Annotated in this window: 47 protein-coding genes and 1 riboswitch (2 of these 48 cut by a window edge); of the genes, 40 read left to right on the forward strand and 7 right to left on the reverse strand. The window is 54.8% G+C overall.

Features of this window, described 5'->3' with window-relative positions; translation table 11 throughout:
- From O9H85_RS11260 to gyrA, 18 genes are all read left to right on the forward strand, one after another.
- A protein-coding gene (locus O9H85_RS11260) for an amidohydrolase (protein ID WP_409348126.1) crosses the window boundary here: on the forward strand, positions 1–673 show its 3' portion. 632 nt of this gene lie to the left of the window's left edge; 673 of the gene's 1,305 nt are visible here — the last part of the coding sequence; its start codon lies off the left edge, out of view; its stop codon occupies positions 671–673.
- Between the two features lie 28 nt (positions 674–701).
- Entirely contained in the window at positions 702–1,199 is a 498-nt protein-coding gene (locus O9H85_RS11265) for a cell wall elongation regulator TseB-like domain-containing protein (RefSeq protein WP_269881451.1), read from the forward strand.
- Between the two features lie 304 nt (positions 1,200–1,503).
- Positions 1,504–2,040 (forward strand): hypothetical protein, encoded by a 537-nt coding sequence (locus O9H85_RS11270; RefSeq protein WP_269881452.1) that lies wholly within the window; start codon positions 1,504–1,506, stop codon positions 2,038–2,040.
- A complete protein-coding gene (locus tag O9H85_RS11275) occupies positions 2,033–3,538 on the forward strand; it encodes an AAA family ATPase (protein WP_269881453.1) in 1,506 nt (501 codons plus the stop codon). The genes O9H85_RS11270 and O9H85_RS11275 overlap by 8 nt, the downstream gene beginning before the upstream one ends.
- Before the next feature lie 215 nt (positions 3,539–3,753).
- Positions 3,754–5,319 carry an N-acetylmuramoyl-L-alanine amidase family protein gene (locus O9H85_RS11280; protein WP_269881454.1) on the forward strand — a complete coding sequence of 522 codons (1,566 nt, stop codon included), beginning with the start codon at positions 3,754–3,756 and terminating at the stop codon, positions 5,317–5,319.
- Positions 5,320–5,332: 13 nt separating this feature from the next.
- Positions 5,333–5,959: a GerMN domain-containing protein gene (locus tag O9H85_RS11285; RefSeq protein ID WP_269881455.1), complete on the forward strand. Its 627-nt coding sequence runs from the start codon at positions 5,333–5,335 to the stop codon at positions 5,957–5,959.
- A 47-nt stretch (positions 5,960–6,006) separates the two neighbouring features.
- Complete coding sequence (locus tag O9H85_RS11290; protein WP_269881456.1) at positions 6,007–8,757, forward strand: S-layer homology domain-containing protein; 2,751 nt, start codon at positions 6,007–6,009, stop codon at positions 8,755–8,757.
- A 238-nt stretch (positions 8,758–8,995) separates the two neighbouring features.
- Positions 8,996–9,682 carry an endonuclease III gene (gene nth / locus O9H85_RS11295; protein ID WP_269881458.1) on the forward strand — a complete coding sequence of 229 codons (687 nt, stop codon included), beginning with the start codon at positions 8,996–8,998 and terminating at the stop codon, positions 9,680–9,682.
- Between the two features lie 37 nt (positions 9,683–9,719).
- Positions 9,720–9,992 carry an NAD/NADP transhydrogenase alpha subunit gene (locus O9H85_RS11300; protein WP_269881459.1) on the forward strand — a complete coding sequence of 91 codons (273 nt, stop codon included), beginning with the start codon at positions 9,720–9,722 and terminating at the stop codon, positions 9,990–9,992.
- Between the two features lie 60 nt (positions 9,993–10,052).
- On the forward strand, positions 10,053–13,733 hold the full coding sequence (locus O9H85_RS11305) for a dynamin family protein (protein WP_269881460.1): 3,681 nt from the start codon (positions 10,053–10,055) through the stop codon (positions 13,731–13,733).
- Between the two features lie 378 nt (positions 13,734–14,111).
- On the forward strand, positions 14,112–15,992 hold the full coding sequence (locus O9H85_RS11310) for an ABC transporter ATP-binding protein (RefSeq protein WP_269881461.1): 1,881 nt from the start codon (positions 14,112–14,114) through the stop codon (positions 15,990–15,992).
- A 14-nt stretch (positions 15,993–16,006) separates the two neighbouring features.
- A complete protein-coding gene (locus tag O9H85_RS11315) occupies positions 16,007–17,836 on the forward strand; it encodes an ABC transporter ATP-binding protein (RefSeq protein ID WP_269881600.1) in 1,830 nt (609 codons plus the stop codon).
- Positions 17,837–18,005: 169 nt separating this feature from the next.
- Positions 18,006–19,418, forward strand: a complete 1,413-nt coding sequence (locus tag O9H85_RS11320; RefSeq protein ID WP_269881601.1) for a M23 family metallopeptidase — start codon at positions 18,006–18,008, stop codon at positions 19,416–19,418.
- 233 nt (positions 19,419–19,651) lie between these two features.
- Positions 19,652–20,485: a GDSL-type esterase/lipase family protein gene (locus tag O9H85_RS11325; protein WP_269881463.1), complete on the forward strand. Its 834-nt coding sequence runs from the start codon at positions 19,652–19,654 to the stop codon at positions 20,483–20,485.
- 16 nt (positions 20,486–20,501) lie between these two features.
- Positions 20,502–21,479: an ABC transporter ATP-binding protein gene (locus tag O9H85_RS11330; protein ID WP_269881464.1), complete on the forward strand. Its 978-nt coding sequence runs from the start codon at positions 20,502–20,504 to the stop codon at positions 21,477–21,479.
- On the forward strand, positions 21,472–22,464 hold the full coding sequence (locus O9H85_RS11335; protein WP_269881602.1) for an ABC transporter permease: 993 nt from the start codon (positions 21,472–21,474) through the stop codon (positions 22,462–22,464). Before O9H85_RS11330 ends, O9H85_RS11335 begins: the two co-directional genes overlap by 8 nt.
- 63 nt (positions 22,465–22,527) lie before the next feature.
- A complete protein-coding gene (gene parE / locus O9H85_RS11340; RefSeq protein WP_269881465.1) occupies positions 22,528–24,501 on the forward strand; it encodes a DNA topoisomerase IV subunit B in 1,974 nt (657 codons plus the stop codon).
- Between the two features lie 15 nt (positions 24,502–24,516).
- Complete coding sequence (gene gyrA / locus O9H85_RS11345; protein WP_269881466.1) at positions 24,517–26,952, forward strand: DNA gyrase subunit A; 2,436 nt, start codon at positions 24,517–24,519, stop codon at positions 26,950–26,952.
- A gap of 9 nt (positions 26,953–26,961) precedes the next feature.
- Here gyrA and O9H85_RS11350 read toward each other — a convergent pair whose 3' ends face one another.
- Positions 26,962–27,138: a hypothetical protein gene (locus O9H85_RS11350; protein ID WP_269881467.1), complete on the reverse strand. Its 177-nt coding sequence runs from the start codon at positions 27,136–27,138 to the stop codon at positions 26,962–26,964.
- A 194-nt stretch (positions 27,139–27,332) separates the two neighbouring features.
- Between O9H85_RS11350 and O9H85_RS11355 the strand changes: the two genes are divergently transcribed.
- Together O9H85_RS11355 and O9H85_RS11360 are read left to right on the forward strand one after the other, a co-directional pair.
- On the forward strand, positions 27,333–27,752 hold the full coding sequence (locus O9H85_RS11355; protein WP_409348127.1) for a MarR family winged helix-turn-helix transcriptional regulator: 420 nt from the start codon (positions 27,333–27,335) through the stop codon (positions 27,750–27,752).
- A gap of 146 nt (positions 27,753–27,898) precedes the next feature.
- Positions 27,899–27,982 carry a putative holin-like toxin gene (locus O9H85_RS11360; RefSeq protein WP_269881603.1) on the forward strand — a complete coding sequence of 28 codons (84 nt, stop codon included), beginning with the start codon at positions 27,899–27,901 and terminating at the stop codon, positions 27,980–27,982.
- Positions 27,983–28,170: 188 nt separating this feature from the next.
- On the opposite strand, the gene O9H85_RS11365 is transcribed toward O9H85_RS11360, so the two are convergent.
- The 3 genes from O9H85_RS11365 to O9H85_RS11375 all read right to left on the reverse strand — a co-directional run bounded on the left by O9H85_RS11365 (position 28,171) and on the right by O9H85_RS11375 (position 31,033).
- Positions 28,171–28,851, reverse strand: a complete 681-nt coding sequence (locus O9H85_RS11365; protein ID WP_269881469.1) for an RluA family pseudouridine synthase — start codon at positions 28,849–28,851, stop codon at positions 28,171–28,173.
- A gap of 3 nt (positions 28,852–28,854) precedes the next feature.
- On the reverse strand, positions 28,855–29,718 hold the full coding sequence (locus O9H85_RS11370) for a class I SAM-dependent methyltransferase (protein WP_269881470.1): 864 nt from the start codon (positions 29,716–29,718) through the stop codon (positions 28,855–28,857).
- Between the two features lie 154 nt (positions 29,719–29,872).
- Positions 29,873–31,033: a peptidylprolyl isomerase gene (locus tag O9H85_RS11375; protein WP_269881471.1), complete on the reverse strand. Its 1,161-nt coding sequence runs from the start codon at positions 31,031–31,033 to the stop codon at positions 29,873–29,875.
- Between the two features lie 401 nt (positions 31,034–31,434).
- On the opposite strand from O9H85_RS11375, the gene glgB reads away from it, so the two are divergent.
- From glgB to O9H85_RS11410, 7 genes are all read left to right on the forward strand, one after another.
- Positions 31,435–33,369 (forward strand): 1,4-alpha-glucan branching protein GlgB, encoded by a 1,935-nt coding sequence (glgB, locus tag O9H85_RS11380; protein ID WP_269881472.1) that lies wholly within the window; start codon positions 31,435–31,437, stop codon positions 33,367–33,369.
- Positions 33,370–33,398: 29 nt separating this feature from the next.
- Positions 33,399–34,541: a glucose-1-phosphate adenylyltransferase gene (locus O9H85_RS11385; protein WP_409348131.1), complete on the forward strand. Its 1,143-nt coding sequence runs from the start codon at positions 33,399–33,401 to the stop codon at positions 34,539–34,541.
- A gap of 6 nt (positions 34,542–34,547) precedes the next feature.
- On the forward strand, positions 34,548–35,657 hold the full coding sequence (gene glgD, locus O9H85_RS11390) for a glucose-1-phosphate adenylyltransferase subunit GlgD (protein WP_457920777.1): 1,110 nt from the start codon (positions 34,548–34,550) through the stop codon (positions 35,655–35,657).
- 284 nt (positions 35,658–35,941) lie between these two features.
- The gene (gene glgA / locus O9H85_RS11395) at positions 35,942–37,369 is read left to right on the forward strand and encodes a glycogen synthase GlgA (RefSeq protein ID WP_269881474.1); all 1,428 of its coding nucleotides are present in this window, start codon (positions 35,942–35,944) and stop codon (positions 37,367–37,369) included.
- Between the two features lie 70 nt (positions 37,370–37,439).
- A complete protein-coding gene (locus O9H85_RS11400) occupies positions 37,440–37,619 on the forward strand; it encodes a hypothetical protein (protein WP_269881475.1) in 180 nt (59 codons plus the stop codon).
- Between the two features lie 120 nt (positions 37,620–37,739).
- A complete protein-coding gene (locus O9H85_RS11405) occupies positions 37,740–39,404 on the forward strand; it encodes a GAF domain-containing sensor histidine kinase (RefSeq protein WP_269881476.1) in 1,665 nt (554 codons plus the stop codon).
- Between the two features lie 297 nt (positions 39,405–39,701).
- Entirely contained in the window at positions 39,702–40,922 is a 1,221-nt protein-coding gene (locus tag O9H85_RS11410) for an IS110 family RNA-guided transposase (RefSeq protein WP_269881477.1), read from the forward strand.
- 261 nt (positions 40,923–41,183) lie between these two features.
- Here O9H85_RS11410 and O9H85_RS11415 read toward each other — a convergent pair whose 3' ends face one another.
- Positions 41,184–41,414: a hypothetical protein gene (locus tag O9H85_RS11415; protein ID WP_269881478.1), complete on the reverse strand. Its 231-nt coding sequence runs from the start codon at positions 41,412–41,414 to the stop codon at positions 41,184–41,186.
- A gap of 360 nt (positions 41,415–41,774) precedes the next feature.
- Here O9H85_RS11415 and O9H85_RS11420 point away from each other — a divergent pair, with 360 nt between their 5' ends.
- From O9H85_RS11420 to O9H85_RS11465, 10 genes are all read left to right on the forward strand, one after another.
- Positions 41,775–43,481 (forward strand): spore germination protein, encoded by a 1,707-nt coding sequence (locus O9H85_RS11420; RefSeq protein ID WP_409348128.1) that lies wholly within the window; start codon positions 41,775–41,777, stop codon positions 43,479–43,481.
- The gene (locus tag O9H85_RS11425; RefSeq protein ID WP_269881479.1) at positions 43,429–44,550 is read left to right on the forward strand and encodes a GerAB/ArcD/ProY family transporter; all 1,122 of its coding nucleotides are present in this window, start codon (positions 43,429–43,431) and stop codon (positions 44,548–44,550) included. Before O9H85_RS11420 ends, O9H85_RS11425 begins: the two co-directional genes overlap by 53 nt.
- Positions 44,519–45,781: a Ger(x)C family spore germination protein gene (locus O9H85_RS11430; protein WP_269881480.1), complete on the forward strand. Its 1,263-nt coding sequence runs from the start codon at positions 44,519–44,521 to the stop codon at positions 45,779–45,781. Before O9H85_RS11425 ends, O9H85_RS11430 begins: the two co-directional genes overlap by 32 nt.
- A 20-nt stretch (positions 45,782–45,801) precedes the next feature.
- The gene (locus O9H85_RS11435; protein ID WP_269881481.1) at positions 45,802–46,008 is read left to right on the forward strand and encodes a CLC_0170 family protein; all 207 of its coding nucleotides are present in this window, start codon (positions 45,802–45,804) and stop codon (positions 46,006–46,008) included.
- Positions 46,009–46,113: 105 nt separating this feature from the next.
- Positions 46,114–46,707: a TetR/AcrR family transcriptional regulator gene (locus tag O9H85_RS11440; protein WP_269881482.1), complete on the forward strand. Its 594-nt coding sequence runs from the start codon at positions 46,114–46,116 to the stop codon at positions 46,705–46,707.
- A 101-nt stretch (positions 46,708–46,808) separates the two neighbouring features.
- Complete coding sequence (locus tag O9H85_RS11445; protein ID WP_269881483.1) at positions 46,809–47,141, forward strand: metal-sensitive transcriptional regulator; 333 nt, start codon at positions 46,809–46,811, stop codon at positions 47,139–47,141.
- Between the two features lie 234 nt (positions 47,142–47,375).
- Positions 47,376–49,604 (forward strand): heavy metal translocating P-type ATPase, encoded by a 2,229-nt coding sequence (locus tag O9H85_RS11450; RefSeq protein ID WP_269881484.1) that lies wholly within the window; start codon positions 47,376–47,378, stop codon positions 49,602–49,604.
- A gap of 27 nt (positions 49,605–49,631) precedes the next feature.
- Entirely contained in the window at positions 49,632–50,492 is an 861-nt protein-coding gene (locus tag O9H85_RS11455) for a hypothetical protein (RefSeq protein ID WP_269881485.1), read from the forward strand.
- 423 nt (positions 50,493–50,915) lie between these two features.
- Positions 50,916–51,488, forward strand: coding sequence for a hypothetical protein (locus O9H85_RS11460; protein ID WP_269881486.1), 573 nt, complete (start codon positions 50,916–50,918; stop codon positions 51,486–51,488).
- A 44-nt stretch (positions 51,489–51,532) separates the two neighbouring features.
- Positions 51,533–51,658, forward strand: coding sequence for a hypothetical protein (locus O9H85_RS11465; RefSeq protein WP_269881487.1), 126 nt, complete (start codon positions 51,533–51,535; stop codon positions 51,656–51,658).
- A gap of 60 nt (positions 51,659–51,718) precedes the next feature.
- Here the strand turns inward: O9H85_RS11465 and O9H85_RS11470 are convergent, their stop codons facing one another.
- Positions 51,719–52,567, reverse strand: a complete 849-nt coding sequence (locus tag O9H85_RS11470; RefSeq protein WP_269881488.1) for an AraC family transcriptional regulator — start codon at positions 52,565–52,567, stop codon at positions 51,719–51,721.
- Positions 52,568–52,724: 157 nt separating this feature from the next.
- On the opposite strand from O9H85_RS11470, the gene O9H85_RS11475 reads away from it, so the two are divergent.
- Positions 52,725–54,521, forward strand: a complete 1,797-nt coding sequence (locus O9H85_RS11475) for an alpha-L-fucosidase (protein ID WP_269881489.1) — start codon at positions 52,725–52,727, stop codon at positions 54,519–54,521.
- Between the two features lie 534 nt (positions 54,522–55,055).
- Here the strand turns inward: O9H85_RS11475 and O9H85_RS11480 are convergent.
- Positions 55,056–56,012 (reverse strand): helix-turn-helix transcriptional regulator, encoded by a 957-nt coding sequence (locus O9H85_RS11480; RefSeq protein WP_269881490.1) that lies wholly within the window; start codon positions 56,010–56,012, stop codon positions 55,056–55,058.
- A 107-nt stretch (positions 56,013–56,119) separates the two neighbouring features.
- Here O9H85_RS11480 and modA point away from each other — a divergent pair, with 107 nt between their 5' ends.
- A complete protein-coding gene (gene modA / locus O9H85_RS11485; protein WP_269881491.1) occupies positions 56,120–56,935 on the forward strand; it encodes a molybdate ABC transporter substrate-binding protein in 816 nt (271 codons plus the stop codon).
- Positions 56,936–56,947: 12 nt separating this feature from the next.
- On the forward strand, positions 56,948–57,607 hold the full coding sequence (modB, locus tag O9H85_RS11490; RefSeq protein WP_269881492.1) for a molybdate ABC transporter permease subunit: 660 nt from the start codon (positions 56,948–56,950) through the stop codon (positions 57,605–57,607).
- 32 nt (positions 57,608–57,639) lie between these two features.
- Positions 57,640–57,671, forward strand: a riboswitch (Fluoride riboswitch) (it continues 28 nt past the right edge of the window).

The raw sequence follows: 57,671 nt of genomic DNA on the forward strand, positions 1-57,671 counted from the left end.
GATCCATACGCACATGTCGGAAACAGCGCGCGAGGTGCAGGAGAACGTCGACCAATACGGAGCACGGCCTGTAGCTCATCTCGAGAAGCTAGGTGTCTTTTCCCGTCCGACGTTGCTGGCTCATGGCGTTCATTTGACGGACGAGGAAATCGCCGTGCTCAAGAACTACGGTGTTAGGATCAGCCATAACCCGGGAAGCAATCTGAAGCTGGCCAGCGGCGTGGCCCGCGTTCCGGAGCTCCTGCAGGCCGGTGTGCTCGTATCGCTCGGAACCGACGGCGCTGCCAGCAACAACAACCTCGACATGCTCGAAGAGATTCGGCTCGCCGCGATGCTTCACAAAGGGGTGTCGGGCGATCCGGTAGCCGTTCCTGCGTGGGAAGCGCTCAAGATGGGGACGCTGAACGGAGCGCGCTCCATCTGGCTCGGCGACGTAGGCGCACTGCAGCCTGGCATGAAAGCTGACCTGATTGCGCTGGATATTGATCAGCCGCATTATTTCCCGCGGACTAATTTCATTTCGCATGTGGTATATGCCGCTTCCTCACGCGATGTAACGGATGTTTGCATTGACGGCCGCTGGGTCGTTCGGGGCGGGGTATGCCTGACGATTGACGAAGAGAAAGTAAAATTCGATGCGCAGCGCTGCTTTGAAAGGCTGACAGCCGGCTAGTCCGCGCCGGGGAAGGGAGGAGCAGCGGTTGAGCAAGAAATGGAAATGGGGACTTGGCTTCGCCGCCGCGATTGTCGTGCTGGTCGTGCTGGCTTCCAGAATGTTTGTTGCCGCCATGCAGGACGAATGGTCTGCGGACCGGGCTGCGGTGGCGGCTGCCTACGGCAAGACGATTCTTGCAAAGGTTCACACCGTTCAGCGCTTTGAAGGAGATCAAGAGGTGACGGTGATCCAAGGGGAAGACAAAATCGGTCAGCCTCTCATTGTATGGGTGAACGGGGACAACGCGCATACCGAAATGGCTGCCGACGGGATTACGGCCGCCCAGGCGGAAGCAAACGTCAAAGGCAAGCAGCCTGCGGCGCAGGTGCTTCGGACGATGCCGGGGCTCATGAACGGACAGCCGGTGTGGGAAGTATTCTATAAAGTACACAGCGACAAGGACAACCGCGATCATTATTTTTACGATTATTATACGTTTAAAGACGGCACGTTCATCGATACCTGGCGGTTGACGATCCAATAGCGCCGACGCATGAAAGTTGCCACAAAACGTTCAAAAAGCAAATCCGCTCCGTCTCGAAAGACCTTGGAAGCCCGACAGCTCGGCATTTTCCGGTCCGCCGCCGCGGAGCTTTTTTGCTTTCGAGCAGTGAGTTGGAGGTAAAATTCAGGAATTGAGGGATAATACCGATTGGCATTCCACAGATTGCACATCGTCTTTGAAACTTTCTATGATATAATTCGTATATAACATTTGATATACTATTCATATGTTCGAATTGATATATTGATAGTACTTATTACAAAGAAAGGGGGACGTACATTTTATGAAACTACGTCTCATACCGGTTGTCGTGAGTGTGCTCATTTCGGGCACCGTGTTGTTCGGTGGTTATTTCGCTTACCAGAGCTACGCTATGGAAAGCCCGCTTCAAAAGACGGTTTCTTCGATTCCGGGCGTACACCTGGTTTCGCTTAATTTGAATACAACCGATGCCGTGATGGAGCTGAAACTGGATCCGGGCGTCAGCCTGCGCGAAGCGTATGCCAAAATCTCTAAAGACGGCGCAGGGGCACTGGGAACCCGGACGCTCAAGCTGAAAGTGGATAACGCTTCTTCGCCTAAGCTCGACCAATGGTGGTCATCTGCGTTGTTCGAGGTTGCACAAGCGATGGAAACGAAGCAGTACTCCCAAATTCCGAAGACGCTGGAAGCCCGCAGCGCAGCGGCCGGCGACGGATTGAAAGTAACGACGGAGATGGATGACCGTTATGTATATATTACGATGATAGACGGGGATGCGAGCAAGTATGTGATGCTTCCGCGCACACCGGCCAAGATGGGGGTGTGGCCGAATGAGTAAGTACGGGAAAGAGATTCTCATCGGCACGGTGCCCGTCATTATTCTGTTTCTTCTGTTTATCGGCGTGAACGTGATTCCGCTCGTGTTCATGTCGGCTATTCTTGCTACTTTCTTCTTTATGTCCAGGGCCCGTAACGGGATGAACATCGGCTCGGACCGCAAAACCAAAAGCAAAGCGGCGCCTGCGTATATGACGTTCGACGATATCGGCGGACAAGACCGCGCGAAGCGGGAGCTGACGGAGGCGCTCGACTTCCTGATCCGCTACGACGAGATCCAGCGCCTGGGCATTCGCCCGCTGAAAGGCATACTGCTGACGGGGCCTCCGGGAACGGGTAAAACGCTGCTGGCCAAAGCGGCGGCGCATTACACGAATTCCGTCTTCATGGCGGCCTCCGGCAGCGAGTTCGTGGAAATGTATGTCGGGGTCGGCGCAAGCCGCATTCGGGATTTGTTCAAGGAAGCGCGTAACCGCGCCATTAAGGAAAACAAAGACAGCGCCATCGTCTTTATCGATGAGATCGACGTCATCGGCGGCAAGCGTGACGGGGGGCAGCACCGGGAATACGACCAGACGCTGAACCAGCTGCTGACCGAAATGGACGGCATTCATACGAGCGTTCACCCGCGGGTATTGATCATGGCTGCTACGAACCGGAAGGAAATGCTGGACAGCGCGCTGCTGCGTCCGGGACGGTTCGACCGCCATATCGAGGTGGACCTGCCGGATAAGAAGGGCCGTCTTCATATTCTGAACATTCATGCGAAGAACAAACCGCTGTCCGAGGATGTCAGTTTGGACCAGATCGCACAGGAAACGTTCCACTTCTCCGGCGCGCAGCTGGAGAGCGTTATGAACGAAGCGGCAATTTATGCGATGCGCGACGAATCCGAGGCAATTGAGCAGAAGCATCTGTCGCTGGCGGTTGACAAAGTCATGTTGGGCGAGAAGACCGACCGTGAATCGACGAAGGAAGAACGGGAACGCGTTGCGCTTCATGAGCTTGGCCATGCGATCGCGGCAGAGCTGGTTCGACCGGGCTCCGTATCCCAGGTTTCGCTCAGTCCGCGGGGCAAGGCTCTTGGCTACGTTCGCCACAATCCCCAGCAGGATCAATATTTGTACACCAAGGAGCAGATCGAGCATCAAATCATGATCGCGCTCGGCGGTGCTGTGGCAGAGGAGATGTTCTACGGCGGTCGAAGCACCGGCTCCCGGAACGACTTCGAGCAGGCCTTGAACATGGTCCGTACGATGATGGATTCCGGTCTGACGAAGCTCGGTATTATCGACCGGGAGATGGTAACGAAGCAGGAATTGATGAAGGAAAACTCCGAAATTCTTGACGAGCTGACGAAATCGACGCGCGAGCTGCTTGAAAAGTACCGTATCGTATTCGAACAGTCGCTCGATATTTTGATTCAAGAGGAGAATTTGTCCGGCGATCAATTCCGCAGCCTGCTCGAGCATCAAACGAAAAACATGCAAATCGCTTAAATGGAGGGACCTTGCTTGCCTTACGGCAGCCGGGTCTCTTTTTTGTGAAAATTTTATGTTATTTCGTCGATCGTGCAACTTTTCTGATAGAATATAGTCTAATAGAATGGTAGATTTCGCCATGACCCCCTCTTGTTTTTCCGTTTTGTTCCAACGTCCCCCAGCGTTCTACATAGAACACCCTTTATCATTAATTAAAACATACGAGGTGCAGGATGAAAGTATTTACGGCTTGGATGACTCTGCTGATCGTGTCGCTCTTGTGCTTGGGTGGCTCCGTTTCTGCGGCGGCTTCTCCTATCGAATTGTTTCTTAACGGAAAACCTCTCGCAGCGGAGGTGGCTCCCCGCATCGTAAACCAGAACACCATTGTTCCGGTACGCATTATCGCCGAATCGCTGGGCTCCAAGGTCGCTTGGGACGCGAAAGCCCGCAAAGTAACCATCGATAAAGGAACGACGAACATCCAGCTGTGGATCGATAAAAAGGATGCCACCGTGGGCAGCAAAGCGTACAAATTGGAAACCGCTCCCACAATTATTGACGGGAGCACGATGCTGCCGATCCGTTTCGTGAGCGAGCAGTTCGGAATCAAAGTGACTTGGGACGATTTGACGCGTTCCGTCTTCTTATTTAACCCGGACGACGGGAATTCGAAACAGGACGCTGCGGCGACGGCAGGGGGGGCCGGGGGGAGTGTAACCGGCACGCCCGGCGGCTCAAAGACGGATAGTCTTGCCGACCAGCCGGCTTCCGAGATTAAACCGGGAGATCCGGTCAAAGCTGGGGATAAGACGGGAGACGGGAAGAGCGGCGATAATACCGGCGCACCCGCGCTGCCTCCATCCTCTCCGGCAGCAGGTCAGGGAACGAACGGCGGAAGCAAGAACGACGAGCTGCCTGTCTTGCAAGGCGTAACGCTGAAAGACGATACGCTCACGTTCCGCGCCGCGGGAGCGATCGCGAAGCCGAACATCTTTTATTTGGAAGGCCCGGACCGCATTGTCGTCGATTTTCCGAATACGAAGCTGGATCCGTCGCTGCTGGATAAAGTCAATGCGCAGAATGAAGGAAAGTTTCCGGACAAAAACGATTTTGTCTCGCAAATTCGTTATTCCCTATTTTCAAAAGAACCATCTATCGTTAGAATGGTAATAGATTTGCCCAAGAAGACCTCGTTTAAGCTCGGCGACAGCAGCACGAGCCCGAATGAGCTGTCCGGCAAATTGATTCCGGTAAAGACGCGTTATAAAGTGGTGATCGACCCCGGTCATGGAGGCAAGGATACTGGAGCCGTATCGGTGACGAAGCGCTATGAGAAAGATTTCGTGCTGGCGCTCGGTACCAAAATTACGAAGCTGTTGTCCCAGGATCCCAACATCGATGTAAGAATGACGCGCAGCGACGATACGTTTATTGAGCTTGCCGACAGGGCATCCTTCGCAAACAATTTGAAGGCGGACTTGTATGTTTCCGTTCACGCCAATTCGGCGTCGAAGGAAAACATCGGCGGTACCGAAACGTACTATTACTCCGAGCAGAGCCAGCCGTTCGCCGAGCTCGTGCATAAGTATCTGCTCGAAGCAACGGGCTTCGCGGACCGCCAAGTGAAGCAGGACCGATTCTACGTTATTAAAAACACTAATATGCCTTCCATATTAATGGAAGTCGGCTTCCTGACGAACCGGAATGAAGATTCACAAATGTTTCAGGATGCTTTCCAGGACCGGGTTGCCGCATCCATCGTTGCTGCCATTAAGAAGCAGTTGAATCTAAACTGAGGAGAGGGTAACGATGCTACAGAATGGACTGAAAGTGATGACAGCGGCGGCGATACTGGGGATGGTGCTGGCCGGCTGCGGCCACGCCAAGATGCCGGCGCAAGGGCCGGCTTCAGAACCGGCAAAGCAGACGCAAGGCTCAGGATCGGACAAGCCGTCCTCTTCTTCACTGCAACCGCCGAGCTCCGGACAACAACCGCCGAGTTCCGGACAACAACTGCCGAGCTCCGGACAAGAGCAGCAGAAACAAGCGAAGGTTAAAATTTATTTCGGCGACGATCAGATGAACAATTTGGTAGAGAAAGAAGCAACGATCACCTATAAACAGGATTCGGACAAATACTTGGCCGTCCTGAAAGCGCAGGCGGGGAACGGCGATGCGAAGACAACCCCGCTGTTTAAAGGGTTCACCTTCAAAACCGCAACGCTAAAGGACGGGTTGCTTACGGTCGATTTATCGATGGCGCCCGAAGCAAGACTCGGCTCCGGAGGGGAAGAGTTGATCTTATCCGCGCTGCAGCGCTCTTTGTTCCAATTTCCGGAAGTGCAGTCGATCAACATCCTCGTGGACGGGAAGCAAGAAGAGAGCTTGATGGGGCACATGGACTTGCCTCATCCGATCAAGCGAAGCACCAAATAACAGCTATGGATACATGACAGCAGAGGATTACCGAGAGGAGCCCCTTCATGAAAGGTAACAATCGTAAACAAGTTCGAAAATTGGCCGCCGCGGCGCTCGCCTTTTCCGTTCTGATGAGCAGTCCCGCGTACGCCGCCGATATCGCCGGCTCAGGAACAACCGTCAGCACGCAGGCGATTCCTTCCTTCACGGACGTCAGCTCGACGCATTGGGCGCTCAAGCATATTACGAAGCTTGCAGCCATGGGCGTCATTCAAGGCTATGAGAAAGGCGAATACCGCCCGGAGAACTCCGTCTCTCAACAGGAAGTCATCGTCATGGCGCTGCGCCTGATGGGGCTTGAAGGGGAAGTGCAGAAGAGCAAAACCGATATTGTGCTTCCTTTTGCCGTCGATAGCTACTTCAAGCCTTATGTAGCTTATGCGTTCGATAAGGGCCTGATCAACATTCAGGAGGAAGCGGACGGTACCAACGCCAAAACGGCATGGGGGGCTCGGGAAGCGACCCGTGAGTGGGTGGCCAAGCTCGTCATCCGCGCGATCGGCAAGCAATCGCTTGCCCAGCAGCAGGCTTCGGCGCCCGTATCGTTCAAGGACGGCAAAGATTTCTCCTCATGGGCGACGGGGTATGTGAATGCGGCGGTTTCCTTGAACATTGTGCAGGGCTTCGAGGACAACAGCTTTCAGCCGAAGGGCAAAGTGACCCGGGCGCAAATGGCGACGTTCCTCAGCCGGGCGGACAAGAATTTGACTACCCGAACCGATCGGGTAGTCACCGGTTACGTCATGTCGCTCACGGACCGCAAAATCAGCGTTATGAACGCAAACGGGGACACGAAAGACTACAACCTGAGCACCGATACGGTCATATATAACGCCAAGGACGACAGCCGGATTCCGGCTTCCGCGATCAAGCTGACCAATGAAGTGTACGTCGTACAAAGCTCGGGCAATGCGTTATACATAGAGCTGACGAACGATCAGCAGAAGCTCGAGACGATCGAAGGTACGCTTAACCAAGTGGTTTTAAGCGATATGATCCTGCTGCTTCAGCAAGGAAGCAATCAGAAAGTGGTTTACCTCGATCCTAACGTAGCGGTAACGGATAAGGACGGCCGCGGCATGAGCCTTAGCTCGATCGCGCCGGGCAGCGTCATTCAGCTGAGCCGCAATACGCTGCTTAAGGAGCAGAAATTTTCGCAAATCGTCGTGAAGCAAATTCCGGTCAGCAAGCAGGCGGAAGGAACGGTCACGAATATCGACAAGACGCAAAACAAGATTACTTTCCTTGAAAAAACGACCGGCCAGCCGGAGACGTATTCGATCGCTGCCAACGCTTTCGTTACGCTGCCCGACGGCACGCCGGCCGACCTGAGCCGATTGCATATCGGAGATCAAGTGAGCTATAACGTCAAAACCAACGAGATGTCCTCCGTCACCGTGAAGAAAACGGCCGACGTCAGCACGACCGTCCAAGGAACGTTAAGCAGCATCAGCGACGACAAGAAGATATTGACGATCACGCGTGCGGGCGGCACGAACGAGCTTGGCGCATACTACCTGGCCGATAACGCCATCGTGACTATCGACGGTTTGACGAATGCAAGCCTCTATGATTTGGAGGCGGGTGACGATTTGAAGCTGGAGCTTGTCAACAACAAAGTCGTCAGTGCAACGGTGACGAGCCGCTCCATCAAGCAGATCACCTTCGCTACGATCGTCAAATACGACCCGGATACGAAGGGCTTGATGGTCAGCTCGGATAACGGGGATCTGAGCGCATACAAGATGAGCGACAACACGGCGATCAAATATTTGGACGCGACGATTCCGTTGTCCAACTTCCAGTCCATGTTTATCGACAGCGCTCTCGGGAACAAGGCCAAGAAGGTAGACCTGAAAGTGTCCAAGAATAAGATCGTGCAAATTCAGCTGTCTTCGCAAATTGACGGAACCGTCGCGCAGCTGAACACCTCTACGAACCAATTGACTATTCGTACCGCGGGAGGGCAAAACCTCACGTTCAACACGGTATCGTCGGTGCCTGTCGATATGCTTAACCGGTCGGGCGCCACGTTATCGGACCTTAAGGTCGGAGACGCCATCACCATACAGCTGAATCTGACGCAGGATTACATCAACCAGATTACCTTCAAGAAGGTGGGCGTGTACAAAACGATCGTCACGAACACAAGCACGCGTCAGATCAGCGTGAAGGACGATACGGGCGCGCAGCTGACCTTTACGATCGACAGCAACGACCGCATCTCCAATCCGGGGAAAGCGACGCACGACTTCGAGGATCTTCAGGTGGATGAATATGTCAAGGCGACGTTCAACGGAAGCAAGCTTGACACGGTGCAGCTTCTGAATACGGTCCGGGGCAAAGTAACGGCTGTCGATCCAAACGCTCTTACATTGACCGTGCAGGACTTCCAAGGCGCCGTACAAGTCATTCCGGTTGGGCAGCAGTTCGTCATCAAGCAAAACGGGAACGTTTCGGCTGCGATTACGACCATTAAGCCGAACGACCGGGTGGAAATCATCAAGGATGCAAACGACAAGCTGACGATTCAAATAGCGAACGCATCCAAGCGCATCGTTTCATCGTACGATGTCGTACTGAACCAGCTGCTGCTTAAACCGACGGCGAACGGCGACAAAACGACGTACAACTTCTTCAGCAAAGCTTATTTGCATAAAGGCACTACAAATGTGGCGGCCAATGCGTTTATGGAGAACGAGGAAATCATGCTGTATACGCTGGATGACAAAATCATCGAGATTGAGAAGCAATAATTTATTTCTCATGCCTTGCAACTTTTGCAATTCCGTACCGTCTATGCTGTAGGACAATCCTGCGGCATGGACGGTTTTTTTTCTATTTAGAGACCCGGGACGGTAGGTTGATGAAAAAAATGACGACAACTCCGGAAGGTTTCGTAAAAAGTTCGTATTTTGTCGGGGGAAGAGATTGATTCGCCGCCCAGGATTCGGTACACTGTAGGAAACGTAGTAGAAAGAAGGGAATCGGGACATGAATCAAGAGCTGGTTCGGCATATATTGGACACGATCGCCGAAATGTTCCCCGATGCCCACTGCGAGCTGCATCACTCGAATCCGTTTGAGCTGACGATTGCCGTGCTTCTGTCGGCGCAATGCACGGACGAGACGGTCAACAAGGTAACCAAAGATTTATTTCAAAAGTACAAGAGGCCGGAGGATTATTTGGCCGTCCCCTTGGTGGAATTGGAGCAGGATATCCGGCGCATCGGCTTGTTCCGCAATAAGGCCAAGAATATCCAGGCTTTATGCGCAATGCTGTTGGACAAGTACGATGGGGAAGTGCCTAAGGCGCACGAGCAGCTGACCGAGCTGCCGGGCGTCGGCCGTAAAACCGCGAACGTGGTCGTATCCAATGCATTCGGCGTGCCGGCGATCGCCGTGGATACGCATGTGGAGCGGGTGTCCAAACGGCTGGGCCTCGCAAGCGAGAAGGACTCGGTGCTGGAAGTCGAAAAAAAGCTGATGAAACGGGTGCCGCGCGAGGAATGGACGCAAACGCACCACCGGTTGATTTTTTTCGGACGCTACCATTGCAAGGCGCAAAATCCGAACTGTGCGGCATGTCCGCTGCTGGATTCGTGCCGTGAAGGCAAGAAACGTATGAAAACGACAGAACGAAGGAAAACTATACCAAAGGCTGTTTCTTCGAAAGCCTGAGGAAGATGAAACCGAGAATGAAAGGTTGGGATTCAAGATGAAATGCATTTCCGTATATACAAGCGACTTCGAGGTATTTTCCGATATTTATGAGAAGGTGCTCGAGACTCCGCTGAAGGAGAACGAGGAGAAGCAAGTCGAAGGCATCACCGTATCCGAGTCCGGAAGCGTGCCGGAGAACTATTTGAACCGGATGAAGCAGCGCCCGGAAGTGGTCGTGATGAAGGTGAAGGACAAGGACATTACGATCCTTCAGCATCGGGACGTATTTGAAATTTTTATACCTGAAACGGAAAATATGGTACACTAAAAACCGAAGCGATTCGGTTTTTTTCTTTGCAATTCGACATGGGCAGGTAGGAGAGAACGAATGAACATAACAGCACTTACTGGGGAACGAAATAAAGAGACACCGGCAGGCGACAGCGCCATGACGGAAGCGGTAGGCCGTCTGCTTCGGCAGGCGGAGCAAGAAGGCGATTACGAGCATGCAAGGAAATTTCGGCAGCTGCTGGACAAGGCGCGGAGCGGGCATCTTTACTTGGCGTTTTGCGGCCATTTCTCGGCCGGCAAATCGAGCTTGATCAACCGTTTGTGCGGCCACCCGCTGCTGCCGTCCAGCCCGATTCCGACGAGCGCGAATATCGTGAGCATTGTGAACGGGGAAAGCGGCGCCCGGGTCATTTACCGCAGCACCGAACCGGGAGGGGAAGAACGCTCGGAGAGGGTGCCGCTGGATGCGCTGGCGGAGCACTGCCGCAACGGGGAGGACATCGAGACGGTCGAGATCTCGTATCCGATCCCTTTCCTCGGCGAGCACGGCGCCCTTCTGGATACGCCGGGAATCGATTCAACGGACGACGCGCATCAGCTGGCGACGGAATCGGCGCTGCATCTTGCGGATGTCGTCTTTTACGTGATGGACTACAATCACGTCCAATCGGAGATCAACCTGGCTTTTGCGAAAAAAATGATCGAGTGGGGCAAGCCGCTCTATCTCATCATCAATATGGTCGATAAGCACCGCGAGCGGGAGCTGTCGTTCGAGAGCTACCGGGAAGGCGTCCGGGAAGCTTTCGCCAATTGGCATGTGGAGCCAAGCGGCATCCTGTATACGTCCGTCAAACGGCCGGACGATCCGAACAGCGAGTGGCCGAAGCTTGACTGGCTGCTGCACGAGCTGATCGGGATGCAGGCTTCGCTGACACGGCTGAGCCTGGAGAAGTCGGCTCGCGCGTTGGCTGCGGCGCATGCCGCCAAGATCGCGGAGCGCGGCGAGCCGGCGAAGGAGGCGCTCCGCGCTAGGCTTGCGGGCGACGACGGGCTGGAGGAGGCCCAGGTGCTCGCCGCGCAGACGGAGGCGGAGCTCGCGCGGCTGGAGTCGCTGCCGCTGACACTGCGGGATGCGGCGCGTAGAGAGGTTGGCGCGGTGCTCGAGAACGCCAACGTGATCCCGGCCGTGACGCGGGACCTCGCGCACGTATACCTTGAAGCCCGGCGGCCGGGCTTCAAGGCGGGTTTGTTCGCAGGCGCGGCGAAGACGGCGAAGGAGATCGAACGCCGGTTGGAGGCGTTCCGGGACGATTTTGCCGCGCAGGCGGAGACGCAGGTGGCGCGGCATGTGCAGCAAACGGTGAAACAGGCGTTTGCGGGTCAGGGTCTTGCGGCAGCGGAAGTGACGGCCGCGGCGGACCGCATCCACGCCGAAGTGACGCCGGAGTGGCTGGCCGCGCAGGTGAACCCATCGGCGGGCTTTGGCGGCGAGTATACGCTGAACTACTCGAAGCTGATTGCAGCCGAGCTGAAGGCGCAGTACCGCAAGGAGGCGTTCGCCGCGGCGGACGGCCTCGCGGAAGCGCTCGCGGCGGCGCTTGCCCCGCGGCGCGAAGCGCTGCGCGCGGAGCTCGCCGCGCTCGGCGAGCGGCTGCGCGGCCTGCACGAGCTGGAGCAGCTCGCGCAGGCCGACGCCGCCTACGCCGCCGCGCAGCTCGCGCAGCTGCCGCCCGCTGGCGCGGTCCCGGCGCTGCCGGACCCGGCCGCGGCCGGCCCGCTGGCGCCGGCGCAGGCCGCTGCGCCTGGCGAAGCCGCCGCCGCTCCGGCGCCGTTCGCGCCGGGCGCGCCGCGGGCCGCGGCTGCGGCAGCGCCGCCGCTTGCGGGCGGCGGCCACCGCCGCCGGCTGCGCGAAGCCGCCGCGCGGCTGGACGCCGCGGCGCAGGAGCTCGCCGGCGTGGCCGCGCTGCAGACGATCCGCCGTTCCCTGCGGGAGAAGGCGGACCGTCTGGCGAACAACCGCTTCACGGTGGCGCTGTTCGGCGCGTTCAGCGCGGGCAAATCGTCGTTCGCCAACGCGCTGATCGGCGAGCGGGTGCTTCCCGTATCGCCGAACCCGACAACGGCGGCGATCAACAAGATTTTGCCGCCTGAGCCGGAACAGGGCTGGCCGCATGGAACGGCCAAGGTCAAGGTCAAGACGCGAGAGCAGCTGTCCGGGGACGTGCTGTATTCCCTTGAGGTGCTGAACCAGCCGGCGCCGGACCTGGAGCAAGGGCTTAGAACGATCCGGGGGCTGCGGGCCGAGCAGGTTTCGGGTAAAGGCAAGCCGCATTACAGCTTCCTGAAGGCGGTGGAGCGCGGCTGGGATGCGATGGAGCCGAGTCTGGGACGTGAACTGTCCGTCGATCTGGAAGGGTTCGCTTCTTATGCAGCTGACGAAACCCGCTCCTGCTTTGTGGACGGCATCGAGCTGTACTACCACAATCCGCTGACCGAGCAGGGCGTCGTCCTGGTCGATACGCCGGGTGCCGATTCGATCAATGCCCGGCATACGGGCGTCGCCTTCGATTACATCAAAAATGCGGATGCGATTCTGTTCGTCACTTATTATAATCACGCCTTCTCGCATGCGGATAAGGAGTTTCTGCTGCAACTGGGCCGGGTGAAGGACAGCTTCGAGATGGATAAAATGTTCTTCATCGTCAATGCCGCCGACCTCGCTTCCTCGGCTGAGGAGCTGGAGGGTGTCGTGAAGCACGTAGAGAGCAATCTGCTGCAGCACGGCATCCGGCATCCGCGGATTTATCCGCTGTCGAGCTATTATGGCTTGGAGGCGAAGCTGCAGGACGATCCAGAGCAGCTCGCGCTCACCGGGATGCTTCGCTTCGAACAGGAGTTTGTCCGGTTTACGTTCGAGGAGCTGACGGAAATCGCGATCCGTTCCGGGGACGGCGATATCAAAAGGGCGGCGGACGTATTGGACCGCTGGATGGAAGGGGCGCAGGCGGATGCTTCCGAGCGCCAGCGGCAAGCCGCGCAGCTCCGGGAAGCGCTGGGTTACGGCCGCAGCCTCCTGCATCAGCCGAATCCGGAGGCGGAGGCCCGGGAGCTCGAGAAAGAAATCCGCGAGCTGCTGTATTACGTGAAGCAGCGGACATCCTACCGCTTCGGGGAGCTGTATAATCTGGCCTTTAACCCGTCCGTCTTCCGCGAGGAAGGAAGAGATACGAAGAGCCTGCTTCAATCCGCATGGGAGGACCTGCTTCGAATGCTGGCCTTCGACCTGTCGCAGGAAGTACTGGCGACGACGCTTCGCATCGAGAACAAAATTAATAAGCTGGCAGGCCAGGCTGCGGAGCAATGGACGGAGCAGATTCGCGAACGGATTCCTACCTTCGAGCCGGAGGGCTTCAAGCCGGTGAAGCTGCAAACGCCGAAGTTGCAGGATACGTTGCAGGCCGATGAGATCACGGTGAAATGGATCCAAGGCTTCTATAAGAACGCCAAGCAGTTCTTTGAAGGGGAAGGCAAGCAGGCGCTTCGGCGGGAGCTTGAGATCAAGCTGAACGGCCCGATGACCCGTTTCGCCGACCTTCAAACGGCGGCGCTGGAGTCGGCTTATGCCCGGCAATTGGCGGATACGTACGCTTCAGCGGCGGAACGGCTCCAGCAAGAGCTGGCAGAGCATGGGGAAGGATTGCTCCACGCGCTTGAGGCGAGTATCGATCTGGAAGCGCTCCGCAGCAAGCGCCAGAAGCTGCTTAGTTTTATCGGCTAAACTGAATTAGAAGTGAGCTCTTGCCTGGCAAGGGCTCCTTTGCCGCCGATTTTATGAAAGGGTTTACATTGGAAGGGATTAGCAGATCCGGGGTAGAAAAAGGTGGATTGTGCAACAATTTTGTGTCGAAATGGAGGATTATTCTGGCAGAAGGCTCTTTACGGGGGTTCCGGTTGTTTGCCGCTCCCCCGGGATGATGCTACACTTCAAACCATAGCTGAAACGCTTTCGAGGCAATTTTTTCACCTTCGAAAGCCCTTTTGCTTTTTGGGAGGATTTCGGCTTTAATTAGCGGACCAAAGAGGGAGTTAGCCGGCCGCGAAGCACCCGGACGAATACCGCCGGGGCAAAGGCAAGGCTTATCGAAGGAGGGGCTCCATGGAAGTATTCAGGCAGCTGAAATCGTTTTATTGGTCAGAGCGAAAATATTTATTTATTTCCATTTTCTCGCTAATGGCCGCCACAGCGCTTGGATTGGTTTATCCGAATCTGCTGCGCTATCTGATTGACGAAGTCATTACTAAAGGCAGGTTCGAAGCGGTTCCTTATCTGGCTCTGGGCGTCGTGGGGGTCATGGCGGTGAAAGCCGGCTTCATGTTTATGCATGGGGCGTCGAGCGCACGTCTCGGCAACAAGACGGCGTTTAACCTGCGTAAAGCGCTGTACGAAAAGCTTCAATATTATTCGTTCCAGTATTATGATCAGGCGCGTACGGGCGACCTGATGTCCAGATTGACGGCAGACCTCGGCGCAGTACGCGATTTTGTCGGCTTCGGCTTCGTGCAGCTGCTGAACGTGTTTATGATGGTGCTGTTCGGCACGGTGATGATGTTTACAATCAACTGGAAGCTGACGCTCCTCACGATGGTGACGATGCCTTTTCTCGCCTTTACGGCGATTCGTTTCGAGAGCCGCATTCATCCGGCCTTCCGTTCGATCCGTAAATCCATGAGCTCGATGACGACCTCCGTGCAGGAAAACATCACAGGGGTGCGCACCGTGAAATCGTTTGCCCGGGAGCCCCATGAAATCGAGAAATTTTCGGACCGCAACGAGGATTATAAGGTGAACAACGTGAATACGTCGGGCATTTGGGCCAAATATTTCCCGTTAATGGAGCTGTTCGCCAACTTGAGTGTCGTCATTCTGCTGGGCCTCGGCGGATGGATGGTGATCGGGCAAGTGATTTCGCTCGGCGAGCTAGTAGCTTTTTTCAGCTTAATCTGGTATATCATCGGACCGATGTGGGGGATCGGCTTCCATATCAACAATTATACGCAATCCAAAGCGTCGGGGGAACGGCTGCTCGAGCTGCTCCATCAATATATTCACGTGAAGAATAAAGAAAATGCGGTTCAACTGAAGGCGGATCAGGTTCAAGGCCATGTCGTGTTCGACCATGTCACCTTCGCTTATACCGGCAAACAGCCTGCACTGACCGATTTCACCCTGGATGCGCGTCCCGGCTCGGTCATCGGGCTCCTGGGCGGCACGGGTTCGGGCAAATCCACCGTGATCCAGCTGCTGATGCGGGCTTACAATGTCAAAGATGGACGCATTATGCTGGACGGCGCGGATATCCGGGACGTTACGCTCGAGAGTCTCCGCGAGCAGATAGCGATCGTATTTCAAGAAACGTTCTTATTCTCCTCGACGATCCGCAACAACATCGCTTACGGCGTGAAGCAGGTCTCGATGGACGAGGTGGTTCGCGCGGCGAAGCTGGCCAAGGCGCATGATTTCATTATGGAGCTGCCGCTCGGATACGACACGGTGGTGGGCGAACGCGGCCTCGGCCTCTCCGGAGGACAGAAGCAGCGGATTGCCATCGCGCGTGCGCTGCTGAAGAATCCTAAGATTCTGATCCTCGACGACGCGACGAGTGCCGTGGATATGGAGACCGAGCACGAAATCCAGCGCGGCTTCCGCGAAGTGATGCAAGGACGTACGACCTTCGTCATCGCTCACCGGATTTCCTCGCTGAAGCACGCCGACGAAATTCTCGTGCTGGATGAAGGCAGGGTCGTTCAGCGGGGGACCCATCAAAGGCTGATGCAGGAGGAAGGGCCTTACCTGGAAACGTACAAAATTCAATTCGCCGACCAACCCGACGCTTCGTGGGATGAGCCAGCCGCTCCGATCGGCGAACCGCTCTTTGCCGATGCCGGCGCAGCGGCTCGGGAGAACGACGAGGCTGCGGAGCGCGAGATTGCCGCATCGGCCGGGGCCCAGGCCAAATTAAGGGGGTTCGCACATTGAGCGGGAAACAAGCCATGAAGCAGGACAAAGTTCAAGCCGCGGCTTCCCAAATCGAAAGCCGCTTCGTCTATCAGGACGACGAGGAGCTGGATAAGGGCTTTGACTGGAACCAGATGAAACGTCTGGGCAAATATATGAGGCCTTACGCCAAACAAATTTTGCCGATGATTTTGTTCATGATGGCGGTCGGCGCCCTGACGAAGCTGCTCAACCCGCTGCTGATCGCCTACGCGATCGACCATGCGCTCAAGGAAGGCGACGGGAAGCTGCTCGCCCTGTGCGTTACGGGCATGCTGGGCTTGTACGTGATCCAGTGGGGCGCCAACAGCTTCCGCATCCGGTACACGAACAACATCGGGCAGAAGGTCATCTACGATTTACGGCACGATCTGTTCAGCCATATTCAGCAGCTGTCGTTCCGGTTCTTCGATAAACGGCCGGCGGGCTCGATTCTCGTCCGCATCACGAATTACGTCAACTCGCTGCAGGACCTGCTGACCAACGGCGCGGTGAACCTGATGATCGACTGCGTTCAGCTGGCCGGGATCGTCGTCATCCTGCTGTTCTTTAATGTCAAGCTGGGCATGGCCATTATCATCACGGTTCCTATCATGTTTATCGTCTCCACGAAGCTGCGAGTGAAGATCCGCCGCTCCTGGCAGGTGTTCCAGACGAGGCAATCGCGGATTAACGCCCATTTGAACGAATGCATATCGGGAATGAAGGTCACCCAAGCATTTACGCAGGAAAAGGAGAACATTGCGTTCTTCGACGAAATGAACAAGGATCATCTCCGAATATGGAATCGGGCTGCGACATTAAACACATCGTTCAACCCGATCATCGAAGTGACCGGCGCCATCGGCTACTTCATCCTCTTCCTGCTCGGCGCTCTGCTCGTTCAGCGGGGAGAAATTACGGTCGGCGTGCTGGTCGCCTTCGCCACTTACATCGGCAACTTCTGGGAACCGATCAACCGGCTCGGTCAAATGTACTCCAATATGCTCGTGGCGATGGCATCCTCCGAGCGGATTTTTGAATTCATCGACGAGCAGCCTACCGTTGCGGAGAAGCCGGAGGCGGAGGTGCTGCCGCAAATCCAAGGCCGCGTATCCATGGAAGGCATCCAGTTCGAATACGAGCCGGGCCGCCACGCCTTGAAGGGCATCGATCTCGAGGTGGAGCCGGGACAATCCATTGCGCTTGTCGGCCATACCGGCTCGGGCAAAAGTACGATTATCAACCTGCTCTGCCGTTTCTACGATGTGACGGAAGGAAGCATCAAGATCGACGGTCACGATATCCGGGACGTAACGCTGCATTCGCTTCGTTCGCAAATCGGCATCGTGCTGCAGGATACGTTTATTTTCTCAGGCTCCATTCGGGACAATATCCGCTTCGGCCGGCTGAATGCAACGGACGCGGAAGTGGAGGCCGCGGCGAAGGCCGTGCGGGCGCATGATTTCATCGTCGGTCTGCCCCAGGGCTACGACACCGAGGTTCAGGAGCGGGGCAACGTGCTGTCGATGGGGCAGCGTCAGCTTATCTCGTTCGCCAGAGCGCTGCTTGCCGATCCGCGCATTCTGATTCTGGACGAAGCGACGGCCAGCATCGATACGGAGACCGAGCTGAAAATTCAGGAGGCGCTTAAGACGCTGCTGGCCGGGCGGACGTCGTTTATGATCGCGCACCGGCTGTCCACGATCCGTCATGCGGATCATATCCTCGTGCTCGATCACGGCCGAATCGTGGAGCAGGGGGACCATGAAGCGTTGATGCGGGAGCGCGGAATATATCATGGGCTGATCCAGGCCCAGTACCGCTTGCTTCAAGAAACCGGCTAATACGTAACGTCAGCATCTCCCTTTGTTTTTCGCTTTGGCGAAAGCAAAGGGAGATTTTTTGTCTTTTCTCCGCTCATTCCACATATATATGGTCAGGTAGTGCCATACTTTAGGGTTCTTCACCATTCGCTGCGCGAAAGGACCCATCCGCGGGAGGTTAGGAACGTTGATGAGCAAACGCATGTTTTTCCGGGTGCTTGGTTTCATTCAATGGTCTGCTGCCTTGGTAATGCTTTTGGGGCTGGGTTTTTCAGGCAAATGGTTATATGCGAAAGGCAGTTCGCCTGTGCGCTTCGACGTATTTCTGGATGACCAAAGAATCGGTACCGTCGGCGATCCGGGCACGGTCCAACGCTGGAAGCAGCGGTTGTATGAGGATTGGGAGCAGCAGCACGGCGGCCTTGAGGTCACATCGAATATGGAGAGTTTGCGGTTCGTGCCCAGCATATCGGGCATCGAACCGATGGATCCCGAGGCGGTTCTGTCGGCTCTTCGGGAGAAGCTGGAGATGAGAGTATGGGCGGTTGAGCTTCGGGTCGACGGCAAGGTCGCCGGCTATATGAAGGATTCGCTGGAAGCGCTTGAGCTGCTGGAGCAGGTCAAGGCGCCTTACGTGACCAAAGAAAAACGGGTGACGGCACTCTCCGCCGGACCGCAAGACCCGGTTTCCGCAGCCACCAGGAAATCGGATGCCGATTTTGTAGAGCGAGTGGAGTTGATCGATGCTGCGATCGCTCCGGAGCAATTGGAAACAAGGGAGTCGGTATGGAACCGGTTGATGGACGGAGACAGGAAGCCTTTTGCCTATAAGGTCGTGTCAGGAGACTGCATCTCGCTGATCGCTCAAAGGTTCGGGATACCGGCTGAGGTGATTTACCGCAATAATCCCCAGGTTAAGAACGATCTCATACGCGTGGGAGAGGTGCTGAACCTGACGGTTTCCGAGCCGCTGCTGAGCGTCCGAACGACGGAGCAGCGAGAGGAAACGGTGAAGGTGCCGAGCGGCATCGTTTACGAGAAGGACGAGGAGCTCGCGTCCGGCGTGATTCGCATCGTATCGCAAGGAAAACCCGGCGTCAAGCAGTTGATCTATGAAACCGTCAAAGTGAACGGCGTGGCCGTTGAAGAACGGATCGCCGGCGAGCAGCTATTGGAAGCCCCCGTGCAAACGGTCGTTCGGCAGGGGACGAAGGCCGTGTCCGGAACAGGGACAGGCTCGTTCGCCGTTCCTGTCGTCCACGCCACTGTGACGAGCGGCTTCGGCATGCGCTGGGGAACGGTTCATTACGGTACCGACCTGGTGTCCGACGAGAAATCGATTCTGGCCTCCGATCAGGGGACCGTTACGTTCGCCGGGCTGAAGTCGGGCTACGGCAACTGCATCGTCATCAATCACGGGAACGGGTTTGAAACGCTGTACGGCCATCTGAGCAAGATGGACGTACGCGCCGGAGACCGCGTCCGTAAGGGCGAAAAAATCGGGGTTATGGGACAGACGGGCAACGCTACAGGCGTCCATCTGCATTTTGAGATTCATAAGAACGGCGAACAGCAAAATCCGATGAAATATTTGCAGCTATAAACCCTTGTATTCGCATGGATTTGCCCCTTGATATTCAAGGGGCTTGTTGGCGCTGGGAAGCTGCCGGGCATTTAAGGGATTCCAAGGCAAGACTTGATCCAGAACGTACGTTTGCTATAATAAGGGTAACTGCATGCGGCTGCATTTGCAAAACGCGCTGTAAACCGCTACTCTAAAAAATAAAGCACCTTATTTTGCATTTTTATTACATCCGTGAGTTGGGGGAGAATAGGTTGAATTCTTCGCGTTGGTTGTGGCGCTGGGTTGGCGGTGGCGCCATGGCGGCCACACTGCTGTGCTTGTTCGGATTCGGATATGCCGCTAATCAAATCATATTTCCTAAGCCTGCCGCCCCGGATGCAGCCGGCCCGGCAGGCGCGCCGCAGGCCGAAAAGCCCAAGCAGGATGCGTGGGACGCCAAGGCTAAGATCCAAATTGTGGCTCTAGGCGATTCCCTTACGGTCGGCACCGGAGATTTGACCGGGAAGGGCTACGTCGGCAGGACGCGGGATCTGCTGGAGAAGCAGCTGGGCAAGCCGGTTTTCGTTTACAATAACTTTGCCATTGCTGGCTACCGCACGTACGACTTGCTCAAGGATTGGGATGCGAAGAAGGATATCGGCAAATCGATTGCGGAAGCCGACCTCGTGCTGCTGACGATCGGCGGCAACGATTTGTTCGAAGGCGGAGGCGACATCTTCACGAACAGCGCTACCGGAGAGGGCTTCAATCCGAAAGCGGCGGCGGACCGCATGCCGGAAGCGCTGAAGCGGCTGAGCGACATCTTCGATCGGATCGCCAAGGCGAATCCGAAGGCCCGGGTGCTCTATGTCGGACTGTACCACCCGTTCCTTGATTTGGATCCGCAGCGTACGGGGGCGCCGATCGTCCAGCAGTGGAACAAGTCGGCATTCGATCTGGCTAACCGCTATCCGAATTTCGTCGTCGTGCCGACCTACGATTTGTTCGAGCTGGGGCTCTCGAAATATTTGTATACGGATCACTTTCACCCGAACCAGGACGGATATGCCCGGATCGCAGGGCGGATCGCCGAAATATTGAACTAGAGAGGAGGAGCCGCGCGTGCTCGTGAAGGACGACCGGAGGGAGACGGTTCTCTCCGTAAACAATGTCAAGAAAACGATCGGCAACCGGTTGATCATCAAGGGCATATCCTTCGAGGTCTATGCCGGTGAAATCTTCGGCTTCCTGGGGCCGAACGGTTCGGGCAAGACGACGACGATCCGGATGCTGGTAGACTTGATCAAGCCGACCGGAGGGTCGATCACCATCTGCGGCCAAGACGTGCATAAGGAGCATAATGAGGCGCTCCGCCATGTCGGATGCATCGTCGAGAATCCGGAGCTATACCCGTATTTGAGCGGCTGGGAGAACCTGGAGCAATTCGCGAGAATGCTGCCCGGGGTTTCGGAAGAGCGGATCCGGGAAGTGGTCGACATCGTCGGCATGGACCAGCGCATCCACGACAGGGTGAAGACGTATTCCCTCGGCATGCGGCAGCGGCTCGGCATCGCCCAGGCGCTGCTCAATCGGCCGAAGCTGCTTATTCTGGACGAGCCGACGAACGGGCTCGATCCGCAAGGCATCAAGGAGCTGCGGGAATTTATCCGGCAGCTTGCTGACACCGGTCTGAGCCTGTTCGTCTCCAGCCACCTGCTCAGCGAGATCCAGCAGATGTGCGACAGAGTCGCCATCATCAGCCACGGCGAGGTTATTAAAGTGGGGGAAGTCGGAGCTCTGATCGACGAATCGGCCAGCACAGTCGTATGGAAGGCCGTTCCGCTAACGGCTGCGCTGGAAGTGCTCGGGCGGCATAACGCGATCGAGATTGTGGAAACGGACGCCGGGTCTGGCGATCAGCAGGACAGTAACGGGAAGCCGTACGAGGCCTTCATTGTCACCCGGGTTAGTCCGGCTGCTATCCCAGAGCTGACGCGGCAGCTGGTAGAAGCGGGAATCTCACTTTACGGCATTGAAATCAAGCATCCGACCCTGGAGGATTTATTCCTGGAGCTGACGGAGGGTGAACGCATTGGTTAGCCTGTATCCGCTCGTAATGAACGAATGCATCAAGATTGTGAAGAAGCGCAGGCTGCTCGTCGTGCTGATAATTTTGGCCGCGATTATCCCTATGTTTACCTATGCCCAGCTGAAGGTGGCGCAGAATAACGAGAAGCAGTTCGGGACTACCGACTGGAGGGCGGAGCAGCGGCAGAAGATTGTCGATTACACCCGAAGCCTCGGAAGCGCGCGCGTCCCGGAGGAATGGAAGCAGTTCCGGCGGGTCGAGGTGAAGCTGGCGCAGTACTATTTGGATAAAGATGTGAATCCCTCTGCGCCGAACGGGGTAACCTTTACAAGAGAGTTTCTCAAAAATGCCGTCGGCTTGTTCATTCCGCTGATGGTGATGGTGGTCGCGGCGGATCTGATCTCCGGCGAGCATTCGGGCGGGACGATCAAGCTGCTGCTGACGAGACCTGTTCAAAGGTGGAAAATACTGCTCAGCAAGCTGATCAGCATGCTGCTTTTCGTATCCGTGATCGTGATTGCGACCGGCTTATTATGCTACCTCATTTCGGGAATCGTTTTCGGCTATGGCGGATGGGACATGCCTGTCTTCTTCGGGTTCCAGATCAAAGGAACGGAACTGGACCTCTCGTATGTACGTCCGGTCGACCATTGGCTATTCCTGATCATGGAGCTCGGTCTTGTCTGGTATTCGGCGCTGATCGTAGCCGTCATGACGCTGATGGTGTCCGTGCTTGTACGATCGACGGCCGCAGGGATGGGGATCATGCTGGCCGTGCTCATTTCGGGGACGATTCTTTCCAATATGGTCTCTTCCTGGGAGACCGCGAAATATTTGTTTATGGTAAATTTAAGGCTGACGGACTATCTTACGGGGAGTCTTCCGCCGATAAAAGGGATGGACTTGCCGTTCTCTTTAGCCGTTCTTACCGTGTGGGGCGGTCTGTCCCTGATCGTTTCGTTTGCGGTCTTCACGAAAAAAGATGTATTGAACTAATGGAATCTAATGTTATAATGCATGATAGTTGAATGGAAGACTTAGGGTTTAGGGGAGGCTGCGATGACGGAACAACTCGATTTGTTTACTAAAACCGTAGCAGCGCCGGCGGATTACGGTGCGGACGATATTCAAGTGCTGGAGGGACTCGTCGCCGTTCGGAAACGTCCGGGGATGTACATCGGAAGCACAAGCTCATCCGGTTTGCATCACTTGGTATGGGAAATCGTGGATAACGCCGTGGACGAGCATCTGGCCAAATATTGCTCGCAGATCGACGTGACCATTCATAAGGATCAGTCGGTTACCGTGCTGGACAACGGACGGGGCATCCCGACCGGAATGCACAAAACGGGAATTCCTACGCCGCAGGTGGTGTTTACCATGCTGCATGCCGGAGGCAAATTCGGCGGAGCCGGATACAAGAAGTCGGGCGGATTGCACGGCGTCGGGGCTTCCGTGACGAACGCGCTGTCCGAATGGCTGGTTGTTGAAATTTACCGCGAAGGCAAAATACACCGCCAGCGGTTCGAATATTGGGTCGATGAGCAGGGCAAGGAGCATGTCGGCGAACCGGTCAATGGACTGGAAGTGATCGGCACCACCCGCAAAACCGGCACGAAGGTCACCTTCAAGCCGGACAAAAGAGTATTTCAGGGCGGCATTTCGCTTAACCACGATACGTTGTTCGAACGCTTACAAGAAATTGCCTTCCTGAATTCGGGGCTGAAGGTGACGCTGACCGACGAACGCTCCGGCAAGGAGGATGTATTCCAATATGACGGCGGAGCGAGCGAATTCGTTCAGTTCCTGAACGAGGAGAAGACCGTTCTGCACGATGTGATTCATTTTGTCGCCGAGAAGGACGATATCGAGGTCGAGGTGGCGCTTCAATATAACGACGGCTATACCGAGACGATCGTCTCGTTCGTGAACTCGATTCCGACGCGCGGCGGCGGTACGCACGAAACCGGATTTAAGACCGCGTATACGCGGGTCATGAACGATTACGCCCGCAAGACAGGCATGCTGAAGGAGAAAGAGAAAAATCTCGACGGCCAGGATCTCCGCGAAGGGATGATGTCCGTCATTAATATCAAGATGAGCGAGGTCGAGTTCGTCGGCCAAACGAAGGACCAGCTGGGGAGCGCCTCGGCGCGCAGCGCGGTCGATTCGGTCGTCTCGGACAAGATGGCGGTGTTTCTGGAAGAGAACCCGCAGGTCGCCCAGCTCATCATGAAGAAGGCGATCCAATCGGCCAAAGCGCGCGAAGCGGCACGCAAGGCGCGGGAGGAAGTGCGCAGCGGCAAGAAGGGGCGCAGCGAGAGCTCGAACCTGGGCGGGAAGCTTACCCCGGCACAATCCAAGGATTATGCCCGCAACGAGCTGTTTATCGTCGAAGGCGACTCCGCCGGAGGCTCCGCCAAGCAGGGAAGGGATTCCAAGCATCAGGCGATCCTGCCGCTGAAGGGCAAGCCGATGAATCCCGAGAAATCGAAGCTGCTCGACGTGATGAAGAACGATGAATATAAAGCCATTATCGCCGCCATCGGCGCAGGGGTGGGACCGGAATTCGACGAAGCCGAGTCGAACTACGGCAAAATCATCATTATGACGGATGCGGATACGGACGGCGCGCATATCCAAGTGCTGCTGCTGACGTTCTTCTACCGATACATGAAGCCGCTCATTGACGCCGGCAAAGTATATATCGCCCAGCCGCCGCTGTTCAAAGTGACGAAGAAAGCGGGCAAGAGCAGCAGCGTTCGCTATGCCTGGACCGACGAGCAGCTCGCAGCGCTCACCAAGGAGCTCGGCAAAAATATCGAGCTGCAGCGGTATAAGGGGCTCGGCGAGATGAACCCCGATCAGCTGTGGGAAACGACGATGGATCCGACGACACGCACGCTGCTTCAGGTGAAGATCGACGACGCGGCCAAGGCCGAACGCCGGGTTTCTACGCTGATGGGGGATAAAGTAGATCCGCGCAAGCGATGGATTATCGAGAACGTGGACTTTACGGAATATGAAGAGTAAACGGGGGCCAAACGCTTGAGTACACTGGAAAACTTTTTGCCGGCCTTTCTGGAAGAAGTGGTCGGGGACCGGTTCGGCCGGTACTCCAAATATATTATTCAAGACCGGGCGATTCCCGATGTGCGCGACGGCTTGAAGCCGGTGCAGCGGCGGATTCTGTACGCGATGTACGATGCGGGTAATACGCCGGACAAGCCGTACCGCAAGTCGGCGAAGACCGTCGGTGACGTCATGGGCAACTATCATCCGCATGGCGACGCCTCCATTTATGAAGGCATGGTGCGGATGGCGCAGTCGTGGAAGATGAGCCATATGCTGATCGACGGCCATGGCAACTGGGGCTCAATGGACGACGATCCCGCCGCGGCCATGCGGTATACGGAGGCAAGGCTGTCCCCGATCTCCATGGAGCTTCTGCGGGACATTGAGAAGCGGACGGTGCAGTTCAAGGACAACTTCGACAATACGACGAAGGAGCCCGTCGTGCTGCCTTCCCGTTATCCGAATCTGCTCGTCAACGGGGTCAGCGGCATTTCATCCGGGTTCGCTACGGAAATTCCGACCCATAACCTGCGCGAGGTGATTAACGCTTGCGTGGAATTAATCGATCGACCGGATATTACGCTGGAGGAGCTGATGGGCGTCATTCAAGGCCCGGATTTTCCTACCGGCGGCATTATTATGGGCTCCGAGGGGATTCGGGAGGCTTACCGTACCGGTCGCGGCCGCATTTATTTGCGCGGACGGACAACGATCGAGGAGCTCCGCGGCGGGCGTCAGCAAATCGTCATCACGGAGATTCCGTATCAAGTAGTGAAAGCGCGGCTCGTTACCGCTATGGAAAATATTCGTCTTGAGAAGAAGATCGAGGGGATTGACGAAGTCCGAGACGAGAGCGGCCGGGAAGGGCTGCGGATCGTTGTCGAGCTGAAGAAGAACGCCGATGCGCAGGGCATTCTCGCTTACCTTCTCAAGAAGACCGATCTTCAAGTCTCCTATAGCTTCAACATGGTCGCCATCGTCAACAAGACGCCGAGGCAGCTCGGCGTAATCGAGATGCTGCAGGCTTACATCGAGCATCAGAAGGAAGTCGTGACCTTCCGTTCCCGTTATGAGCTGGAGAAGGCGGAAGACCGCGCTCATGTGCTCGAAGGCCTGGTCAAGGCCCTGAACATTCTGGATGAAATCATCGCGGCAATCAAAGCCTCCAAGAACCGTCAGGACGCTCAGAACAACCTCGTGGCGCAGTTCGGGTTCACGGAACGCCAGGCGGATGCGATTCTTACCCTGCAGCTCTACCGGTTGACGAATCTCGAGATTCATTCGCTCGAGAAGGAGCTGAAGGACATCCAGAAGACGATCGCCTATCTTCAGGGGATTCTTGGCAGCGAGAAGAAGCTGCTCGGCGTAATCAAGAGTGAAATGTCGGAAATTCGGGATAAATACGGGATCGACCGGCGTTCGGAGATTCATGATGAAGTGGAAGAGCTGAAGGTCGGACTTGAGGTGATGGTTACTGCGGAGGACGTATTCGTAACCTTGTCCCAAGACGGTTATATCAAACGGACCGGGAAGCTGTCCTTCATCCGTTCAGGCGGCGAAATCGATAAGACCGGCTTGAAGGAAGGGGACCATCTCCGTTACCTTCTCGACGTGAATACGCTGGAGAATCTGCTGATCTTCACGCAGAAAGGCCAGTATTATTTGCTTCCGGTGCATCAAATTCCGGAATATAAGTGGAAGGAGAACGGTACCGCAATCGTCAACGTCATTCCGATTCCGAAGGACGACCGGATCGTTCACGTCATTCCGGTGAAAGATTTCGACGAGCCCGGCAAGTCGCTCCTCTTCATTACCCGCAAAGGACAAGTCAAGAGGACGGAGCTCAAGGAATATATGACAAACCGTTCCATCGGGATCGTCGCCTGCAAGGTAGGGGACCAGGACGCATTGATCGATGTGAAGGTCAGCACCGGCGAGAAGGACCTGCTGCTCGTGTCGAAGCAGGGAATGGCGATCCGTTTCAAGGAGGCCGAGGTCAATCCGATGGGCCGGGCTGCCGCCGGCGTACGGGGCATTCAGCTGAAGGAGGACGACGAGATCGTCAGCGCGGAATGGCTTGACGAGGACGAGGGCGAAATACTGGTCGTATCCGACTTGGGCTATGCCAAGCGTTCGCTCGTGATCGATTATCCGGTGCAAGGACGCGGCGGGAAGGGCATCATCACTTTTGAATTCAAAGAAGGCAAGCGGGTAAAATCGAACGGCGAGGAGCTCGTCGGAGCTTTCTCCGTGAAGGAGCCGTTCGAAGTCGGCGCCTTTATCAGCACCGGAGAACGCGCGAGCGCATCGACGGAGCAAGCGCCGATCGAGGACCGCAAATCTCCGGGCAAGCCGATCTTCCCGGTAAGCAAGAATGACAAGATTACGAAAATTATGAAGTTCCTATAGTAGGTCCGTTCAATCGTAGCTGCTGTATTCGCTGCTCAGCTGCTCCAGCTTTTCCATAAGCTGGAGCAGCATTTGCAGTGCGGCCCACACCGGCATCGGATCATCCAGCCGCCCCAGCCAGTGAGGGTCGCTAATAATTCCTTTCCGCAGAGCTTCCTCCCCCAATTGAACCTTCCAAGCCTCCATAACTTATTCCTCCTTGACCGCACGGATTGACAAGCTTCGCCGGATAGGCGAACATCCCTATTGCAATATATGTTGAACGACGTCTAAAGGTACCCTTATTTATCAAGGCATGTCCTAAAATATTCATGCCGTTAATCTTTTATTCGACTTTGAGAATCGATATAATAGAATTAAAGATTGGATTTCCGGGAGTGATGGCTGTGATAACCCAAGAATTTGCCAAGCTGTGGTGGAAATTGTCCAAGGATCTGCGTACGCACATGGAGACGGAGCTGTCGCCTACACTGACCGAAGGCCAGCTAACCGTTCTGGAGCTTCTCATGTTCTCCAATCAGGACACCATGAAGCCTTCTGATTTCATTGAGTTCCTCAATACGACCCCGGCTGCGATTACCACGCTGCTGGACCGGATGGAGAAGGGCGGTCTGATTACCCGCGAGAGGGATGAGAAGGACCGGCGGATCGTTTGGGTGAAGGTATCGGACAGAGGCCGCGAGGAATGCGAACGGGGGCTCAAGATCAGGGAGCATTTCCTCCAGAACTATCTTGGACGCATCTCGTCCCATAATCAGCAGCTCCTCGTCTATTTGCTTGGTAAAGTGGCGAACGCCTAGTACTTTGGACTCTTTTTGCGAATGTATGTTCGCATAATTGTTCTTGTATGGTATAATGTGGATACAGTAGAAGGCTTTCGAGGGCGGTTGGCACACGCTCCTGTTCGTCATTCCGGCTTGCCGGCAAGCGGGAAGGAGGTGTTGCCATGGAAGTAAAGGATTCCATCTCCATGATGTTCATGTTCGGCATGTTCATCTTGGCTTTGCTTTCCTACTTGAGAAAGAAGTAGACCTCCCTTGGGCCTGAGTAGCCGGGAGGTCTGTGCAAGTATCTTGAATGCTGATCGCCCTTAGGAGGCAATCTATTGTGGGACCGCCGATGCTGCGAACATCAGCGGTCTTTATTCATTCTTCGAATGTAGCTTCATCATAACATATTCCGGCCGGCTTTGAAAAGATTGAAATGGTTCCCGCCGTTCTAAGCTTCCCATAACAACGAAGGGTAGCCCTGTGGAGGCGTTGAGACGAAGCTCAGCGTCTCTTTGGTCGTCGGGTGCTCGAACTCCAGACGGGTGGACCAGAGCGCAATTTGTTGTCCCGGTTCGGCCCTGGGTCCGCCATACCGCTGATCTCCTACCAAGGGGCAGCCGATCGCCGCGAACTGGACGCGAATCTGATGGGGTCTTCCGGTATGGAGCTCGATCTGTACTTTCGAGCAGCCGTCCCGGCTTCCCAACACCCGATAATCCAGCACAGCCTCCTTAGCTCCGCTCTTGGCCGGCGGGACGACCGACACCCGGTTCGTCTTCGGATCCTTCAGCAAATAATGCGTGAGCGTCCCTTGAGGCTCCTTCGGCCGTCCGTGGACGACGGCGGTATATTCCTTGCGAATGCTGCGGGTCCGGACGGCGTCGGAGAGGCGGGAAGCCGCCTTCGACGTCTTGGCGAATACCATAACGCCGCCGACCGGGCGGTCAAGCCGATGGACGAGTCCGAGGAACACGTTGCCCGGCTTGCCGTGGCGGTGCTTCAAATCGGCCTTCAGCAGCGTCAGCATATCCGGGTCACGGGAATCGTCTTCCTGCGAAGGAACGTTCGGCGGTTTGACGACGACCAGCACATGATTGTCCTCATACAGAACGGGAATGACAGGCGGCACGGCCTACCCCTCCCAACGTCCAAGGATGCCGCATGGCAGCGTCAGTCCCGAAGCCGTAATCGGCAGACCGATCTCGCCGCACGTTATGCTGCCGCCGTAAGAACGCCCGAGGGACAAGGCTAATATATTGTGCAATACGGTGGCGGAAATGCCGGTCGTGTACGAGTTGATCAAGAAGAACAACGGCTTATCCGTCAGGATGCTCATACAAGATTCCACGAACGGGTACAGATTGGTCTCGAGCTTCCATGTTTCGCCATTCGGCCCCCGGCCGTAGGAAGGAGGGTCCATAATGATGGCGTCATATTTGCTGCCTCGGCGCTGCTCGCGCTGCACGAATTTAAATACGTCGTCCGTAATGAAGCGAACCTTGCGCTCTCCGAGTTCCGACAGCTGTACGTTCTCCTTGGCCCACTGCACCATGCCCTTGGCGGCATCGACATGGCATACCTCGGCCCCCGCGGATGCGCAGGCGATCGTGGCTCCCCCGGTATAGGCGAACAGGTTCAGTACCCGAATCGGGCGGCCTGCGCCGCGGATCTTATCCATCATCCAGCTCCAGTTGACGGCCTGCTCCGGGAACAGCCCCGTATGCTTAAAGCCGGTTGGCTTGATGTAGAACGACAAACCTTTATAAGTAACGGTCCAGCGCTCGGGGAGCTCTTTCTTGTATTCCCAGCTCCCGCCGCCGCTGGAGCTGCGGTGATAGTGGGCGTCTGCGCTTCTCCAGGCGCCGCTGTCTTTTACCAAGGGCCAAATGATCTGAGGATCGGGTCTCCTCAGAACAATAGTTCCCCAACGTTCGAGCTTCTCCCCGCCGCCTGTATCGATTAATTCGTAATCCTGCCAATCCTGCGCTGCAAACATGCGTACAACCATCCTTTATGTACAAAATATTCGGCTTTCTTTTCCTACACATTCTACACGATTTAACGGTTTGAATCCACAAGAGAGCCCGCTGCGCAAAAAGGACCTTAACCCCGGGAGGGAGTCAAGGTCCTTTCGCTTGCTTGCAGCCGGATTACTTCGGCAGGTTCTCGCTCTGAATCATTGCTTGGACGTCCTTCGTGATGAAGGAATTCAAACGGGTTTGAATGAGCTCATTCGTCAGCTGGTTCTTTACTTCATCGTAGGCTTGCGTCTTGCGTGCTTCCACGCGCATAATGTGGTAGCCGTAATCCGTTTGCACCGGATCGCTGATTTGATTAAGCTCCAGATCCATCGCCGCCTTCTTGAACGGGGCGACGAAGCTCTTGAGCGGAGCGTCGGGATAGAGTCCGCCGTTTTGCTTCGAGCCCGGGTCGTCGGTATATTCCTTCGCCACGGTGGCGAAGTCCGCGCCCGACTTCAGCTTGTCCTGCACTTCCTTGACGCGCTTGTCGATTTCGTCCTTGCTGCGTGCCGTGCCGTTCGCATTGTCGTTCGAGATGAGCACGTGGCGAACCGACGCGATCACAAAGTCGCCCGTTTTCTCGGCGATGCGCCGGTCGTACTCCGCCTTCACCTTGTCATCGGTGAACTCGGACGCAATCAGCTTGTTTCCGTTGATCATATTCTCGATGAACCCCTGCAGATCTTCCTGGGTTACGCCGGCCTTGGTCAGAGCGGCGGCATAATCGGCATCCGGCGAAGCGGATTTGGCCGTTAAATTTTTCTTGATGAGCGCGAGCTGGGCCGTTACGGTTTGGGCGGAGGCGCTCTTCATGTCGTCCGTTACCCTCGAAGAAAGCAGCCGATAGGCAATCAGCTGATTGAGTATGTATTGTTTATATTGATCTTTGAGCTGCGGATCGCTGAGGTATTCGGCGTAGTCCGGATTCAGCAGCTGGTCGATCGCAAGATATTTCTCATACTCGCCTTGCGTCACTTGCCCGCCGTTATATGCAGCGACAACCGTGCCGAGGTCGACTTTGCGTCCGACCCAGATCGTGCCGGTGTCTCCGTCATAGCCGACTTCTTTGCCAAGCGCTTCGCTGACGAATCGAAGCGGTACATACGTAGTCCCGTTATAGATGAAGCCCTGGCCCTGATCGGCCGTCGGCTTTTTCTCCACCCCGTCGAACATATATTTCAGGCTCTTGAAGTAGACTTCAATTTGCGTTCCGCTGGCATAGGCGACCGATCCGGTCAGCATGACCCCCAGGGACAGGCCAAGCACAAGGCCTTTGAATTTGTCGTTCATTCGTTATATCCATCCTTTCCGGTTATCCTCCACATATTCTACGCGGGCCGGGCGAATCCTTCTTTTTAACGTACGAGAATGAATTTCACGCAATTGTCATAATCGTTGCTAAAGCTTGGAGAAAGTGGTGGATAGTTCGGGACCGCCTCCATCCGCCGATCGGTCAAGGAGCAGCCATTGGATAATCGTCTTCCGTCCAGAGCTGCGGGGGCATGTTTTGCCATGTCCATACATATTCTGCCTTACGGGTATGAACACAAAATAAGCATTTTCATGTTTTCATTGCAAGTTTGCAAACAATTCAAGAAGATTTTGTAACCTGCTGAAAGGAATTTCAAGACGGGCGTAGTATTGTTGTATTAAGGCCCGATAAAATGAAAACTAGAGGGGGATGAGCGATCGTGAAGAATGAGATCCCCGGTCCGGAAGACCTTTATTTATTCCATGAAGGAAGATTGTTCCAGAGCTACCGCATGTTGGGATCTCATCCCGCAGAAGCGGAGGGCGTAACCGGAATCCGGTTTGCCGTCTGGGCCCCTCATGCCCGTGAGGTTCGGGTGGTCGGCGATTTCAACGGCTGGAACGGCTCGAAGCATGGCATGAGGAAAGCGAGCACCTGGGGAGTTTGGTCTTTGTTCGTGCCGGAAGCGGCGGAAGGGGATTATTACAAGTACGAGATCGTCACCTCTTCGGGAACGCTGCAGTACAAGGCCGATCCGTATGCCTTCTGGTCCGAGCTGAAGCCGGGAACGGCTTCCCGCGTTGCTTTCCTGGAGGGTTATGAATGGAACGACCAGCCGTGGCAGGAACGGAAAGCCGGCAGCTCGGTGTACCAGGAGCCGATGAACATCTACGAGGTGCATCTCGGCACCTGGAAGAAGAAGCCCGACGATGCCTATTACACCTACCGGGAGCTTGCGCTGGAGCTGGTGGCTTACGTCAAGGAGATGGGATATACCCACATCGAGCTGATGCCGCTGGCCGAGCATCCTTACGATCGCTCCTGGGGCTATCAGGCCACAGGCTATTATTCCGTAACGAGCCGGTTCGGCACGCCGCACGATTTCATGTACTTCGTGGACTGCTGCCACCAAGCCGGAATCGGCGTCATTATGGACTGGGTGCCGGGACATTTTGTCAAGGACGATCACGGCCTGCGCCGTTTCGACGGCGAACCCCTCTACGAGTACGGCGATCCCCTGAAGGCCGAGAAGCCGGAATGGGGCACGCTCACGTTCGATTTTACCAAACCGGAAGTGATCAGCTTCCTTATCTCCAACGCCATCTTCTGGATGGACATGTATCACATTGACGGATTGCGCGTCGATGCGGTGGCAAGTCTTCTCTACTTGAATTTCGGCAAGCCCCGCGAGCAGTGGATCAAGAATGAATACGGCGGGGAAGAAAATCCCGATGCCATCGAATTCCTCAAACGGCTTAATCAGACCGTGTTCGGGTATTTTCCCGCAGCACTGATGATGGCCGAAGACAGCAGCGCCTGGCCGCTCGTTACGGCTCCGGTTCACGAAGGCGGGCTGGGCTTCAACTACAAATGGAACATGGGCTGGATGAACGATATGCTGAAGTATATGGAGATCGATCCGTATTTCCGTCATGGCAGCCACCAGCTTCTTACCTTCAGCTTCATGTACACTTACTCCGAGAATTATGTACTGCCTCTGTCGCATGACGAGGTCGTGCACGGCAAGAAATCACTGCTTAACAAAATGCCGGGCGATTACTGGCAAAAGTTCGCTAATCTGCGTGTGCTGTTCGGCTATATGATGTCGCACCCCGGCAAGAAGCTGCTGTTTATGGGCGGCGAGTTCGGCCAATTCGACGAATGGAAGGACCTCGAGGATCTCGATTGGGAGATGCTCGGCTACGACAGCCACCGGAGCATGCACCGGTACGTCAGGGACCTGAACCATCTGTACTTGCGGGAGCCGGCTTTCTGGAAGCTGGACCACAGGCCCGAAGGCTTCTCCTGGATCGACCCGCATGACAGCAAACAGAGCGTTACGACGTTCATGCGGAAGACGGAAAACCCGGAGGATACGCTCGTAATCGTCAACAATTTCACCCCGGTGACTCACGAGAATTACCGGATCGGCGTTCCCTACGAAGGGGTCTATGTGGAGCAGTTCAACAGCGACGCCGGTGAATACGGCGGTTCGGGCCGGCTGAATGCCGGCAAGCTCAAAACGGAGGACAAAACGTGGCATTATCAGCCGTGCAGCCTGCATATTTCTTTGCCGCCGCTTGCTACGGTCATCTTTAAACCGATCCAAATCATCAAGCGCAAGAGGGGAACGAGCATAACGAGGAAGGGGTAAAGCCGATGCGGAAAAAGGAATGTGTGGCGATGCTGCTTGCGGGCGGCGAAGGAAGAAGATTAGGTGTTCTGACGAGCAAGCTGGCGAAGCCGGCGGTTCACTTCGGAGGAAAATACCGCATTATCGATTTTACGCTGAGCAACTGCACCAATTCCGGAATCGACACCGTCGGGGTTTTGACTCAATATCAACCGCTTGTATTGAATACTTATATCGGCATCGGATCCCCTTGGGATTTAGACCGCAAAAACGGCGGCGTCACTGTGCTGCCCCCTTATATGGAACAAAACGGCGGCGATTGGTACAAAGGCACGGCCAACGCCATTTACCGCAACATCTCCTTCGTGGAACAGTACGATCCCGAATACGTGCTTGTGATTTCCGGCGACCATATCTACAAAATGGATTACGACAACATGCTCCGCTTCCACAAAAGCAAAGGCGCGGACGCTACCATTGCCGTTATCGAGGTCAAATGGGAGGAAGCGAGCCGCTTCGGCATCATGAGCACGGATGAGAACGACCGCATTACCGAATTCGCCGAAAAGCCGAAGGAGCCAAAGAGCAATCTGGCCTCCATGGGCATTTATATATTCAACTGGCAGGTGCTTAAGGACTATTTGATTAGGGATGAGGCCGATCCCGATTCAAGCAAGGACTTCGGTAAAGATTTGATACCTGCCATGCTGCGGACAGGGCAGCGGATGATGGCCTATCCTTTTGAAGGCTATTGGAAGGACGTCGGTACGATCCAAAGCCTGTGGGAAGCCAACATGGACCTCTTGGAGACGGAGCCGGAATTTAATCTGAACGACCGCTCCTGGCGCATTTATTCGGTTAATCCCCTTCAGCCGGGCCAATACGTGTCCCCTACGGCTCAAATCCGCCGATCGCTCGTAAACGAGGGCTGCTGCGTTTTCGGCGAAGTGGACCATTCGGTACTCTTCTACGGCGTGCAGGTAGGAGAGGGCACCTTGATCAAGGATTCGGTGATCATGCCTAACGTTACCATCGGCAACAACGTCAAAATTTATAAATCGATCATCGGTGAGGGTACGGTCGTCGAGGACGGAGCCGTCATCGGAACCCCGGAAGAGGAAGGCCCGCAGGATATCGTCCTGATCGGAAGCAACGAACATATCAGCATGGCGACTAATTCCAGGAAAGGATGAGTTCTCATGAGACGAATGATGGGGGTTATTAATCTGGTGAATGAGCCGGATGATCTGGAGGAGCTCACCTACACGCGCTGCGTGGCGTCCGTTCCGTTCGGTTCGCGGTACCGTCTGATCGATTTTGCATTGTCAAACATGGTGAATTCCAACATCGAGAACGTGGCCGTCTTTACGCAGCATAAATACCGTTCCCTGATGGACCATCTCGGCTCCGGCAAGGAATGGGACCTCGACCGCAAGCGCGGCGGACTGTTCATCCTTCCTGCAGTACTTCACGAAACGACGCGCATATTGCGCGGCGACCTGTTCCAGTTCTATAGCCACCGCGATTATTTCTATCGCGCCAGCGAGGATTATGTCATCATCTCCCGCAGCCATATCGTCTGCAACATCGATTTCAACGAGGTGCTGGACTACCACTTGAGCAAAAATGCGGATGTTACGGTGGTCTACAAGAAGGCGGAAGAGGAGGAATACGCGAAATTCCGGCGGCTTGCCGTCCGGGAGGACGGTCAAGTGACGGTGATTGAGGACCATTCCGGCCGCCTGCGCACCGACAACATCTCGATGGAAATGTACGTCATGAGCAAGGAGCTGCTGCTCGATATGGTGGAAACGTGCCTCGCGCAGGGCTACGACCATCTCGTCCGCGACGGGATCATGAAAAATATCGACAAGCTCGGCGTATACGGCTACGAGCACAAAGGGCATACCGGATTAGTGAATACGATTCAAAGCTATTACAAAAACAGCATGCAGCTGTTGAATCCTAAGATTTGGCGGGAGCTGTTCTTCCAGCGCAACCTGATCTACACGAAGGTAAAAGACGAACCGCCTGCTCGCTATGCCGAGAACGCCCTCGCTAAGAATTCGCTTATCGCGAACGGCTGCGTCATCGAAGGCAAGGTCGAGAACAGCATCCTGTTCCGCGGCGTCAAGATCCGCAAGGGCGCTTACGTCAAGAACAGCATCATCCTGCAAAACTGCGAAATCGAAGAGAACGTCATCATCGAGAACGCGATCCTGGACAAGGACGTTTTCATCAACCGAGGAAGAGTGCTCACCGGAGACAAACAAGCACCGTTTATCGCTTCCAAAACCAAGGTCATCTGATTGGTTAACCAAGCGCGTCCGGTCAGGTCATTTAAAGGTCCGGCGTTTTAAAGGAGATTCCGGTTACGAAGGCGTTAGGTAATGGGTGTCCGGCGGAAAGTTTACGTGCCGCATTTGAAATCGTGTCCTCACATCGATGACTATTTATTCAAAGGACACGATTTCTAAAGGGGCTGGAGCGGACACCTATTACCGGCAGCCGCTTGTGCCGACTTTTTTTTAAAACTCCGAAGAATTCAACAACCCCCCGGCCGCGCGAAAATATAAAGGAGTGGTAGGAAGCCATGAAAGTGTTATTTGCCGCGTCTGAAGCCGTACCTTTTATCAAAACGGGAGGGCTCGCCGATGTCATCGGATCGCTGCCGAAGGAACTGGCCAAGCAGGGAATCGATGTCCGCGTCATTGTACCGAAGTATGAAGATATTCCTGCCCGCTTCACACAGCAAATGGAGACCGTAGCGGAATTCCAGCTCCAAATGGGCTGGCGCAATCTGTATTGCGGCATTCAGAAGCTCGAGCATGAAGGCATCATCTATTATTTCGTCGACAACGAATCCTACTTCCGCCGCCGCGGCTGCTACGGCTACGGGGACGATGCGGAACGCTTCGCTTTCTACTGCCGGGCGGTGCTCGATGCGATGCAGCATATCGACTTTGTTCCGGATATCATTCACTGCCACGATTGGCAAGCGGGCATGATTCCGGTGCTATATCGCGCCCATTTCAGCTATCAGCCTTATTACGCCGGGATCAAAACCGTCATGACCGTCCATAATTTAAAATACCAAGGCTTATTCGGACAAGAGAAATTCAAGGACTTTTTCGCACTGGGAGACGAGCATTTCCACGGCTTCGCGCTAGAAATGCATGGTGGGGCGAGCTTTCTGAAGGGCGGGCTTCTATACTGCGACTATATTACTACTGTCAGCCCGACCTACGCGGAAGAAATCCAGACGCCGTATTACGGCGAGCATATGGATGGATTGCTGCGCAGTCAAAGCCATCGTCTGACCGGCATTCTGAACGGCATCGACTACGAGGAATTCGACCCGATGTCGGACCCTTACGTGGAGATCAAATACCGGGATTCGCTCGTGAAGAAGCAGCAGAACAAGCTGAAGCTGCAAGAACGGCTCGGATTGCCGGTCAACAAGGACGTTCCGCTGATTGCGCTCGTTACGCGGCTCGTCGATCAGAAGGGATTATCCCTCATCGACCGGGTCATTAAGGAGCTCCTGTCGCTGGATGCGCAGTGGGTCATTCTCGGGACAGGCGAATACCGGTTTGAGCAGCTGTTCAAGTGGGCGGAAAGCCAATATCCGGACAAGCTGTCGGCGAACATTCTGTTCGATGAAGAGCTGGCCCGGCAAATCTACGCCGCTTCGGACCTGTTCTTGATGCCTTCGCTGTTCGAGCCTTGCGGCATCGGGCAGCTGATCGCGATGCGCTATCGCTCGGTGCCGATCGTAAGGGAAACCGGAGGGCTTCAAGATACGGTTCAAGCCTATAACGAGGAGACGGGAGAGGGCACCGGCTTCAGCTTCACCAATTACAATGCGCATGATTTGCTGTATACGGTCGAACGGGCTGTGGAGCTGTACAAAAACCCGGAGAGTTGGTCCAATCTGCTCGCCAACCTGAAGAAAAAAGATTTCAGCTGGCGCAAATCGGCGCAGCAATACGCATCCCTGTACAGTAAGCTGGTTCAATGATTCATACAAGTCAAAAACCAACGTACCGCATGCGGGACGTTGGTTTTTCCATAAAAAGGAGATGAGGCCTATGGACATCAAGATTCGTTTGTCCGTAGAAGGTGAACCGGTGAAGGAAGCCATCGTTCAGATTGAGGATTACAAGTTTGAGGAGCTGACGGAGGAGGAGCGGGAAAGCGCCATCGAGATCGTGGTGAGGAATTGGGCGGACCGGCATATTCAGATCGAGTGGGAGGCCCCGAACGCTTAAACGTACAGGTATCCGAGGGAGGAAAGCAGATGCCCTTAGGCCATAACCGGGTTCAATTCCGAAAGGGCGGGTCATAGGAAAGGATTCCTTACTCCGGATGTCGAATTCATGGGTTAAAGAATGATCAATTCCGTAAGAGAGCGGGCGGAGGCTGTGAACAACAAGATGATCTACTCCTCGGATGAGGATGAACGTAAACGGCTGCAGGAGCTGGACGAGCTGCAGCTCGTCCATTCGGAGCCGGAGGAGCCGTTTGACCGGATTACGAGGTTGGTAGCCCAAATCTTTCAGGCGCCGATTTGTTTAATTTCGCTCATTACAAAAGACCGTGGGTGGTTTATATCCTGCATAGGACTCCCCGAAGACTTGGACCGGGAACGCGGAACAGAGCGGGAGGCGGCTTTCTGCCAATACGCAGTTGCGGAGAAGAAGACGATTGTAGCAGAGGATGTGCTGGAGGATTCTCGCTTTGCCGGGAACCGGCTCGTCCTGGAATACGGCATCCGATTCTATGCAGGGGCCCCGCTGATCACATCCGAAGGCAACGCCCTCGGCACGCTTTGCATTCTGGATTATGCCACACGCCGTTTCCCGCCCGAGGAGCAGGAGAAGCTGGCCGATTTTGCCCGGTGGGTCGTGACGGAGATCGAGCTGCGCCGGGATTTGCGGACGAAGGAAGCCTTGATGAGGGAGCTGACATTGGAAAAGGAACGGCTGGCGGAGCAGCAAGAGCTCGTCGGCAGCTCGTTCGAGTCGGGTCAGGATGGCCGTCTCCTGTGCAAAGCGGAAGGCTCCATAGTGCTGCATAACAGGAAGCTTCTGGAGATGTTCCTCGTAAATCCGCTGCTGTATTCCGATGTATGGGATTTTTGGCATCAGGTGCAGCAAGCCGGCAGATCCGAGGCCCCGGGCTTGACGCATAAGCTGGAACAGCTGCTAAGCGGCGAGCAGCATGCCTTCTCGGAGCGATATGCAGCGCATCTGTCCGGCGAGGATTGGCGATTCTACGAGGTAACCGGCTCTTCCGTCTCCTTGCATACGAACGGAAAGCCGAAGTATGCCTATATTGCCTTTCGCGACCGGACGGAGGAGGAAGTGGCCGACCAGCTGAAGAATGAATTTATCAGCGTGATCTCGCATGAGCTGCGCACGCCTCTTACAAGCATTATCGGATTCGTTGAAATATTGATTGACCGCAGTCCGGATGCGGAGAAAAGCCAAAAGTACCTGCAAACGGTTTATCGGGAAGCCAATCGGCTGACTCATCTGCTGAATGATCTGCTGGACCTGCAAAAGATGGAGTCAGGGAAGCAGGATTATTTATTCGCCCCGACGGATTTAACGGCGCTGATTTATGAAATTCTGGATTTCTGGGACGAAGAGAAGAGCCACCGAATCGTCATCCGGTGCGAGGACAAACCGCTGTACGTGCTTGCGGATGCCGATCGGCTGAAGCAGGCGCTGCACAATCTCGTCAGCAATGCGGTGAAATATTCCCCAGGGGCGGATCGGGTGGATGTGGAGCTGCTGGAGCAGGGCGGAATGGCTGTGATCCGCATTCGCGACTATGGGCTGGGCATCCCCGATGAGGCGAAGGAGAAGCTGTTCACGAAGTTTTACCGGGTGGACAATTCCGACCGCAGAAAAATCGGAGGCACCGGTCTTGGACTGGCCATTGTCCGCGAAATCATAAACGCGCATGGCGGTACGGTTGAATTTGATTCGACGCTCGGTCAAGGAACGACCTTCACGATAAGGCTGGAGCTGCTTCCTTCCGATATGTGAAATCTAAAAAGACAATGTCCACGGAAGGGGCTTCCGCGACATTGTCCTTTATTTGTTGATAAGACTCCCATGCCGCTGTTGCGGCACCACTGATAAATGAAAATTTTGTCCATACTTCTACTATGGCTGGCGAAGGTAGGTCGTAAATTCTTGGTGCCACGAGCCCGTTGATAAGACGGACCACAAACGACCCGGTGCATCACAGATTGTTGCTCCTTCGGGAAGCACGTAGGGCAGAATAACCCTTTTGGTAGTTTGCACCAGCCTTAATCAATCCAGTCTAAGGAGAAGCAAGTCATGGATGTATTGCATGAACGCTGTTGCGGTCTGGATGTTCATAAGAAGAGCATCACTGCCTGCATCATCACCCCTCAAGGAAAGGAGATTCGAACATTTGCTACAATGACTCGGAACCTGATTGAACTCGTGGACTGGGTCAAGCAAAACCGATGCACCCATGTCGCGATGGAAAGCACGGGAGACTACTGGAAACCAATATACAACCTGTTGGAATTAGAAGATCTCAAGCCGATGGTAGTCAATGCTCAGCACATCAAATCCGTTCCCGGACGTAAAACGGATGTTAAAGATGCCGAATGGATCGCCAAGTTAGTAAGACATGGTTTGGTGCAAGGAAGCTATATCCCGAATCGGGATCAAAGAGAGATGCGAGAGATTATTCGTTACCGGCGAAGCATCATTGAAGAGCGAACACGCGAAGTGAACCGGCTTCAAAAGGTACTGGAAGGCGGCAACATCAAGCTATCCTCTGTGGCTTCCAATGTAATCGGAGTTTCCGGACGAAACATGTTGGAAGCAATGATTAACGGTGAAACCGATGCTTCCGTCTTGGCCGATTTCGCTCAAAAGAAACTAAAGTTAAAGAAAGAACAGTTAAAACTGGCGTTGGAAGGGCGACTCGGAGCTCATCAACTGCTCATGATCGAGAAACAGCTAGCCCATATCGATTATGTGAACGAACTGATCACGGAATTGGACACAGAGATCGATAAACGCATGGCCCCTTTTGCGGAAGACCTGAAGTTATTGGATTCTATCCCCGGTGTCGGTAAACGAACTGCTGAACAAATCTTAGCAGAGATCGGTACGGACATGGCACGGTTTCCAACCCCCGGACATTTATGCTCATGGGCGGGAATGACTCCAGGTCATGACGAAAGCGCGGGGAAGAAAAAGTCGGCCAAAACGCGAAAGGGAAACAAAAAATTGCGAAGCGCCCTAACTGAGGCGGCGCGAGCTGTAGCGCGAAAGAAAAACTCATACTTATCGGCTCAGTACCACCGAATCGCAGCGCGGCGAGGGAAGAATCGAGCGGCGATAGCCGTTGGTCATACCATACTAACCATCGTTCATATCTTGTTAACGCGAAGACAAGAATACCTCGAACTAGGATTCGATTACTTTGACCAACGAAAAAAAGAAATTTTGATAAAGAACTCAATCAAGAGACTCGAGTCATTGGGACTCCAAGTAAATATTCAAGATCAAACTGCTTAAACTTAATGACATTAAATAATTGTATATCCGGGGGCTTAGTTTCTTATTGCCAAAAATAGAGCTTAGAGGGCTGTTTTTAATAACAAAACCCAGCATGAAATTTTCAAAAGCTTTGGCGTGCAGCAAGTTACGATTTTTATTTTCAGGGCAGAATTTATAAGTTTTCGTAACTTATAGCTTCGCATCAACCTTGATAAGCGCGCTGGTCCTTGTATGACAAGGATGGCGAAGCCGTTTATCCTGGCATCACCGCTTTAGTTTCTAAAGGACGATGGACGGCTCCTCGAAATACATCGTTTCCTCATTGAATGTGCGGTTGATCGATAAGAAGGTATGCATCAGCTCGAACATGTCCGATTGTGTAAGCTCCACTCCTGTGGCGTCGCCGGGACGATCCGTCTCCGCATGACCTCTCCAAAAGAGCCGGATCGATTTCCCCTCCGAATTCATTTGAATTTCCAGCTGATTCCGCTTAAGTACGCATTCCCACATCCGTTATCACCGTTCCCTTTCGTGCTCGCAGCTTTGTCCTTTAGTTAAGACACCACATGAAGTATATGAAGCGAGAAGAAGGAAAAGAATAGTGGGATGAAAAAAGGAAAAAGGCAGCTCGGGCAGATTGCGGACAAGCTGGAGACGCTCGAGGACGTCATCTTGTATAAATAAGAACCGGGTGATTCCCATTGGTACCGAGGGGCCAAGGCAATGGCTTCTTTTTTTTTATGCCAATATGCGATCTTCCGCTCTATTTCCATAATCAAATGAAAACATACATATTTCCAATAGGCGAAGGTCATATTAAGAAAGATATGGAAGCCATGTAAGTCTGAGCAGGCTGGGAGGCGAAGCGGTATGACGATCTGGGAATGGCTTGAGAAGCGGGCCAGGCGTAAGAAGCAGGATAGCAAGCAGGATAAGCCCATTCCGGATTCTTATATGCAGGAGGAGGATACAGCCCCGATCTCGCCCGACCTTGATGAAAATATTCATTTCATCCGCGGGGTGCTGGGCGTAAGCGAAGACTTGATCCTGCGCCGTTTTCATATCTTCGGCCAGATCTCTGCGGTTGTTTTTTACTATTGCAATATGGTGGATGAAGATTCGATAAATCTGGAAATCTTAAAGCCTCTTATGAACCCCCCTTCCCAGCTTAAGGGAAAGAAGGTGCCGCTGGAAGGGCTCAAGGAAATACTGCTGTACGATACGATCTATCACAGCAAGAGCTCCTTTGAAGGCCGCAGAAAGCAGATCGTGGAGGGGCTGCTGCGAGGCGGCACCATCGTGTTGATAGAAGGACTGCAGGAAGCCGTCATGATCGAGACGAAGCAGGTGGAACGGCGGGCCATCCAGCAGCCGGAAACGGAGCAGGTGATCCGAGGTCCGCGCGAAGGGTTTATCGAGCAGCTCAGCATCAATATATCGCTGCTTCGATACCGGCTGCCGACGACGGATTTTCGCGTGAAATCGCTGGTGCTCGGGAGGCTTACGAAATCGAAAGTGGCCGTTTGTTATTTAAAAGGGATAGCCAATGAAGCACTCGTTAAGGAAGTCGAAGCCCGCTTGTCGGTTATCCAGCTGGACGGCATCCTGGATGCCGGATATCTGGAGCAATTCATTGAGGATAACCACTATTCTCCGTTTCCGCAAGTGCAGAACACGGAACGGACGGACAAGGCGGTAGCCAACCTGCTCGAGGGGCGGGTGATCATTCTTGTCGACGGCTCGCCGTTTGCCCTGATCGTGCCTACGGTGTTCAATCAGTTCTATCAAACGACCGAGGATTATTCCGAACGCTTTCTCCTCGTCAGTTTCATCCGGCTGTTCCGGCTGCTCGCGCTCGCCTTCTCCCTGGTTACCCCTTCGTTGTACGTGGCGATCATCGCCTTTAATCCGGAGCTCATTCCTACCGAGTTCGCCGTCGCCGTGTCCGGGGGACGAGCCGGCGTTCCATTCCCGTCCGTGGTCGAGGTGCTGGTCATGGAGGCCTCCATGGAGGTGCTGCGGGAAGCGACGCTGCGATTGCCTCAGCAGATCGGGGGGGCGCTCTCGATCGTAGGGGTTCTAGTTATTGGACAGGCTGCGGTATCAGCCGGATTCGTCAGCCCCATCACCGTCGTGGTCATTGCCCTTACGACGATCGGCTCCTTCGCGACCCCGGCGTATAATGCGGCGCTGGCGCTTAGGCTGCTTCGTTTCCCACTCATCATTTTGGCGGGCATGTTCGGCCTGTACGGCGTCATGGTAGGCCTCATCCTGATTGCCAATCATTTGCTTTCTTTGAAATCGTTCGGTATTCCTTACCTTAGCCCCGTAGTGCCAGGCAATTTTCAAGGCATGAAGGATACGGTTGCCCGCGGACCGCTGTGGTCGATGGTGAAGCGGCCTATGATGCTCCATCCTCAGAATGACGACCGGCTCGGCAGCAAGGTCAAGGAAAAGCTCGACCAGGAGCCGGATAATACGCTGGATCCGCTCAAGGTAGGCAACCAAAGGGAGGGAGCTCGTCATGGAATATCCTCGTCAGATCACGGCGATTCAGGCAGCGGCGATACTCATTAGTACCATCATCGGCGTAGGGGTGCTTCCCCTGCCCCTATTTGCCGTACAGTCGGCCAATACGGGAGCGCCGATGCTGACATTGCTTGCCGTGCATGTAGCCTATATAGGACTATGGCTCATAACGAAGCTGGGTATCCGATTTCCGGATCAATCGATCATAGGCTACAGCCGCACGATCATTGGGAAAGGTCCGGCGTGGATCGGCAACATTCTGATCGTCACATTCTTTGCCGTTCTTACGTCACTGGCAGCGCGTGAATTCGGAGAGGTGGTCATTACCTCCGTTCTGAAAAAAACGCCGCTGGAGGTCACGGTGCTCGCCATGCTGCTTCTGGCAACCTTGTCCACGCGCAACGATATTACGACGTTTACTTACATTCATCACTTTTATTTGCCGCTCATCGTATTTCCCGCGGTGTTGATCGTCGCGCTGTCCCTTAAAAATGCGCAGGTGGTGTATTTGCTCCCTTTATGGGGCAATAATCCGCCTGATTTGCTTCACGGCACTTTGGTTGTGGCCAGCTTGTTTCAAGGTACGTTTATTTATACCATGGTCATCCCGGCGATGCGCCGGCCAAGGAGGGCTATGATTGCGAGCATATGGGGGATGCTGATCGCGGGCGGATTGTACATTTCGATTGTCGTTGCCGTTGTCGGAGTGTTCGGCTCGGAGGAAACCGAGAATTTATTGTGGCCAACGCTGGAGCTCGCCAAAACGACGACGCTCCCGGGCAATATCCTTGAACGGCTCGACGCCGCATTTCTGGCCGTATGGGTTACAGCCGTCTTTACGACGCTGTTCTCCACCTATTATTTTACGGTTCATGCGATGAGTAAAATGATTGGGCTCAAGGATCATAAGCTGTTTTCCGTCTTCGTGCTGCCCTTTCTATTCGCAGCGGCCATGGTTCCTCAGAACGTAATGCATATGTATGAAATCATTACGATCGTCGGCCGGTTCGGCTTGGTGCTTACGATTGGTTATCCGCTGCTGCTGCTCATCGTCGCTATGATACGCAAGAAGGGAGGGGCCTCCGATGGCGCCCGCGCTGCAGAAAACACGAAGTAAGCCGGCTCTTGCGCTGCTGCTTTGCTGTATGCTGCTCACTGGATGCTGGGATCGGCTGGAAATTGAGGAACGTGCCGTTGTGCTGGGCATCGGCATCGATGAAGCGGAGAAGGGAGCCGAGGCACGTGAGGAGGAAATTACCCATCAGCGTCATACGTTGCCTCCGCCGAAGAGCGGAGCGATTCATATCAGCATGCAGATTGCCGTTCCCGGCCGCATTCCGCTAGGTCCGGGCGGGGGCGGCGGCGGCGGGGGAGGAGGGGGAGGAGGAGGAGGAGGAGGAGGAGGAGGCCAGAACACCGTATGGGTCGTTGAGGGAGAAGGCTATACGATGAACGAAGCGTTGAACAATATGCAGCAGCGCATATCGCCGCCATTGTTTTACGGTCATTTACGAGTGATCGCCGTGTCGGAAAAGATTGCCAAAAAGGGCATTGAGAACTTGAACGATTTTTTCCACCGCAATCCCGAAATCCGCCGCATGGGCTGGATGATTATTTGCGAAGAAAAGGCGTCGAAGCTCATGAAGGCTTCACCACAAATGGAACGGGTACCGACGATTTATTTAATGAATCAGATGGATCAGGCGGTTAAGATGGGGCGCATGCCGAACGATTTCCTCGGATTGTTCTGGAGCGCTTCGTCGGCCAAAGGAAGGGAAGGCTTCCTTCCTTATGTGAAGATGATGCCCCAGGGGACGGTGGAAATCAGCGGCCTGGCTTATTTCAAGAAGGATAAAATGGTCGGTAAAACGAAGCCAATCGAAATCCCTTTGTATATGGGGATTGCCGGCTTAAATCCGGCGGGCGGCGAAGTGTTCGTGCACGTTCCGGGCACTTCGGAATTTGTACTGTTCGGGGGAAGACACCGGAAGTCGATTATCGATGCGGAAATCATGAACGGGAAGCCTCACATCACCGTGAAAATTTATCTCGAAGGTAACTTGCTGGAGAAATCGAACGATCAAGTACGCATTACGGATGAAACCATCAGGCTGATCGAGAAGGAGCTCAACAAGCAATCAAGACAAGCTTATTTGGATCTGATCAAAGCGACGCAGGAAAAAGGCTCGGACATCTTCGGCTTCGGGGAGCAAATTCGGGCAAAGCAGTGGAGGTATTGGAATAAGGAAATCCAGACGAAGGAAAATTGGCAGAACGCATATAAAAACTTGTCGGTAGAGGTCACCACATCGTTTCACATTCGCAGGGTAGGAATGAAAGGAAAGTAATTGTAGAGGGAGGCGGCAGCATGAGTACGGGATTCTCGATCGGTTATATGAATTTCACGATACTGCTGCTGCTTCTGTCCGGAATATGCATGCTGTCGCTCGATGTAAAAACGTACGAGCGGGCCCATCTGAAGAAGGAGAAGAAGACGGCGCGTATCCTTGCCTGGTTTAACATTTCCCTCTCTGCGGTCGCTTTTATCGGTAATTTGATCTTCCGCAATATGTAGAGAGGAGCTGAACAAAATAGGGGGTACAATAAATGAGGGCTTTCAACAAACCGACCGTTGGTATATAATAAAGGGGCGAGGAATTGATCTTAGGAGGAACCTACGATGTCAGACACCCCATCCATGAGTGCCAGTTTTCAACTGATCTTAGATACGGCAGAACAGTTGATTCGGGAGAAGGGCTGCCGCCAAACGACCCTGCAGGATATTATCGACCGGTCGGGATTATCCAAGGGCGCTATTTATCATTACGTATCCGGGAAGGACGAGCTGTTCGGACTTATTCTAAAATCCAAGCTGGAGACGGTGGGGACCCGATTCCAAGGCGCAGTCGACGATCCGCAGACGAAGGATGCCGTGCTTCCGATCCGCACAATTGCGCAAGGGATGCTGCAGAACACCGAGAAGGATGAGGTACCGAACAAGATCTTCATATACCTTCTCAGCCAGGTGGATAATCCGAAGGTTGCGAACATCTTAAGCGAGCTGTACGCGTACTCGCTGCGGACGACGCAGCAGTGGATTGAGAAAGGGCAGCAATACGGCACCCTCCCGGAACAGATCGACGGCGCCAAGATGGCTGCGCTGTTCATGATCTTTACTTACGGTCTCAGGGTGCACCGCATGCTGATCTCGGAGCAGGCCGATTTGAACGCGGAAGATTTGTTTGGCATTTTGTTTAAATCGCTGAAGGACTAGCTCCAACTTCCGTCTTCCAGGTCACTAATCTGATACTTAAACTTCGGTTGACATACGATGGTGGAGTTATGTTATAACGGAGATACAAAGGAGGAGAATCGATGGAAGATCAGGCATCGGACCGGGAGCACGATCCTCATTGCGGTCAGGAGACGGCGCGGCGCAGCCACCATTCCGACAAGACGAAGGCTAATCTGATGACCCGCTTGAACCGGATCGAGGGTCAAATCCGCGGCGTCAAAGGAATGATCGAGAAGGATACATATTGCGACGACGTCTTGAATCAGATCGCAGCCATTCAATCGGCATTGAACAGCGTCGGCAAGCTATTGCTGGAAGGTCATATGAAGAGCTGCGTGGTCGAACGGATTCAGGCAGGCGAGCACGACGTGATAGACGAACTGCTCGTTACCGTAAATAAACTGATGAAATAGGAGGCTTCGCTGCGATCAGATTCGCGAGAAGCCGGCAATGGGAGGAATCTACTTTTTAAGTTGATAAGAATTTATAAGTTTTCACAACTTATAGCTTCGCATCAACCTTGATAAACGCGCTGGTCCTTGTAAGACAAGGACGGCGTAGCCGTTTATCCTGGGCCCTGAATCAGGGCCTTTTTTCGGGATGGTATATACGCCGGGGGAGTATGTGAAACGGAGAGGTGGACTGGCATGGAGCCGATGAAGCAAGAAGCCGACGCGGAGCAAGCGACACTACGAATTACCGGGATGACCTGCGCGGCCTGCGCAGCCCGGATCGAGAAAGGTCTTAATCGATTGCCCGGCATTATGAAAGCGCATGTGAACTTAACGATGGAAACCGCTCAGGTAGAGTACCGGGGGCAGCAGTTGTCCTTGGACGACGTCATGAAGAAGGTGGAGCAGTTAGGCTACGGGGCTCGGTTGAAAGAGGATCCGGACAAGGCAAACGAGCACAAGCGTCGAGAAATCGCCCGTCAGCAGCGGCGTCTCGCTGTGTCTGCCATCCTATCCTTGCCTTTGCTGTGGGCGATGGCCGGACATTTCAGCTTTACTTCCTTCCTGCGGGTGCCGGACACGTTCATAAACCCGTGGTTCCAGCTTACCCTGGCAGCACCCGTGCAATTCCTCATCGGCGCCCCGTTCTATGCCGGAGCCTACAAAGCGCTGAAGAACGGCAGCGCCAATATGGATGTGCTTGTCGCGCTGGGTACGTCGGCGGCTTTCTTTTACAGCCTGTATACGACCGCCCAATGGGCTAGTCAAGGAGGACATTACCCGGCTGCGCTGTATTATGAAACCAGCTCGGTGCTGATCACGCTGATTCTGCTCGGCAAGCTGTTCGAGGCGCTGGCGAAGGGACGTTCCTCCGAAGCGATCAAGACGCTGATGGGGCTTCAGGCGAAGACGGCACTCGTGCTGAGGGATGGCCGGGAGTCGGTCATTCCCGTGGAGCGAGTGGATGTAGGGGATATCGTCATTGTGAAGCCGGGAGAGAAAATTCCGGTCGACGGGGTCGTAACGGAAGGCTCTTCATCGATTGATGAAGCCATGCTGACCGGGGAAAGCCTGACCGTAGACAAGCTTCCCGGGGACCGGGTCTTCGGGGCAACCGTCAACCGCCACGGCTTGTTTCGGATGCAGGCAACTCAGGTTGGCAAAGATACGGCGCTTGCCCACATTATCCGCGTTGTCGAAGAAGCCCAGGGCTCCAAAGCACCGATTCAGCGAATTGCCGATGTCATCTCGGGCATCTTCGTTCCGATCGTTGTAGCGCTGGCGATCCTGACCTTTATCGTGTGGTATTTCGGCGTGGAACCGGGCGTTTTCTCAGGCGCTTTGGAAAAAGCCATCGCTGTGCTCGTCATCGCGTGCCCATGCGCTCTTGGGCTTGCCACGCCGACCTCCATTATGGCAGGGTCTGGAAAAGCGGCGGAATGGGGCATACTGTTCAAGGGAGGCGAACATCTGGAGTCGGCCCATCGCGTCACCGCAGTCGTATTGGATAAAACCGGTACGGTAACGCATGGGAAGCCTGTAATGACGGATGTCCGGCCTGCGACGGGACGAAGCGCGGAGTGGCTGCTGGGGCGTGCCGCCGCGGCGGAGAAGGGCTCCGAGCATCCGCTCGCAGAAGCGATTGTGGAAGGCGCGCTGGGAAGAGGGATTAAGCTCAGGGAAGCGGCCTCTTTCGAGGCTATCCCGGGATACGGGATACGCGCATTGATCGAAGGAGATACGGTCCTGGTCGGCACGACCCGGCTAATGACCCGATTCGGCATCGAGTACGCCCGAGCAATGGTCGAAATGCAGCAGCTGGAGGCAGAGGGCAAGACGGTTATGCTAACGGCCGTTAACGGGCGGTATGCCGGAATGATCACGGTTACGGATACGATCAAAGAAACCTCGCGCGAAGCGGTTGCCCGTCTGCGTGCGGATGGGCTGGAGGTCATTCTGATGACAGGGGACAACGAGCGAACGGCTAAGGCTATTGCCCGGCAGGCAGGCATCGACCGGATCGTCGCGGAAGTGCTTCCGGAAGGCAAGGCGGCCGAGGTGAGAAAGCTGCAGCAAGCGGGGGCCCGGGTTGCCATGGTCGGCGACGGGATCAATGACGCTCCCGCGCTCGCAGCCGCCGATATCGGCATGGCGCTCGGAACCGGCACGGATGTTGCGCTCGAAACGGCCGACGTTACGTTGATGAGCGGCGATTTAAACCGGGTGGCGGACGCGCTGGAGATCAGCAGGAAGACGATGGCGAATATTAAGATGAACCTATTCTGGGCCCTCGCCTATAATGTGATCGGCATTCCGATCGCCGCGCTCGGATGGCTCGCTCCTTGGCTGGCTGGAGCCGCTATGGCGCTGAGCTCCGTCTCCGTCGTACTCAATGCGCTGAGACTGCAGCGCGCCAAACGATGAATTGCATTACAACCACAGGAGGATTCGATGAAACGAACGGCCATATGGTTCATACTGGCAGCGGTGCTGTTGAGCGCCTGCGGCGAAGCTTCAAGCACCTCAGGAGCGACGCATGAAGGAATGCAAACGGGACAAGGCCCCGCGCCGGCCGGGAGCGGCGAACACGCGGGACACGGAGGCGCCTCGAAGAATGAGCCTGCGGCCGCCGTATCGGCCCGCTGGACGTTCGCGCCGGAGAAGCCTCAGCCGGGGCAAGAGGTGAAGATTGCCGTCCGGCTGACGGATGCTGCAGGCAAGCCTATCGACAAATTCGATATCAACCACGAAAAAAAGATGCATTTGATCGCCGTCAATAAGGAGCTGACCTACTTCGACCACTTGCATCCGGAATGGAAAGGGAACGGAACGTTCGAGGTGACGACAAAGCTTCCCGAAGGGGGAGAATACAAGCTGATCGCGGATTTTATCCCTGCCGGATTCGGAGCGATGACCCGGACGCAGTGGATGACGGTCCAAGGCCCGGTCTCCAGAACCGCGGCGATCGTTCCCGATTCCAGCCTCAGCAAGAGCGTGGACGGCAAAGAAATCACGTTAACTACAGGCAACCTGGCTCCGGGCAAGGAGGCTGCGCTGACCTTCCGTTTCACAGACAAAGCCGGCAAGCCGATAACGGATCTGCAGCCTTATCTGGGTGCGGTCGGTCACGTCGTCATTCTAAGCGCGGATACGGAGCAATACCTGCATGTGCATCCGATGGATGAGAAGGCGACCGGGCCGGATGCCTGGTTCATGACGGCTTTCCCGAAAAGCGGCGTATATAAAATATGGGGACAATTTCAGCAGAACGGTCATGTCTTCGTTGTGCCCTATACGATTCAAGTCCCCTAATCGGGCATGAATCCGTACGAATGGAATCGTCCGGATCAGCTTGTAGAGAAACCCATGAAATAGAGAATCTGCCATGGTACTCCGGTGGGGTATCCCCTTCCGGCCGCTGTTGTTATCGGAAAATATTCAATTTATTCGCTATGCAGCGGTCATTTTCCGATAACAAAGGCGGGCGCTATCGCTCCTGCAGGGGATACCCCACCTACTACCTTTTGCATTTTTCTGCATATCCAGGTTTCACGTCAATTTAAATCCGGACGATCGGCTTCGTCCGGATTTTTTGTACTCTCTCAGAAGAGACAAATAACGTTCACAGTTTAATCGTTTCTTTAGCTCGAATGAGCTATTCTAACGGCGGACGCAGGCGGGTATAGTATTAGTAAATGAGCGCCTTCGTATATAGGGTAGGAGGGATGGAAGATCATGATTCATGCGGACTTTATAGCGGGGGAGACGCATCATCAGCATGGCGGAGGAACGGTCGTCAGCGATGCGGACACGGCTTCCGGGAGCCATGCCATGACCGGCACGACCCATGAAGCGGGGCAGATCCCGCTTCAGAAAACGGTGCTGACTGGCTCGCTGCTGCTTGTCGCTGTCATCGTTATTTATCTCGTCGTGAGAATACGCCGGTCGACGTTCGAGCATGCCACAATGGCAGGGATGATGGCTGCGATGGCGATCGGCATGATGGCCGGACTTGTGATCGGCGTCATTGTCGGCATCTTGACCATGAGCTTGTTCGTCGGAACGGTTATAGCCGTAGCCATAGGGATGGCGTCCGGCTTCGCCGCGGGGCAGCACCAAGGGATGCTGGCGTCGATGGAAGGGCTGCTGGCCGGCTTAATGGGCGGCATGATGGGAGCGATGACCGGTGTCATGCTGCATGGGGAGCATCCGGTTCTCACGGTCTTATTTATGGATTTGATCTTTGCCGTTCTGCTGTATCCGTTAACCGCCCTGATCTCGCCGAACCGCCGCCGTACGGAGGCCTAGCCGAAATATACCGACTACCGGACTTGGAAGGAGACGAATCATAGATGGATCAGAGCATGGAACATTTAAACCCTCTATTTCTCGGGATGTTCTTCGTGATCATTTGCGGGGTCATCGCCATCATCTGGGTCGGCGGCAAACGCATCGGCCGTAGCGAAGAAGATGATTAAATCACTGCACTCCTCGAAACCAACGGACTAGGAAGAAGGTCCGGTGGTTTTTTTGCGTTGCTAGAACGGATGCCCGTTACTATGGTACAAACCGCGGTACTCGGTAGGAGAGAGGCCGAAGCTTTTTTTAAAGCTCTTGGAAAGATGGAATACTTCGTGAAAACCTGTTTCGATTGCAATCTCGCTGATGGTTTTATCCGAGGCGCGAATCAGTTGCTTTGCCTTGTCCAGTCTTTTCTCGTAGATGAAGCTCATCGGGGTGACGCCAAGCTGGCTTTTGAAGAAGCGTACAAAATAATTCGGGTGAAGGTGGGCCACTTCCGCCAGCTCGGCGATCTTGATATCGCGGGCCAGATGCTCGTTGATAAAGCGAAGCACGTCGCTCAGCTTGTTGTTGCTTAAGGAAGCGGTCTGCGGCAGCAGCCGGACGGCGTCCTCGATATATAAGGCGATAACGTCGAGCAGCGCCGCTTGTACGCGAATCGACTTCGCCGGACCTTGGTACAGACGGTGCAGCTCCTTCAGCCGGACGAAGCATTGCACGGTCTCCTCCGGATTGCCGGCGTCCAAGCAATAGGACAGCTTGAAGAGCTCGAACAGCTTCATAAAGCTCAAGTTCGAAGTGAAGTGGCACCAGTACATTCGGTACGTATGCCCGGGATCGGTGACGGAGAACGATTGAAGGAGACCTGCAGGTGCAAATACGAGCTGGCCTTGAACGGGAAATAGCTCCTGTCCTCCGACGCTGATCCGTCCTACCCCTTCGTAAATATAATAAATCTTATTATATTCCGGCGTGAACGGTTCTCGAATCCAGTCCAGATTGCATTTGCTTAAGTGCGCAATGATAAGCTCCGGCTTCATATCGGCAAGCAGCCGGCTCATGAGCGCATGATTGGCGGACTCCATTTCTTGACACCACCTCCAGGCACGGGTTAGTAAGAATCGGTCAATAGGTTAATTTGGTATAAAGACTCGTTAATCTGATCCATATGGATTATATCACACGAATAATACAATAAAGGAGCGTCGCTTACATCAGTTTCCAAGACAAGGGGAGAACAAGATGACTGGAAAAGATAAGTACCTGGATAATGCCGAGGCGGAGGCCTCGATGCAGCCGGAGCAGCGGAAGGGACAGGATGCTTCGGAGCAGGACCGTCGGCTCACCTGGTGGCGGGAAGCGCGATTCGGAATGTTCATTCACTGGGGGCTCTACTCTCTTCTGGGTGGGATATGGAAAGGCAAAGAAGTGCCGGGCGCTTACGGTGAGCATATTATGCTGAGAGGCCGCATTCCGGTGAAGGAATATGAAACGATCGCCGAGGAGTTCAATCCGGTTCGTTTCGATGCGGAAGCTTGGGTTCGGGCCGCCCGCGATGCGGGAATGAAGTATATCGTGATTACGGCCAAGCACCACGACGGGTTTGCTCTGTACGATTCCAAGGTGAGCGATTTCAACATTGTCAAGCGCTCGCCCTACGGCCGCGATCCAATGAAGGTCTTGGCCGAAGCTTGCCGCAAATACGGCATCAAGCTGTGCTTTTATTATTCGCATGCGATGGACTGGCACCACCCGGACTCCCAAGGCAACACACACGACTATCCGAACAACATAGGGGCATGGGACGATCTTGAAACCTGGATTCACGACGAAGACAAGGCGTCCCGTTACGAGCGATACCTTGAGGACAAGGCGTTTCCCCAGATCCGCGAGCTGCTGACCGAATACGGCGATGTCGGCGTCCTCTGGTTCGATTGCGGTCATAAGGTGACCGACGAGCAGGGACAGCGATTCGTGGATTACGTGCGGAGCTTGCAGCCGGACTGCCTGGTGAACCGCCGCGTGCGGCGGGATGGCTTCGGCGATTACGGCAACTCCGGGGATAATCAGCTTCATCTCCGGGTGAATCGCAAGGATTGGGAATCCATTCATACGATGAACCAGTCCTGGGGCTACAAAAAGACGGACCACAACTGGAAGCCGGTTCGCAGCCTCATTCAGAACATGATTGATGTGTTCAGCTTGAACGGCAATTATTTGCTGAATGTCGGACCGACTCCGGAGGGGGAATTCGACGCCAATTCCACCGAAATTTTAACGGAAATCGGACAGTGGATGAAGGTAAATGGCGAAAGCGTGTATGGCACGTCCGGGAGCCCGATCGGCAAGCCGCAATGGGGACGCTGCACCGCCAAGGGCCGGACCTTGTACCTGCATGTCTTCGATTGGCCCGGCGACGGCGATCTTATCGTTCAGGGGCTCCGCAACAGGGTAACGAGCGCCTATTTGCTTCAAGACCCGAACAGGACCGGACTGCAGCATCAAAGATTGGGCGAGGAAGATATCGTTATTCGCGTTCCTTCCCATGCGACAGACCCGAATGCGACCGTGGTTGTCGTGGAATATGATGGGGAAATCGAAGCAAACCCGGTGACCCGACTGCTGGAACGAGGTTTTGCCAACACGCTCAGCGTATTTGACGGCGAGATTGAAGGAACCGAGCTGCGCTGGGATACTGGTAAGAAAGACCGCGATACGGTTACGCATTGGACGAATGATGCCGACAGCATTTCCTGGACGTTCCGAGCAGCATCGCCCGGCACGTATCGCGTCCTGATCGAATACGGAGCGGAAGAAGGCAAAGCCGGCGGAGACTACCTGGTAGAAGCTTGCGGACAGCAGCTGCGGGGCACGGTTTACGCGGAGGGCGGCGCCTATGATTTCCGTACCGCCGAGCTCGGCGAGCTGGCAGTTCACGCTCCGGGAACGTACACAGTTACGGTTCGGGCAGACCGCATCACAGGCGAATCATTGATGAATTTAAGGGCTGTAAAATTAATCCATATCCCATTGGAGTGACGGCCGTCACCCAGAAGAACGTCGATATCAACACGGCCCTGCGTCAAGCCGAGGATGCCGTGAACAAGAACATCGAGAACGCCGCCAAAAAATAATCGCCAATCCAGCCGTATCAGCCGGAGCTCCATATGATGGGGTTCCGGCTTTCTGCTTACGAAGCGGGTTTGCTGCGCTAACCGGAGGTCTGCTTACTTTGAAAGACACCGGTAAGGAGTTTTTCTTAGTTGATAAGAATTTATAAGTTTTCGTAACTTATAGCTTCGCATCAACCTTGATAAGCGCGCTTGTTCTTGTAAGACAAGGACGGCGTAGCCGTTTATCCTGGGTTGATAAGAATTTATAAGTTTTCGTAACTTATAGCTTCGCATCAACCTTGATAAGCGCGCTGGTCCTTGTAAGACAAGGACGGCGTAGCCGTTTATCCTGGTGTCCGTTCCGAACGATTTGTATTGATTTTCACAAGAACTAACCGTATATTTAGATATAAGTAATGATATTTAGATATATTTAGTATGGATTTGGAGTGGGGTTTGTCTAAGTTTCCAGCAGCACTTGACCGGTCCGGGAAAGATCGTAGCCTTGAATCGCACTCAGCTCCTGGTGAAACGATTCCGAACGTAAAATGCGCTTCACCGTTTCCATCCAGTCCCGGTTCTCCGGTCGGTTCAGCATGACCAGGTCATAGCTTTCTTGAATGAGGGGGACAAAATCGACGCCACCGACGATGTGGGCCGCCTTCTCGATGCCGACCCCCACATCCGCTTCTCCGGATGCCACTTTACCGGCAACGCCCAGATGATTGGACTCCGTATGCTCGTAGCCCGTCAGCCGGCGCGGATCGATGTCGTGCAGTCTGAGCTGCTCGTCCAGCAGTACTCTCGCCCCGGAGCCTATCTCCCGGTTGACGAGCCGGAGGCCGGGACGCCACAGGTCTTCCCAAGCCTGCAATCCGAGCGGGTTGCCCTGCGCTACATAAAATCCGGCGCTCCGGGACAGCAGGTGAATCACCGTATAGGAGAAGCCGCCCAGCAGCTTGCGAACGTAAGGCAAATTGTACTCGCCGGTGTCTCCGTCGATCAGATGGGTACTGACGATATCGGATTCTCCCCGGTACATGGAAATCAGGCTGTCGAGGCTGCCGACATAGGAACGCAGGGGCCGAATGCCGGGAGCATGCTTTTCCAGATGCTTCGCAAGCAGGTCCAGGCTGATATCCTGGCCGGTTATGACGAGCTGGGGCATACGCTTGTTCGGCGCCGGCGGCTGAATCGCAGCGGCTGATGCAGCATGCGGGATCGGCCTCAGCCCCGAATCGGCGATGCCTTTCGCTTTATGTTTGTAGGCATCGAGGTCCGAGGCGTCCACGCGCATCTGCTTACCGACGCGGTACGCTGGCAGGTCACCTTTCTTGATGAGGTCGTACACCGTCAGCTTGGAAACCTTCAGCAGCTTCGCAATTTCTTCCGTTGTATAGGACATATCGTTGGTCATTCGGTTCCTCCTCAAGTATCCGACGGAAGCGGATCGACTGAATACCACTTTATCATAACGGGACGCCATTCGAAAACCCGTAACTACCTGCTGGGAGGCAATCAATCATGAATAAGAATCTATTAAAATGCGTACCGCTCGCCGCTATCGTTCTACTGCTGATCTTGTCGGGCTGCGGAACGGGAGTCCCGTCCGCCCGAACCGACGAGAAGCAGGCGGCTGTGGAGAAAGTCGAGCTAACCGTCTCCGCTGCCGCTAGTCTGACGGAGGCGATGAAAGAAATTCAGACCGTCTATGAGCGTTCCAACAAGAACGTCAAACTGCAGTTTAATTTCGGCGCTTCCGGTACGCTCCAGCAGCAGATCGAGCAGGGGGCACCGGCGGACTTGTTCATTTCGGCGTCGACTAAGAATATGAAGGCGCTGACGGACCGGCAGCTCATTCAGCCGGATCAGCAAAAGACGCTGCTGCTCGGCGAGCTTGTATTGATCGTGCCTGCGGACGGGAAGACGAAGATAGAAAAGCTGGAGGACTTAAACCGTCCCGAGATTCATCACATTGCGGCCGGCGAGCCGGAGACGGTGCCTGCGGGAGGTTATGCTAAAGAAGCACTCACGAAGGCGAAGCTGTGGGAGCCGCTGCAGCCCAAACTGGTGCTCGGGAAGGACGTGCGTCAGGTGCTGACGTACGTCGAGTCGGGAAATGCGGAAGCCGGATTCGTGTACCGCACCGACGCGCTCACCTCGGCGAAGGTAAAGGTAGCTTTGCCGGTGGACCCCGGCATCTATAGTCCGATCGAATACCCGGCCGGCATCGTGAAGGCGACCAAGCACGCCAAGGAAGCGCAGGCGCTGTACAGTTTCTTGCAAAGCAAGGAAGCGAAGGATATATTCGTCAAATACGGCTTCTCTATACCGAAGTAAGGATGATGCGCCATGGATTTGCAAGAGTTGGCCCCGCCCGTTCTCACTTCGCTTAAAGTATCGTTCATCGCCAGTCTCATTGTCTTTACACTCGGTTCGATGGCGGCTTGGGGCATGTCGAAAAGGCGCTTCGCCGGCAAGCTGCTGGTGGAAACGGTCTTTATGCTTCCGCTCGTCCTGCCGCCGACAGTCGTCGGCTTCATTCTGCTCGTTCTGTTAGGCAAAAAGAGCTGGATCGGAAGACTCGCCGAAGCATGGGGTTCGGTTCCGATCATATTTACCTGGCAGGCGGCCGTCATCGCATCGGTCGTCGTCGCCTTCCCTCTTGTGTATCAAACCGCCAAGTCGGGCTTCGCCTCCGTAGACCGGGATCTTGAGGACGTAGCCCGTTCCATGGGGGCTGGGGAGGGTCAGGTGCTCCGCCTAGTCACGGTACCGCTCGCAGGCCGCATGCTGGCGACGGCGTATCTGCTTGGCTTTGCCCGGGGACTCGGAGAATTTGGCGCGACGCTGATGATCGCAGGGAATATTCCGAACAAAACGCAAACGCTGCCGACGGCGATTTATTTGGCGGTGGAATCGGGGCATACGGCGGAGGCCTGGTGGTGGACCGGTACCATGATCGTCATTTCGTTCCTGATGCTGCTTCTCGTGAACGGGAAAAAGCATTGACGAATCATGCGGATTAAGTTAAGATGAGGTCAATGTGCAAGGGCGATGGAGTTCGCCGTAACCG

This window comes from Paenibacillus gyeongsangnamensis (assembly GCF_027533625.1).
Lineage (GTDB): Bacteria > Bacillota > Bacilli > Paenibacillales > NBRC-103111 > Paenibacillus_G > Paenibacillus_G gyeongsangnamensis.

What these genes read in the sequence shown, in the direction of transcription:
- O9H85_RS11270 (WP_269881452.1), top strand. Translation starts at nt 1,504, where the DNA reads ATGAAACTACGTCTCATACCGGTTGTCGTGAGTGTGCTCATTTCGGGC.
- O9H85_RS11275 (WP_269881453.1), top strand. Translation starts at nt 2,033, where the DNA reads ATGAGTAAGTACGGGAAAGAGATTCTCATCGGCACGGTGCCCGTCATT.
- O9H85_RS11280 (WP_269881454.1), top strand. Translation starts at nt 3,754, where the DNA reads ATGAAAGTATTTACGGCTTGGATGACTCTGCTGATCGTGTCGCTCTTG.
- O9H85_RS11285 (WP_269881455.1), top strand. Translation starts at nt 5,333, where the DNA reads ATGCTACAGAATGGACTGAAAGTGATGACAGCGGCGGCGATACTGGGG.
- O9H85_RS11290 (WP_269881456.1), top strand. Translation starts at nt 6,007, where the DNA reads ATGAAAGGTAACAATCGTAAACAAGTTCGAAAATTGGCCGCCGCGGCG.
- nth (WP_269881458.1), top strand. Translation starts at nt 8,996, where the DNA reads ATGAATCAAGAGCTGGTTCGGCATATATTGGACACGATCGCCGAAATG.
- O9H85_RS11300 (WP_269881459.1), top strand. Translation starts at nt 9,720, where the DNA reads ATGAAATGCATTTCCGTATATACAAGCGACTTCGAGGTATTTTCCGAT.
- O9H85_RS11305 (WP_269881460.1), top strand. Translation starts at nt 10,053, where the DNA reads ATGAACATAACAGCACTTACTGGGGAACGAAATAAAGAGACACCGGCA.
- O9H85_RS11310 (WP_269881461.1), top strand. Translation starts at nt 14,112, where the DNA reads ATGGAAGTATTCAGGCAGCTGAAATCGTTTTATTGGTCAGAGCGAAAA.
- O9H85_RS11315 (WP_269881600.1), top strand. Translation starts at nt 16,007, where the DNA reads ATGAAGCAGGACAAAGTTCAAGCCGCGGCTTCCCAAATCGAAAGCCGC.
- O9H85_RS11320 (WP_269881601.1), top strand. Translation starts at nt 18,006, where the DNA reads ATGAGCAAACGCATGTTTTTCCGGGTGCTTGGTTTCATTCAATGGTCT.
- parE (WP_269881465.1), top strand. Translation starts at nt 22,528, where the DNA reads ATGACGGAACAACTCGATTTGTTTACTAAAACCGTAGCAGCGCCGGCG.
- O9H85_RS11350 (WP_269881467.1), bottom strand. Translation starts at nt 27,138, where the DNA reads ATGGAGGCTTGGAAGGTTCAATTGGGGGAGGAAGCTCTGCGGAAAGGA.
- O9H85_RS11355 (WP_409348127.1), top strand. Translation starts at nt 27,333, where the DNA reads ATGGCTGTGATAACCCAAGAATTTGCCAAGCTGTGGTGGAAATTGTCC.
- O9H85_RS11360 (WP_269881603.1), top strand. Translation starts at nt 27,899, where the DNA reads ATGGAAGTAAAGGATTCCATCTCCATGATGTTCATGTTCGGCATGTTC.
- O9H85_RS11370 (WP_269881470.1), bottom strand. Translation starts at nt 29,718, where the DNA reads ATGTTTGCAGCGCAGGATTGGCAGGATTACGAATTAATCGATACAGGC.
- O9H85_RS11375 (WP_269881471.1), bottom strand. Translation starts at nt 31,033, where the DNA reads ATGAACGACAAATTCAAAGGCCTTGTGCTTGGCCTGTCCCTGGGGGTC.
- O9H85_RS11385 (WP_409348131.1), top strand. Translation starts at nt 33,399, where the DNA reads ATGCTGCTTGCGGGCGGCGAAGGAAGAAGATTAGGTGTTCTGACGAGC.
- glgD (WP_457920777.1), top strand. Translation starts at nt 34,548, where the DNA reads ATGAGACGAATGATGGGGGTTATTAATCTGGTGAATGAGCCGGATGAT.
- glgA (WP_269881474.1), top strand. Translation starts at nt 35,942, where the DNA reads ATGAAAGTGTTATTTGCCGCGTCTGAAGCCGTACCTTTTATCAAAACG.
- O9H85_RS11400 (WP_269881475.1), top strand. Translation starts at nt 37,440, where the DNA reads ATGGACATCAAGATTCGTTTGTCCGTAGAAGGTGAACCGGTGAAGGAA.
- O9H85_RS11405 (WP_269881476.1), top strand. Translation starts at nt 37,740, where the DNA reads ATGATCAATTCCGTAAGAGAGCGGGCGGAGGCTGTGAACAACAAGATG.
- O9H85_RS11410 (WP_269881477.1), top strand. Translation starts at nt 39,702, where the DNA reads ATGGATGTATTGCATGAACGCTGTTGCGGTCTGGATGTTCATAAGAAG.
- O9H85_RS11415 (WP_269881478.1), bottom strand. Translation starts at nt 41,414, where the DNA reads ATGTGGGAATGCGTACTTAAGCGGAATCAGCTGGAAATTCAAATGAAT.
- O9H85_RS11420 (WP_409348128.1), top strand. Translation starts at nt 41,775, where the DNA reads ATGACGATCTGGGAATGGCTTGAGAAGCGGGCCAGGCGTAAGAAGCAG.
- O9H85_RS11425 (WP_269881479.1), top strand. Translation starts at nt 43,429, where the DNA reads ATGGAATATCCTCGTCAGATCACGGCGATTCAGGCAGCGGCGATACTC.
- O9H85_RS11430 (WP_269881480.1), top strand. Translation starts at nt 44,519, where the DNA reads ATGGCGCCCGCGCTGCAGAAAACACGAAGTAAGCCGGCTCTTGCGCTG.
- O9H85_RS11435 (WP_269881481.1), top strand. Translation starts at nt 45,802, where the DNA reads ATGAGTACGGGATTCTCGATCGGTTATATGAATTTCACGATACTGCTG.
- O9H85_RS11440 (WP_269881482.1), top strand. Translation starts at nt 46,114, where the DNA reads ATGTCAGACACCCCATCCATGAGTGCCAGTTTTCAACTGATCTTAGAT.
- O9H85_RS11445 (WP_269881483.1), top strand. Translation starts at nt 46,809, where the DNA reads ATGGAAGATCAGGCATCGGACCGGGAGCACGATCCTCATTGCGGTCAG.
- O9H85_RS11450 (WP_269881484.1), top strand. Translation starts at nt 47,376, where the DNA reads ATGGAGCCGATGAAGCAAGAAGCCGACGCGGAGCAAGCGACACTACGA.
- O9H85_RS11455 (WP_269881485.1), top strand. Translation starts at nt 49,632, where the DNA reads ATGAAACGAACGGCCATATGGTTCATACTGGCAGCGGTGCTGTTGAGC.
- O9H85_RS11460 (WP_269881486.1), top strand. Translation starts at nt 50,916, where the DNA reads ATGATTCATGCGGACTTTATAGCGGGGGAGACGCATCATCAGCATGGC.
- O9H85_RS11465 (WP_269881487.1), top strand. Translation starts at nt 51,533, where the DNA reads ATGGATCAGAGCATGGAACATTTAAACCCTCTATTTCTCGGGATGTTC.
- O9H85_RS11470 (WP_269881488.1), bottom strand. Translation starts at nt 52,567, where the DNA reads ATGGAGTCCGCCAATCATGCGCTCATGAGCCGGCTGCTTGCCGATATG.
- O9H85_RS11475 (WP_269881489.1), top strand. Translation starts at nt 52,725, where the DNA reads ATGACTGGAAAAGATAAGTACCTGGATAATGCCGAGGCGGAGGCCTCG.
- O9H85_RS11480 (WP_269881490.1), bottom strand. Translation starts at nt 56,012, where the DNA reads ATGACCAACGATATGTCCTATACAACGGAAGAAATTGCGAAGCTGCTG.
- modA (WP_269881491.1), top strand. Translation starts at nt 56,120, where the DNA reads ATGAATAAGAATCTATTAAAATGCGTACCGCTCGCCGCTATCGTTCTA.
- modB (WP_269881492.1), top strand. Translation starts at nt 56,948, where the DNA reads ATGGATTTGCAAGAGTTGGCCCCGCCCGTTCTCACTTCGCTTAAAGTA.